The 57,671-nt window shown below is 49.6% G+C and carries 48 protein-coding genes and 2 tRNA genes (1 of these 50 running past the window's edge); 24 read left to right on the top strand and 26 right to left on the bottom strand.

The genetic code is table 11. The annotated features are described in order from the left end of the window. Positions 1–840: the start of an aspartate--tRNA ligase gene (gene aspS / locus JMI88_RS34760; RefSeq protein ID WP_308438879.1), read on the bottom strand. Its footprint begins 951 nt before the window's first position; only the first 840 of its 1,791 coding nucleotides appear in the window; it begins with the start codon at positions 838–840; its stop codon lies beyond the left edge, outside the window. Positions 841–1,061: 221 nt separating this feature from the next. Continuing rightward, positions 1,062–3,494: a Stp1/IreP family PP2C-type Ser/Thr phosphatase gene (locus JMI88_RS34755; protein ID WP_201366627.1), complete on the bottom strand. Its 2,433-nt coding sequence runs from the start codon at positions 3,492–3,494 to the stop codon at positions 1,062–1,064. A 251-nt stretch (positions 3,495–3,745) separates the two neighbouring features. Between JMI88_RS34755 and JMI88_RS34750 the strand changes: the two genes are divergently transcribed. The 5 genes from JMI88_RS34750 to JMI88_RS34730 all read left to right on the top strand — a co-directional run bounded on the left by JMI88_RS34750 (position 3,746) and on the right by JMI88_RS34730 (position 10,538). Beyond that, positions 3,746–5,083 (top strand): zinc-binding metallopeptidase family protein, encoded by a 1,338-nt coding sequence (locus JMI88_RS34750; protein ID WP_201366626.1) that lies wholly within the window; start codon positions 3,746–3,748, stop codon positions 5,081–5,083. 384 nt (positions 5,084–5,467) lie between these two features. Further along, on the top strand, positions 5,468–6,646 hold the full coding sequence (locus JMI88_RS34745) for a glycosyltransferase family 4 protein (RefSeq protein WP_201366625.1): 1,179 nt from the start codon (positions 5,468–5,470) through the stop codon (positions 6,644–6,646). 89 nt (positions 6,647–6,735) lie between these two features. Further along, positions 6,736–8,286: a sugar transferase gene (locus JMI88_RS34740; RefSeq protein WP_201366624.1), complete on the top strand. Its 1,551-nt coding sequence runs from the start codon at positions 6,736–6,738 to the stop codon at positions 8,284–8,286. A gap of 3 nt (positions 8,287–8,289) precedes the next feature. Continuing rightward, entirely contained in the window at positions 8,290–9,417 is a 1,128-nt protein-coding gene (locus JMI88_RS34735) for a glycosyltransferase (protein WP_201366623.1), read from the top strand. Between the two features lie 380 nt (positions 9,418–9,797). Further along, entirely contained in the window at positions 9,798–10,538 is a 741-nt protein-coding gene (locus JMI88_RS34730; RefSeq protein ID WP_201366622.1) for a hypothetical protein, read from the top strand. Positions 10,539–10,659: 121 nt separating this feature from the next. Here the strand turns inward: JMI88_RS34730 and JMI88_RS34725 are convergent, their stop codons facing one another. After that, positions 10,660–11,871 carry an acyl-CoA dehydrogenase family protein gene (locus JMI88_RS34725; protein ID WP_201366621.1) on the bottom strand — a complete coding sequence of 404 codons (1,212 nt, stop codon included), beginning with the start codon at positions 11,869–11,871 and terminating at the stop codon, positions 10,660–10,662. Positions 11,872–12,312: 441 nt separating this feature from the next. Here JMI88_RS34725 and JMI88_RS34720 point away from each other — a divergent pair, with 441 nt between their 5' ends. Next, positions 12,313–12,960 carry a glucosaminidase domain-containing protein gene (locus JMI88_RS34720; RefSeq protein ID WP_201366620.1) on the top strand — a complete coding sequence of 216 codons (648 nt, stop codon included), beginning with the start codon at positions 12,313–12,315 and terminating at the stop codon, positions 12,958–12,960. 68 nt (positions 12,961–13,028) lie between these two features. On the opposite strand, the gene JMI88_RS34715 is transcribed toward JMI88_RS34720, so the two are convergent. Next, the gene (locus tag JMI88_RS34715; protein ID WP_201366619.1) at positions 13,029–13,907 is read right to left on the bottom strand and encodes a CHRD domain-containing protein; all 879 of its coding nucleotides are present in this window, start codon (positions 13,905–13,907) and stop codon (positions 13,029–13,031) included. A gap of 400 nt (positions 13,908–14,307) precedes the next feature. Here JMI88_RS34715 and JMI88_RS34710 point away from each other — a divergent pair, with 400 nt between their 5' ends. Beyond that, entirely contained in the window at positions 14,308–15,516 is a 1,209-nt protein-coding gene (locus JMI88_RS34710) for a tRNA dihydrouridine synthase (protein ID WP_201366618.1), read from the top strand. A 291-nt stretch (positions 15,517–15,807) separates the two neighbouring features. Here JMI88_RS34710 and JMI88_RS34705 read toward each other — a convergent pair whose 3' ends face one another. After that, positions 15,808–16,008, bottom strand: a complete 201-nt coding sequence (locus JMI88_RS34705; RefSeq protein WP_126549160.1) for a hypothetical protein — start codon at positions 16,006–16,008, stop codon at positions 15,808–15,810. A gap of 683 nt (positions 16,009–16,691) precedes the next feature. Here JMI88_RS34705 and JMI88_RS34700 point away from each other — a divergent pair. Then, on the top strand, positions 16,692–17,405 hold the full coding sequence (locus JMI88_RS34700) for an SRPBCC family protein (RefSeq protein WP_201366617.1): 714 nt from the start codon (positions 16,692–16,694) through the stop codon (positions 17,403–17,405). An 866-nt stretch (positions 17,406–18,271) separates the two neighbouring features. Here the strand turns inward: JMI88_RS34700 and lepA are convergent. Together lepA and mnmA are read right to left on the bottom strand one after the other, a co-directional pair. Then, positions 18,272–20,080, bottom strand: a complete 1,809-nt coding sequence (gene lepA, locus JMI88_RS34695) for a translation elongation factor 4 (RefSeq protein WP_201366616.1) — start codon at positions 20,078–20,080, stop codon at positions 18,272–18,274. Further along, positions 20,077–21,258, bottom strand: coding sequence for a tRNA 2-thiouridine(34) synthase MnmA (gene mnmA, locus JMI88_RS34690; protein WP_201366615.1), 1,182 nt, complete (start codon positions 21,256–21,258; stop codon positions 20,077–20,079). The genes lepA and mnmA overlap by 4 nt, the downstream gene beginning before the upstream one ends. Positions 21,259–21,710: 452 nt before the next feature. Between mnmA and JMI88_RS34685 the strand changes: the two genes are divergently transcribed. Then, positions 21,711–22,127, top strand: a complete 417-nt coding sequence (locus JMI88_RS34685; protein ID WP_201366614.1) for a hypothetical protein — start codon at positions 21,711–21,713, stop codon at positions 22,125–22,127. 173 nt (positions 22,128–22,300) lie between these two features. Here JMI88_RS34685 and JMI88_RS34680 read toward each other — a convergent pair whose 3' ends face one another. The 5 genes from JMI88_RS34680 to JMI88_RS34660 form a co-directional block, all read right to left on the bottom strand. Further along, on the bottom strand, positions 22,301–22,582 hold the full coding sequence (locus JMI88_RS34680) for a hypothetical protein (protein WP_201366613.1): 282 nt from the start codon (positions 22,580–22,582) through the stop codon (positions 22,301–22,303). Positions 22,583–23,691: 1,109 nt separating this feature from the next. Beyond that, positions 23,692–24,915 (bottom strand): glycosyltransferase, encoded by a 1,224-nt coding sequence (locus tag JMI88_RS34675; RefSeq protein WP_201366612.1) that lies wholly within the window; start codon positions 24,913–24,915, stop codon positions 23,692–23,694. A 179-nt stretch (positions 24,916–25,094) separates the two neighbouring features. Then, entirely contained in the window at positions 25,095–25,931 is an 837-nt protein-coding gene (locus JMI88_RS34670; protein ID WP_201366611.1) for a hypothetical protein, read from the bottom strand. A gap of 87 nt (positions 25,932–26,018) precedes the next feature. Further along, positions 26,019–26,864: a histidine phosphatase family protein gene (locus JMI88_RS34665; protein WP_201366610.1), complete on the bottom strand. Its 846-nt coding sequence runs from the start codon at positions 26,862–26,864 to the stop codon at positions 26,019–26,021. Between the two features lie 417 nt (positions 26,865–27,281). After that, positions 27,282–28,295, bottom strand: a complete 1,014-nt coding sequence (locus JMI88_RS34660; RefSeq protein WP_201366609.1) for a DUF929 family protein — start codon at positions 28,293–28,295, stop codon at positions 27,282–27,284. A gap of 291 nt (positions 28,296–28,586) precedes the next feature. On the opposite strand from JMI88_RS34660, the gene JMI88_RS34655 reads away from it, so the two are divergent. From JMI88_RS34655 to JMI88_RS34645, 3 genes are all read left to right on the top strand, one after another. After that, positions 28,587–29,003 carry a VOC family protein gene (locus JMI88_RS34655; protein WP_201366608.1) on the top strand — a complete coding sequence of 139 codons (417 nt, stop codon included), beginning with the start codon at positions 28,587–28,589 and terminating at the stop codon, positions 29,001–29,003. Between the two features lie 277 nt (positions 29,004–29,280). Further along, positions 29,281–29,354: transfer RNA gene (locus JMI88_RS34650), tRNA-Glu, on the top strand. Between the two features lie 107 nt (positions 29,355–29,461). Further along, positions 29,462–30,688, top strand: coding sequence for a molybdopterin molybdotransferase MoeA (locus JMI88_RS34645; protein WP_201366607.1), 1,227 nt, complete (start codon positions 29,462–29,464; stop codon positions 30,686–30,688). Here JMI88_RS34645 and JMI88_RS34640 read toward each other — a convergent pair. The 4 genes from JMI88_RS34640 to serS form a co-directional block, all read right to left on the bottom strand. Further along, positions 30,685–31,743 (bottom strand): sigma-54 interaction domain-containing protein, encoded by a 1,059-nt coding sequence (locus JMI88_RS34640; RefSeq protein WP_201366606.1) that lies wholly within the window; start codon positions 31,741–31,743, stop codon positions 30,685–30,687. The genes JMI88_RS34645 and JMI88_RS34640 overlap by 4 nt on opposite strands. Before the next feature lie 53 nt (positions 31,744–31,796). Beyond that, positions 31,797–33,293 carry a DUF4388 domain-containing protein gene (locus JMI88_RS34635; protein ID WP_201366605.1) on the bottom strand — a complete coding sequence of 499 codons (1,497 nt, stop codon included), beginning with the start codon at positions 33,291–33,293 and terminating at the stop codon, positions 31,797–31,799. Positions 33,294–33,589: 296 nt separating this feature from the next. Beyond that, a tRNA-Ser gene (locus JMI88_RS34630) sits at positions 33,590–33,672 on the bottom strand. 207 nt (positions 33,673–33,879) lie between these two features. Continuing rightward, the gene (gene serS / locus JMI88_RS34625) at positions 33,880–35,220 is read right to left on the bottom strand and encodes a serine--tRNA ligase (RefSeq protein ID WP_236023195.1); all 1,341 of its coding nucleotides are present in this window, start codon (positions 35,218–35,220) and stop codon (positions 33,880–33,882) included. Between the two features lie 95 nt (positions 35,221–35,315). Between serS and JMI88_RS34620 the strand changes: the two genes are divergently transcribed. The 9 genes from JMI88_RS34620 to JMI88_RS34580 all read left to right on the top strand — a co-directional run bounded on the left by JMI88_RS34620 (position 35,316) and on the right by JMI88_RS34580 (position 45,239). Further along, positions 35,316–36,140 carry a sugar phosphate isomerase/epimerase family protein gene (locus JMI88_RS34620; protein ID WP_201366604.1) on the top strand — a complete coding sequence of 275 codons (825 nt, stop codon included), beginning with the start codon at positions 35,316–35,318 and terminating at the stop codon, positions 36,138–36,140. A gap of 470 nt (positions 36,141–36,610) precedes the next feature. Further along, a complete protein-coding gene (locus JMI88_RS34615; RefSeq protein WP_201366603.1) occupies positions 36,611–38,248 on the top strand; it encodes an ABC-F family ATP-binding cassette domain-containing protein in 1,638 nt (545 codons plus the stop codon). A 236-nt stretch (positions 38,249–38,484) separates the two neighbouring features. Continuing rightward, positions 38,485–39,180, top strand: coding sequence for a hypothetical protein (locus JMI88_RS34610; protein ID WP_201366602.1), 696 nt, complete (start codon positions 38,485–38,487; stop codon positions 39,178–39,180). A gap of 145 nt (positions 39,181–39,325) precedes the next feature. After that, entirely contained in the window at positions 39,326–39,799 is a 474-nt protein-coding gene (locus tag JMI88_RS34605) for a ribonuclease FAU-1 family protein (RefSeq protein ID WP_201366601.1), read from the top strand. A 60-nt stretch (positions 39,800–39,859) separates the two neighbouring features. Beyond that, the gene (locus JMI88_RS34600; protein WP_201366600.1) at positions 39,860–40,297 is read left to right on the top strand and encodes a HEAT repeat domain-containing protein; all 438 of its coding nucleotides are present in this window, start codon (positions 39,860–39,862) and stop codon (positions 40,295–40,297) included. A gap of 173 nt (positions 40,298–40,470) precedes the next feature. Beyond that, positions 40,471–40,824 (top strand): GlsB/YeaQ/YmgE family stress response membrane protein, encoded by a 354-nt coding sequence (locus tag JMI88_RS34595; protein ID WP_201366599.1) that lies wholly within the window; start codon positions 40,471–40,473, stop codon positions 40,822–40,824. Between the two features lie 299 nt (positions 40,825–41,123). Further along, the gene (locus tag JMI88_RS34590; RefSeq protein WP_201366598.1) at positions 41,124–41,588 is read left to right on the top strand and encodes an HAD family hydrolase; all 465 of its coding nucleotides are present in this window, start codon (positions 41,124–41,126) and stop codon (positions 41,586–41,588) included. Between the two features lie 11 nt (positions 41,589–41,599). Continuing rightward, positions 41,600–42,541, top strand: coding sequence for a DMT family transporter (locus tag JMI88_RS34585; RefSeq protein WP_201366597.1), 942 nt, complete (start codon positions 41,600–41,602; stop codon positions 42,539–42,541). A 220-nt stretch (positions 42,542–42,761) separates the two neighbouring features. Then, positions 42,762–45,239 carry an AMP-binding protein gene (locus tag JMI88_RS34580; RefSeq protein WP_201366596.1) on the top strand — a complete coding sequence of 826 codons (2,478 nt, stop codon included), beginning with the start codon at positions 42,762–42,764 and terminating at the stop codon, positions 45,237–45,239. A gap of 223 nt (positions 45,240–45,462) precedes the next feature. On the opposite strand, the gene JMI88_RS34575 is transcribed toward JMI88_RS34580, so the two are convergent. The 4 genes from JMI88_RS34575 to JMI88_RS34560 form a co-directional block, all read right to left on the bottom strand. Further along, positions 45,463–46,335: a DUF429 domain-containing protein gene (locus JMI88_RS34575; protein WP_201366595.1), complete on the bottom strand. Its 873-nt coding sequence runs from the start codon at positions 46,333–46,335 to the stop codon at positions 45,463–45,465. Between the two features lie 88 nt (positions 46,336–46,423). After that, the gene (locus JMI88_RS34570; RefSeq protein WP_201366594.1) at positions 46,424–46,999 is read right to left on the bottom strand and encodes a GTP-binding protein; all 576 of its coding nucleotides are present in this window, start codon (positions 46,997–46,999) and stop codon (positions 46,424–46,426) included. 15 nt (positions 47,000–47,014) lie between these two features. Continuing rightward, positions 47,015–47,509, bottom strand: a complete 495-nt coding sequence (locus JMI88_RS34565; RefSeq protein WP_201366593.1) for a roadblock/LC7 domain-containing protein — start codon at positions 47,507–47,509, stop codon at positions 47,015–47,017. A gap of 61 nt (positions 47,510–47,570) precedes the next feature. Further along, a complete protein-coding gene (locus tag JMI88_RS34560) occupies positions 47,571–47,936 on the bottom strand; it encodes a roadblock/LC7 domain-containing protein (protein WP_201366592.1) in 366 nt (121 codons plus the stop codon). Between the two features lie 672 nt (positions 47,937–48,608). On the opposite strand from JMI88_RS34560, the gene JMI88_RS34555 reads away from it, so the two are divergent. Beyond that, entirely contained in the window at positions 48,609–49,145 is a 537-nt protein-coding gene (locus JMI88_RS34555; protein WP_201366591.1) for an N-acetylmuramoyl-L-alanine amidase, read from the top strand. Positions 49,146–49,379: 234 nt separating this feature from the next. Here JMI88_RS34555 and guaB read toward each other — a convergent pair whose 3' ends face one another. After that, a complete protein-coding gene (guaB, locus tag JMI88_RS34550; protein ID WP_201366590.1) occupies positions 49,380–50,882 on the bottom strand; it encodes an IMP dehydrogenase in 1,503 nt (500 codons plus the stop codon). Between the two features lie 312 nt (positions 50,883–51,194). Next, the gene (locus tag JMI88_RS34545; RefSeq protein WP_201366589.1) at positions 51,195–51,362 is read right to left on the bottom strand and encodes a lmo0937 family membrane protein; all 168 of its coding nucleotides are present in this window, start codon (positions 51,360–51,362) and stop codon (positions 51,195–51,197) included. Positions 51,363–51,642: 280 nt separating this feature from the next. Between JMI88_RS34545 and JMI88_RS34540 the strand changes: the two genes are divergently transcribed. Both JMI88_RS34540 and JMI88_RS34535 read left to right on the top strand, forming a co-directional pair. Beyond that, positions 51,643–52,611 carry an ABC transporter ATP-binding protein gene (locus JMI88_RS34540; protein WP_201366588.1) on the top strand — a complete coding sequence of 323 codons (969 nt, stop codon included), beginning with the start codon at positions 51,643–51,645 and terminating at the stop codon, positions 52,609–52,611. Position 52,612: 1 nt separating this feature from the next. Continuing rightward, positions 52,613–53,410, top strand: a complete 798-nt coding sequence (locus tag JMI88_RS34535; RefSeq protein ID WP_201366587.1) for an ABC transporter permease — start codon at positions 52,613–52,615, stop codon at positions 53,408–53,410. On the opposite strand, the gene JMI88_RS34530 is transcribed toward JMI88_RS34535, so the two are convergent. From JMI88_RS34530 to JMI88_RS34515, 4 genes are all read right to left on the bottom strand, one after another. Next, positions 53,411–53,926 carry a vitamin K epoxide reductase family protein gene (locus tag JMI88_RS34530; protein WP_201366586.1) on the bottom strand — a complete coding sequence of 172 codons (516 nt, stop codon included), beginning with the start codon at positions 53,924–53,926 and terminating at the stop codon, positions 53,411–53,413. 175 nt (positions 53,927–54,101) lie between these two features. Then, positions 54,102–55,127, bottom strand: a complete 1,026-nt coding sequence (locus JMI88_RS34525) for an ABC transporter ATP-binding protein (RefSeq protein ID WP_201366585.1) — start codon at positions 55,125–55,127, stop codon at positions 54,102–54,104. Positions 55,128–55,157: 30 nt separating this feature from the next. Further along, positions 55,158–56,237: an ABC transporter ATP-binding protein gene (locus tag JMI88_RS34520; RefSeq protein ID WP_201366584.1), complete on the bottom strand. Its 1,080-nt coding sequence runs from the start codon at positions 56,235–56,237 to the stop codon at positions 55,158–55,160. A gap of 127 nt (positions 56,238–56,364) precedes the next feature. Next, the coding region (locus tag JMI88_RS34515; RefSeq protein ID WP_201366583.1) for a RecQ family ATP-dependent DNA helicase at positions 56,365–57,671 on the bottom strand (1,307 nt) is incomplete at its 5' end.

Here is a 57,671-nt window from a genome sequence, read left to right as displayed (position 1 = left end):
TCGCGGGAACGGACGCTGTTTGACACGCTTTTTAGTGGCGGTTTCGATCAAATGTATCAGCAGATCCTCAATTACAGACATCACATCTTCTTCAGAGACAAACGACATCTCCAGGTCAAGCTGCGTAAATTCTGGTTGCCGATCGGCACGCTGATCTTCGTCGCGGAAACAACGCGCAATCTGAAAATAGCGATCTAGTCCACCAACCATCAATAGCTGCTTTAACTGCTGAGGTGATTGAGGCAACGCATAGAATTCGCCAGGATAGAGACGGCTAGGGACCAGGTAGTCGCGAGCACCCTCGGGAGTGCTCTTCATCAAAATTGGCGTCTCTACTTCGACGAAACCTCGCTCATCTAGATAATCACGTATCTCTTTCACTACACGGTGCCGCAAGATGATATTCTCGCGCATGCGGGGACGGCGCAGATCCAGATAGCGATATTTCATGCGGAGCGATTCATCGGCTTGCACAGTATCACTGATGGGGAAAGGGGTTGTGCGAGCAGGATTCAGGATCTCTATGTGCTCTGCGGCAATCTCAATCTCACCTGTGCTTAACTGTGGATTTTCGGTTCCTGGCAGGCGCCGTACGACTTTACCGCTTACCTGTACTACATATTCTGAACGCAGTTCGGTAGCCACTTTATGGGCATTCGCTGACTTCTCAGGATCACAGACGACCTGTGTTATCCCATAGCGGTCACGGATATCTAAGAAAATGAGGCCGCCATGATCACGGCGCCGGTTAATCCAACCAGCTAGCTTGACCTCCTGGCCTACTGAAGACGCATTTAATTCACCACACGTATGCGTGCGGTATTGCACCTCAAAACCCACGTGAGTATCACTCCTTTAACATGTCACAGAAGCAATGCATGGCACGCATGGCGTGGGACTGCCTGCACACTCAATCATAAGGGGATCGATCAACATCCACAACAGCCGCCACTTACTTCTGGAACCATTCCTATCTCGTTACTAAAAATCACTGCTGCACCCGAAAGTTAACAGCAGTGAAACAGATATCTTTCTCTTATTGTGGCACAGTCGTCAATCCTTTATGGAGTCGAGTGGCAGGCTGTGGTTGAAGAGACGTCGATGACAATCTGATTGGTAGCCGCAGAGTTTGTGGCGCCCGCCAATAGATTGATATGATTTGTACGCGCATCAAACGCGGTTCCCTTGACGCCAGAGATGATATTTGCCGACACGTACTGCTGCTCTAAACTGGCGCTTGGCAAGTTATTATCTGGAGCAATCACTCCTCCTCCCACACTGTTTGGAGTGGCAGATGCAGTGGGTGTTGCTGCAGGCGTCACGCTATTGGGCGCTTTGACCACAAAGTTTAACACACGATGATTCGTGTTATCTACCACAAAGAGATGTGCGGTATTATTAATCATGCCGACCGAAAGCAACGATTGCCGCGTCTGCGCTGTTGGAGGCGGTATATTCAAAAATTTGACAATCGGTGTTGTCGGGGTCGCTATCGGCGTAGCGACATTAAAGGTCTGTGCATCCTGAAACCAGGGCGTATCGATCGTCTGCTGGACCAGTACACCAGACTCTAATGCTTTAGCGGTGTTAAACTGCAGGCTTTTGATTTGCCCATCGCTGTGCAATAGAAAGAGTTGCCCGTTTGGCAAGGCAGCAGCACTGACCAGGCCAGTTGAAATAGAGATTTGTGTTGTTGCAGGTTCTTTATCAAGCTTATCTACATTATAATTCAGCAGAGTTGCCTGATTCTGGTTGGCCTGACTTGACGCTGAAATAACGTAAACCTCGCCGGCCCAGGCAGTCAATAGCAGTGGTGTCTGGCCAGCAATAAGTTCTGGCTTGATAATTGTGCCATTATTGACTTTCTCGACCAGTTTACCATTCTGCCACTTATACGCGTGTAGACGATAATTTGCACCAGCCTGAGCGGAAGTCAATGTATAAAGATATTGATTATCGCCAGCTAACAGGACAATCTTGTCGTTGCCAAGCGGTGCTTTTTGCAAAGCATGCTGATCATTGACTTCGTAGACCAGGCCATCCAGGCCCAAAATATAGTTTGTGGTATGACCTTTATCGGTCTGCAATATAGCCAGTGAACTGGTCTGTACTTCTGAGCCCTTCGCGCTTAAGGTAACCGGTGCCTGATTTGTACATGGCAACGTCACAGCCGAAGCTCGTTGGTTAAAGTTATTCAGCGCGATCTTAAACTCAGAAGTCAGGTTGTTTTGCAGGGATGTCAACTGTTCACTTTGCTGTGGATTGAGCGAAGCATCCTTGAGACTGTGTAATTCCTGCTGTGCTTTAGTGAGACCGGCCAGGGCCTGATCTGGTTTGGAAGCTTCGTTAGATTTTGCCTGTGAAATTAAAGCGTCAGCATTATTTAACGTAGTCTGAACAGTCGAGGGCCGTAAGAAATACCATACCCCCGCTCCGGCAACAGCTACTATCAATAACACAGTTACCACAATCGTTGGCAATAACAAACGATTGCGCTTGCGCTTCGGCACGTTTACTGCAGCCTGAGGCGCCGTAAAACCTTTGGAAGAAATAAATGTCTGGTCAGTAGACGGCGGGAGAGGGCGACTATTGACACGACCATCTTCAACTCGTGGTGGGGTAGAAACCCCTAACGAGGAAGAAGGCACACGACCAAGAACAGCAGTACTTTCGTCTGCGACATGGCTACTCCCACCAACATGTACAGGATGCTGTAGCGTGCTGGGAATATCATCACCTGCTTCCTGGACACGAACAACGATAGTGGTGATGTTATCTGCCCCGCCATTCTCATTGGCCCGCTCGACCAGGTGATAAACACTCTCTTGCGGCAAATATTGATTGACAATCGCCCGCAAATCTTCTTCAGCCACCGGACCCGAAAGCCCATCTGAACAAAGAACGAAGGTATCGCCATCCTCCAGAAGCTCGGTGAAGACATCCACCTCAACCTCGGCCTGTGTACCCAGGGCACGTGTAATCACATTGCGTTGCGCATGCGAACGGGCCTGATCTTTCGTCAATAAACCTGCACGTACCTGTTCTTCTACCCAGGAATGGTCTTGCGAGATTTGCTTCGCCTGACCGCGGCGTACTATGTATGCACGACTATCCCCCACGTTCGCGATATAAGCCACTCCCCCACGTAGCACTGCTGCTACACAAGTGGTTCCCATACCACTACGCATCATATTTTCTGCCGCCCGTTGATGAATTAACGCATTTGCTCTTTTAATCGCGTTCATCAATGAGAGAGGGATATCATCAGTCTCATCTTGATAATAAACATTGCTCACCGTGTCTACAGCGATTTCGCTCGCCACTTCCCCTGCTGCATGTCCCCCCATGCCATCAGCTACAATAAAGAGCGCACCTTTTTTGGCCATAACCTGGCTGTCTCTTGGAATGACATAGGCCATATTATCTTCATTATGGGGACGTTTACGGCCAACGTCTGTTAGCTGTGCGACATCGAGCCGGAGTTGTTTGGACAACGCGCTTCTCTCCCGTACTTCAGTAGCTCTCGATTTGTGCGCACTGCCCACTAGGCAGTTGCTAGAACTTTAGGCTATAATACACCGATACAGAGAAAAACGCAACGTAATACACATTTTTTTGCTGCGATCTTCTCACTCACCTACTACTTATACCGCTTACTGCACATGAGTATACTCTTTCAAACCACGGCATGCAAGATATATACACGGCGGTACTAGCAGCGTCATACCAGGAGGGCAAAGGGGCTATGCCATTATCATCAATCCAGCAAATCCTTTTACATACGATTGATGAGCAATTCCCTTTGTACCTGCATGACTGGCAATCTATCTCTACTCAAATTTATACTTCACCAGCGCCAAAGATACAAGACATCTGGCTATCACTTTTGCGTCATCATGGTTTTTTAGTACAATACCTTGACCCGGATCAGCTCATTCTATATGGCGAATATATGGTTCAGGCACCACAAACGCTGCTTTTTTATATAAAATATACACCATCCATGGCGATGCAGCAGGTTACGTTTCCCTTGCTCTCACAACTGGCAGCCATACATGCCTATGCCAATCACTGTAAGCAGTTTCCCGTCAATATCAAATGGCTAATCGATGGTCAGGCTTCGACACCTTCCACCTACCTTGCGCAATTGTTGGCTGAGCAACGCTCGCTATTACAGGCAGATAGCTGTATCTTGTATACCACAAAACGCGAAATAAGCAAAGTAGCCATGCAAACTGAACTTATATTAGGCATAAAGGGCCATCTACAGGTCGAAGTCTCGCTACAGACCGCTACCCGGGCCATCCCTGCCAGCTATGGAGCGATCGCGCCTGATGCCGCCTGGCAATTAATCTGGGCCCTGGCCGCGCTAAAGGATGAGCGCGAAGATATTTTACTGGAAGGTTTCTACGATCACTTACAAACACCAGAAGATGAGGTCATTGAGGCCATTTCACATTTACCAGATATCAGCGCAGAGCTCAGACAGGCCTGGGGTACTGAACAACTGGTTATGGATCTAAAAGGTATTCAGCAGCACTATGCCTATTGGTTAACTCCTACCTGTACCATTACGCTGCTCAATAGCGCTCTGAGCCCACAAACCAGTACATCCATGGATGACACCGTAGACAATACCGAACTCATCCCGACGCAGGCCCAGGCCAGACTGGATTTCCAGCTCGTTCCCGCGCAAAATCCTCATGAGATTTTTACAAAACTCCAACACCATTTTCATACCCATACGTCCTATCCCGTTCAGTGTCGCTTGCTATCTGCCAGTCAGCCTATCGCTATCTCAGCCAGAGAACCAATGGTACAGCAGTGGCAGCAAGCCATCCAAAACGTATCTCAGCAACCTCCGTTACTGCTGCCATTAGCAGCCGATGTTGATGAATATACTCTCATTAGCCGTCAATTCGCCGTACCTACAATGGGTATCGCTCTCCCCATAGCATCGGTAGCAACGGGAGCTCCAGCGCCCCTGGAGCAACTCCGCGCGCATATGAAACAACATGTGCTTTTTCTTACCAGTTATGATAGGCAAACACCCGACCATGCAAACAGGCTATCAAGCCATTAGTTCCATTTACTAGGCCAATTGTGAAGAGCGGAGTATACTGAGATATGTGCATGTTGCTCATAATCAACATGTTACCTGCGTATTTATTCTATAGAAAATGCATATGCTTCAAGAGCATCAGAGTGCTACATATTTTTACTACTAATTCATGAACAAGAATTCATGCTCTGGATGCTTGCAGGAGACGCGATGCGAACTATACTTCTAATGCAGGTAAAGAGGAGAGCTACGGGTCAAAACAATTAGTATTGTGACCACGCAAAAATCAAAGACGTTATAAAGCAATAACATCCAGCGGAAAATGTCACAGCTTAAGCGATGTCTTTGCCAATCTTCTGTAATACACACTGGCGTTAGAAGTCTGATGAGGAGAACACAACGAGAATGCACATTGGCATTAATGCACAGTTGTTATCCTACGGTCAGAGCTATCGCAATGGTGGTGTCAGCCGGTATATCCGCTATTTGCTGACTCAAATTGCCAGGCAGCCGGGGGATCACACCTATACGATATTTGTAAATGGACAGGATGTTATCGAGCAACTGGAGCACCATCCACAGATTACGTTTATTGCTGCTCCCTGGCCCGAATCTAAGCCTGTGGCCCGCATTGCCTGGGAACAGCTAACCCTGCCCAAACTGGTGCGCCAGCACCAGATCGATGTGCTTCATTCTCCCGTCAATGTACGGCCTGAACGCTTACCAGCTCGCTGCGCTAGCGTTGTCACAATTCATGACCTGGCGTTCTTGCGTTTTCCTCACGTGCTTACACCCGCTAAACGCCTGTATCATCAAACGTTTACGCTGCGCAGTTTAAAGCGGGCCACGCTGCTTGTCACGGTATCTGAGAGTACACAACACGACGTTCATGAGTTGGTTGGAATTCCATACGAGCGTATCCAGACTATTTATCCGTGTATCGACGAGCGTTTTTCGAACGTTTCTATAGAAGATAAATTAGACACATTCCGCGAAAAATATGGCGTTGCCAAGGGTTTTATCTTGTACTTGAGTACGTTAGAACCACGTAAAAATATCGCTACCTTGATTGACGCTTACGCACAATTAAGAAAGCAACACCATATTCGCGAAAAACTTGTGCTGGCAGGTGGCAAAGGCTGGCTCTACGATACAATTTTCGCCAGGGTCCGTCAGCTTGGTCTAGAAGAAGAGGTCTTGTTCCCGGGGTTTGTCTCAGACAGTGAACAGCCCCTGTGGTATAAGAGTGCTTCTGTCTTTGCTTATCCTTCACTGTATGAGGGATTTGGCATTCCCGTAGCGGAAGCCCTGGCCTGTGGTACGCCGGTGGTCACTTCTAATGTATCAAGCTTGCCTGAGGCAGGTGCAGGATTGGCGTTGTGCATTGATCCGCAGGATGTGAATGCATTGAGCGCCGCACTATACCAGGCTTTGACCGATCAAACCTTACGCGAACGTTGCCAGCGCCAGGCCGCCATGGTTGCTCAAAAATTTTCAGCCCAGACCATGGCCGAAAAAACTATTGCAGCATATGAACAGGCTGCTAAAATGCATCATTCGCAACGTATAACGTTTGTTCAATAGTATGAGATAGTATAAAATATATGGCTCGAATTATACAGAACAACGAATCAGCGCCTGCGACAAGGACAACAACAGAGGTAACACATGAAATGATAGGTGGAGCAACTGGACCAATCACGAAAGTTATCTCTGAACGTAGGTCGCTGCGCCGCCATTGGCGTATCGCCGAAACCATCTTTATGATCGTTCTGGATACGCTGATGATTCTTGCTGCCTGTTACCTGGCCTATCGCTTGCGGTTTAAAACACTTTTGCATAATCCGATGCTGGAGGGGTTAAAATATCAGATTTTTGGCTATTATACTGCTGCGGCCCCTGATAATAACCAGCAATTTTCCTCCTATATGCCGCTATGGGCTGGCGTGATTGCAGGTTTAATTATCATTTTTGCTGCGCGCCGCCTGTACCACATTCGGCTTACTGGTAACTGGTTCCGACAGGCCTGGTTAATTGCGACCTCAACCACAATAGGGATGGCTTTTTTAATCACGTACTTTTTCTTTTTTCAGAATACGAACCAATATGATCCCGATACCCTGGTACCCAATTCACGTTTATTAATTCCGTTCATCTGGTTTACCACTGTCGTTGTGTTGTGCGCTGGCCGCCTGGTTATATCGGGTGGGATGGGTATGCTGTATCGCATGGGACTGGGTGAGACACGTGTGCTGGTGGTAGGTTCGGGTCGCCTTGGCAAGATGGTGATGCAATGCCTGACCGCCAGCCCGAATCTGGGCTTTTCGGTGGTCGGCTTTCTCCATGATATGACCGAGCCTCCAGGCGATTTTGGTCGCTTTAAAATGCTAGGTACCATTGATGACATTGGGGTGGTCATTCGTTCTATGCAGGTGGATGAGGTGATTATCGCGCTGCCCTCACATTTGAATAATCATGCGATTCGTAGCGTCAGGCTGTGTGAACGCCTGGGTGCTTCATTTAAACTGATTCCAGATCTTTACGAGCTTAATCTCTCACGTATTGATATGGAAAATATCGAGGGCATCCCTTTACTAGGCATCAGGCAGGCTTCGCTCAATACGCCACAACGCATTATCACACGCACGATTGATATCGTCATCTCCTCGCTGGCCTTGATTATTGGCTCACCCATTTATCTGTGTATCGCCCTGGCCATCGTTTTTACCTCGCCCGGACCCATTATCTATAAACAAGATCGAGTAGGATTGAATGGCAAACACTTTAAGATGCTCAAGTTCCGCTCGATGTATAAAGATGCAGATCAACGCCTGGCCCAGTTGCTCAGTCAGAACGAAGCTCAGGGGCCAATCTTTAAAATGCGTGAAGATCCACGCGTCACGCCGGTCGGTCGCTTTATCCGACGCACCAGCCTGGATGAGATTCCTCAGCTGTTCAATGTGCTGAAAGGCGAAATGAGCCTGGTTGGCCCACGACCGCCGTTACCACGCGAAGTGGCACAATATGAAGAGTGGCAGAAAGGGCGACTGGCCATTAAGCCTGGCTGCAGCGGACTCTGGCAGGTGCGCGGTCGCAGCAATATCAGTTTCGATGAAGGGGTGTTAATGGATATCTACTATATCGAGAACTGGTCGCTGCGCCTGTACATACAGATTCTCCTGCGCACCATTCCAGCCATCTTATTCAGTCGAGGAGCATATTAAACAGTGAAAGTAGCATTAGTGCATGATTACCTTAACCAAATGGGAGGGGCTGAGCGTGTAGTACTGGCGTTCCATGAGATTTTTCCAGACGCGCCTCTCTATACTTCAATCTATGATCCTAAACGTGTCGATCCTATATTCCAAAAAATGGATATTCGCACGTCTTTTATGCAAAAATTGCCCCTGGTGACGAAACATCATCAACCCTACCTGCCACTCTATCCATTCGCGATGGAGAACCTGGATCTACGCGGTTACGATCTGGTGCTGAGCAGTTCGAGCGCCTTTGGCAAAGGGGTCATTACACGGCCAGAAACGATGCACATCTGCTATTGTCACACTCCTATGCGCTGGTGCTGGAACTATCAAGAATATGTTGAGCGTGAACATTTGGGAAAAGTGGCCCGTGGCGTGCTGCCATTTATGATCACGGGACTGCGCGTCTGGGATCAGATCAGTGCACAGCGGGTAGATCATTTTATTGCTAATTCACCCACTATCGCTGAGCGCATTCGCAAATATTATCGGCGCGAGGCCGCCTATATCCCACCACCGGTTGATACGAAACGCTTTCCATTTGAGCCTGATATGCTACCAGGAGACTATTTTCTGGCCGTCAGCCGCCTTATCCCTTACAAGAAGCTGGACCTGGCGATCCAGGCCTGCAATCGTCTCCAGCTACCACTGGTCATCATTGGCAGAGGCCGCGATGAGGAACGATTAAAGAAGTTAGCAGGTCCCACCATTCGATTTATGGGCCACCTCTCGGACGAAGAGGTCATCTATTACTTCCAGCATTGCCGCGCCTTCCTCTTTCCCGGCGAGGAAGACTTTGGTATTACGCCTCTGGAGGCCCAGGCCTGCGGCCGTCCTATTATCGCCTACGGAGCCGGGGGCGCCCTGGCTTCGATCATTGATGGCGTGACCGGTGTCTTTTTCCAGGAGCAAACCGTAGAGAGCCTGGTAAACGTCCTGGCAACATTTGACGAGCGCCGCTTTGATCCACTAGTTATTCATAACCATGCGCTCGAATTTGATAACTCGCGCTTTAGTCGGCGTATCCTCCAGTTCATCGAAGCCAAGATGCAAGAAAACAAAGCGACACCGGCACTCTCAACCAATAAGTATTAAACGCTTCCTGCTCGTTTACCATTGTCAGAAAAACTGTACATACTAGCTTATAACGAGCGAGCAAAAAAACAGGCTATGAGTGGCCAGGCCATTTGCAGCCTGTTTTTTTGCCCGATTTCCTAGCACCTAAGTACATCTTGTTGACAGTGGAAATTAGAGCCTTTATAGTAAAACAGGTTTATTGGATTGTGGAGTAAACTAAAGAAAGAAGATTTACTCTGCCTATTTCCATAAGTAAAGCATGCAGTGCGGATTAAGCACTCTAAAAATAGAAAGTAATGTGCGGTCAGCCCAGGCAGTGCTTGCTATTTATGCAGTATTGCAGCCGCTAGCCTATGACACATCAGAGCAGAATATTGCAACTTATGAGGAGGACAAGCATGCAAGGACGAGAGAATCAGGAGAGTGGATCGTTTGAAAAACCATCAACTCAAGGACTTCCCTCTCTCAATGGGACAAGTAAACAGCGCGCGGTCCTGCGCAATCCTAATGAGGGCACCAGCAAGCACCAGGCAATTCAGCAGGTGATCTCACAGAAGACTACCGAACAGAGGGCGATTCCTAAACGCCCGGCGGGGATGGCACGGGTAGATACTCCTCCCGAGATGACTCGTGTGCCACGTCCTACTCACCAGGAGCCACCACCCCAGAAGCTGCGCAAGCGTATTTTAATGTTCGGTGGTGTTTTTCTTGTTTTAGCTATCGTGGCCGGTGTGGTTGGATATTTGCTAGCATCCGGCATGTTTGCCAGTGCCCCGGCAAGCACGACAGCAACAGATTTCTTGAGTGCCTTGAACTCAAAAAATTATGCTCAGGCATATAAAGATCTCGGACCAGCTATTACTATTCGGATATCACAAGACCAATTTATCAAACAGGCTCAAGTCCTCGATACTTGCTATGGGCCTGTACAGGATTACAATGAAGTAGAGAATAGCGCGCAGGTTCAAGATAATAGCCAGATCTATTTTTATACCATTAAGCGCACCAAGGATAACACCACGGTTCCTTATAAACTGCAGATTACCTTGCAACAAGATCAAGATGACGGCAGCTGGAAAGTTACCGACTATAGCAATAATATGGGTCCTGGCCAGCCTGTGCCAGCCTGTAGTAAATAAGAGAGGCAACACTTCCCCTTGCGGACGGGCGCGCATGCGTCCGCCCGTTTTTATTGAGTGGCGCAAGTGCGCGCTGCGCATTTGCGCCACTCAATAAAAACGTTTTGAGCATCAGTGGTGCTCAGGAAAAGGCGCTTTCCCCGGTGATGGCCTGGCCAATGATCAGGGTGTGAATATCATCTGTGCCTTCATAGGTGAAGACTGACTCCAGATTATTCATGTGGCGGATGATGGGATATTCGAGCGTGATACCATTGGCTCCCAGGATCGAGCGGGCTTCACGCGCGGCATGCAAAGCTTCGCGCACATTATTGCGCTTGGCAACAGAGATCTGTACTGGATGCAGCATCCCCTGGTCCTTGAGGCGTCCCAGTTGCAAGGCCAGCAACTGCGCCTTAACCAGTTCAGTGGCCATCGTCACCAATTTCTGCTGGACCAGTTGGAAACGCGCAATGGGCTGCTGAAATTGCTCACGGGTCTTCGCGTAATCCAGGGCCACTTCATAGCAGGCGCGGGCCGCTCCGACTGCTCCCCAGGCGATGCCAAAACGAGCTTCATTTAAACAGGATAGCGGTCCACGCATGCCTCTGATGTTGGGCAGCATATTCTCAGCCGGAACTCGGCAGTCCTCAAAATGTAGCTCAGAGGTCACAGAGGCCCTGAGTGAAAGTTTGCGGTGAATATTACTAGTCGTAAAGCCAGGGGTGCCACGTTCGACCAGGAAGCCGCGTACGCCATCTTCTGTGCGTGCCCACACTACCGCCACGTCAGCAATGCCACCATTAGTGATCCACATCTTGTTTCCATTAAGCACATAAGAGGAGCCATCGCGGCGCGCGGTGGTGCGCATATTGCCCGCATCACTACCAATATCCGGCTCCGTGAGGCCAAAGCAGCCGATCACTTCGCCTTTAGCCATCGCTGGTAACCAGCGCTGCTTCTGTTCTTCTGAGCCAAAGGCAAAAATAGGAAACATGGCCAGTGAGCCCTGCACGGAAACAAACGAGCGAATGCCGCTATCGCCCGCCTCCAGCTCCTGGCATGCCAGACCATAGCAGACTGCGCTCAAGCCTGCGCAGCCATATCCATCTAAATGCATTCCCAGCAAGCCGAGTTCGGCCATTTCGGGGATCAATTCACGTGGAAAAGTACCCGCCTCAAAATGTTCTCCAATCACAGGCATGACGCGCTCGCGCACAAATTTGCGCACAGTATCACGTACCATACGCTCTTCATCAGATAAGAGCGTGTCAAGCGAATATAAATCGGTTGCCGCAGGCAGCGGTGCCTGTGCAGATCCATGGGGGTGAGCTACGGGGGGCCGTTCAGTCATAAAATTGTTCCTCTCTCCAAGCAATGCCTGTCCATGTATATACAGCGAGCTATTCAACAATAAATATCTCGTCAGCTCTTTTATTATAGCCTATATTCGTCCTGGAGCGTTGCCTATTAATAGAGTGTGTCTGATTCCCACGCCCATCGTGGTCTCTCCGCCTCACACTACGCTCCTGCGGAGCTCAAAAGAGATTGGGGACGACTGCGTTCCTCAGGCCCCGAGGCGCTCTGACTCCCATCTTCATGGGAAGTGTATTGTGCTTCCTTGCGAACAGGCGCTAACCGTCAGGGGCCTCAAGCACGAAGCGTATACTTCTCAAGCTCACTCCAGGAAAAAGTGTAGTACAACTTCGCCACATGCTCTATCGTAATAGAGATATATACATTAAAATATTAATACAAAAATTTCTATACATATATCTGTCCAGGAAGGATTGACATGCCCAGGGTAAAAAGAAGGGCCTATCGCGCAACCTATCGCAAGAAACGACCACGTATGACTTTTTCTTCTGCCTTTCGGCTCTCAGTGGTTGTTGTGGCCAGTGTAGCAATCGGTATCGGCATCCTTAGCCTGCTTATCTCTACTTTGACGCCACACCTGGCATCAAGATTAAACGGATCCGCCGGCCCCTATAACGTCACCGGGAAACCTACTATCAGTGCTGGCTTCATCAATTCGGTGCTCGATCACTATCACTCGCCTGCCCATGGCAAAGGTCAGGCACTTTACGATGACGGCGTCAAATATGACATCGATCCGGCCTATGCGCTGGCATTCTTTATGCAAGAGAGTCAGATGGGAACACAGGGCGTGGCCAGTGTTACCCATTCGCTTGGCAATATCCGCTCTACTCCAGGTCATCCTAGCTATCATGGGTATCGCAAATATGATACCTGGGAAGAAGGCTTTGAAGACTGGTATAGACTCATCTCACAAGAGTATATTCAAAACTGGGGCCTGACTACCGTCGATCAAATTATCCCGGTCTATGCTCCCAATAGCGATAACAACAATGAAGAGCAATACATCAGTTCAGTTGAATATATGGTTAACCGCTGGCGTAATGGATATGTAGAAATTTCCTGACCAACAGAAAGGAAGCAAATCACTGGCCGGTGATCTTGCTTCCTTTGAGATAGCAGGGTACGAATTGCTTAGTGGAGCGAGGTAATATCTCCACAAGCAAATGGGTCATTGTCTGTTTGCGACTTTACATCTGAGGCTCCCAGGTGAACGTTGACATACCAACCATTGCGCGGGATCGCACTAATATCTGGAATAATGGTAGTAGATGTTCCATCACCGGCAGCATTGGCAATCACAGGTTTGAGATTATACTTGATCGCTCCCTGACTTGCACAACTCCCCGTATGAATATGAGCCATGTGTTTCGAGTTTGGTGCTAATCCTTTCAAATTTAGTGCGACTGTGAGCTTATTACTGTTCACAGTTAGTTGTGCATCACCACTGGCAGCTTGATTGGGCGCAAGGGAAATTGTCATTGTCGTCTGGACATTCTGTGATAGCTTGGTTGAAACGGTTGGATTAAAAACATTAGTGCAGGTAATCGGCATCGCTTGAGCACTGGTGCTCATACCTGGTCCGTTACTTACATCAATATACCAACCTGTCTCAGGAATGCCGCCCGTCACGTCTTTAACGCGCGTAATAACATCGGCAAAACCAATTTGCGTGGCTTTGACGGGCGACAAATTGTAGACGAGTTTGCCGCTACTTTTACAGCTTCCTGCATTGATATGTGCTGGATGAGTACTTTGGGGTGTCAGGCCCGTTAAAGCCATGTGAACAGTCAGAACATGAGAAGTATGATCCCACATCAGCTCTGCTGTACCTGATGGGCTGTGCCGCATAATGGCACTGGCCGAATTGACAGTAGCGCTGGTTGGTGTCGCCGCGACAGATCCATGGGGGTTGCTATTTCCTGAGTCACATGCCGAAAGCAGCAAAAGTACAGCTCCCAGCAACAGGGCAAAATGGATAAAATTTTGCTTAACAAGTTTTTTTGTAAGCATTTTGACTCCTTTCCCATATTTATGTTCCTGCGCACATATTATAACTTTCTACCATTATACTGGCAAATTTAACGTTTTAAATATAAGATCGCTCACAAACCTTAAAAATACGTACAAGAATATTACCTGCGTTATAACAAGCTCTTTATGTTAAAGGAAAAATTCCAATATCTGAACGCAAGGGTAGAAGCTAAGAATCTCGTCCTGCCACCTTCATGCCGGGCAATGTGGCTGGCAGGCTTTTCGGACTATCAGTTAACAGGCACTTTTGCAGAGAACAGATTGACCACTGGCCAGGAAAACATGTATCATAGAAAGACATACGATCTCAAGAACTTATAGCGAAGAGGGTGGCGCACATTTCTATATTCAGCGTTGCACCAACAAAGTAGATGAAACGATGAAGCAAAAATCTTTCTGGAATACACTAACACAACCTATTATTGGACTGGCTCCCATGGATGGCGTGACGGATGCTCCATGCAGAACAATGCATGGCCTGCATGGACGCCCGGATATTGTTATGACCGAGTTCACCAATGTGGAAGGGCTCTGGCGGGGTAGCGAGCGCATTTTTCATGATTTCCTTTATACGCCCGCCGAACGGCCTGTGGTGGCACAGATCTTTGGCTGCCGCCCGGAATACTTTTATAAAGCGGCTCATGTGGTCTGTGAGCTGGGCTTCGATGGGGTTGATATCAATATGGGCTGTCCAGCCAGCTCCGTTGCTAATAAAGGGGGGGGCGCAGCCCTGATCCGCTTACCCGATACGGCGAAAGCGATTATCCGTGCTACTCAACAGGGTGTACGAGACTGGGCCAATGGACAGACCCTGGAAGACCTGGAGATGGATCCGTTGCGCATTCGTCGCATTCGCCAGATGAATGAGGATCGAGCGCGTATCTGGGGAGAGCCAATTGTATACGAGCGCCGCCTGCTACCGGTCTCGGTAAAAACACGGTTAGGCTATGATTCGATCGTGGTCAGGGATTGGATGCAAGAGTTGCTGGAGTTGGAGCCGGCGGTTATCTCGCTGCATGGACGTACACTGGTACAGCACTATAAGGGTGAGGCGAACTGGGAGGCGATCGCTAGCGCCGCCGAGATTGTACGCAAAACAGATACGCTTATTCTGGGTAATGGTGACATCCATAGCCTCTATCAAGCAGCCGAGCGCATTCGCACCACTGGCGTCAATGGAGTTCTAATCGGGCGCGCCACCTTTGGCAATCCCTGGCTGTTTAGAAATAAAGAGCTACTCAGGAAGTTGCTGCGTGATGGCATCAAGCCCACACCCGAGAATCTGCCCGATGTCATGCCTACGCGCGCAGAGCGTCTGCTGATGGCCTTGGAGCATGCCCGCACACATGCCAGAATTAAAGGGCAGGACCACTACGTTGAAATGCGAAAGCACATGGGCTGGTACCTGGGGCACTTCGCTGGCGCCAAGCGTGTGCGCAATGAGTTGGTACGCATCAATAACCTGACCGAGGTTGAAGAAATCATTCAACGTGCCCTCAATGAAGTTGATGAAACTGATGATCAGCCCATTGAGGTCCCAGACATTGAGGTTCATGATTCCTCACTAGACCTCAGCTGCACAGCATAATATCAGGAGTGATCCGGCAAAAACTGATCCCCTAAAACGAAAAAGCAGAGCGTTCATTACATATGAACGCTCTGCTTTTTCGTTTTACTCAGGCTTTTCTTCATATAACACAGTTTCTGGGTACACAACAAAGGATAGCACGTTCATAACCACCTTGAGTGACACCGTTGTACAGGTATAGAACAGGTATGGGACATATCCCACAGGATGCGCCAACTTTGGAGACGGGATATGTATGTACGTATCAAGATCACAGTGGCCGTGTGTTAGACAAAAAACGCCTGAATATAGTCAGACAAGAACGCCTTCGATCTCGCCAACTAACTTCTGGATTTCACGCAAGCGCTGTTCAGCAATTTCAACGTTCTCCAGGGCCTGCGCTAAAATACGTGCTTCGAGCGATGGATACGTTTCGACTATCTCGGGATCAATAGAGCCACCTAGCAGCTCTAGAGCGCGGCTCAAATTGTTTTCCAAGGTTCCAATTGACATTGCTTGTTACCTCTCCAAAGCATAGAATTCAGATACTACCAATGGGACAATCTATATAAACAGTGTCTCACCAAGAATAAACGCGCTCTCCATACTACCTTTTACTACGTAAGCACATGCTCAATAGTTACACCGATGAGCACGCGGTCGTGTTTAACTCTATGTTTATATTACACTAGACGCCAACAGAGTCTTGAATGAGCCCCCGCTTCTTCCTGGTAATTCACAATACTGTGGTATTACAGAATTACTTTACTTCTCAACAACCCTTATCCATCTGAGTAATTTTAGTATCTACATAATTCCATGGTCTGATTACTCTTTTTTTCCTGCAAATTATCTCTTCCGACAGCATAATACCAGGGTTTTTCAGACAATACAACAAACAGGTACCTCTGTGCTTAGACCCTTGCTGAAAGTAGTGTTTCTTAACTAGCACCCATTCCTATTGCTATGATAATATGCGCCAGCGCAATACCCTTTAGTCCATTTGAGCACACCTTCAATGGCATCGATCTTAAACATGGCAAACATATAACTATACAGCATGGAACATTTTGAAGCCATCCTTAAACCAGGTTCGTATAAAAAGGGATGCCAACAGATTGGTAACACATGATTAACACGAATTGCACGTTTTACATCCTGCATACTGGCAGGATTTTGGTGAAAGAAGGATAAAGATGCAAAAGAACCATGCAACTCACAGTGCAGAAGTTACGGTTAATGCCCCTGTCCACCAGGTCTATTCGTTGTTTACCCACTTCAATGACTTTCCAAAATTCATGAGCTTTGTCAAAGAAGTTACCTATCATGATGACCAATCGAGCCATTGGGTGGCTGACGTGGTCGGACAACACGAATGGGATGCGGTTAATGAAGAGTGGATACCTGATCAACAAATCGGTTGGCGCTCCACCAGTGGCCTGGAAAATTTCGGTAAAGTGACCTTCGCTCCTACCTCAACTGGCCAGACAAGAGTCACTGCCACGATCAATTACAATCCTCCCGCTGGCGTTCTGGGTAATGCTGGCGAGAAATTGGGCGCGGGCAACCGCTTCCAGCAAGCACTAGAACACGATCTGCGCCACTTTGGCGAGCTAGTCAATCAGTCACCGGCCGGTGCTCTGGATCCCACGTCTTCAAATTATCTGTTTCACGCAGATAGCGCTGCCAGCAAGGGCCGTACTACTAGCCGACAGAATGAGACCATGCAGGATGATGCTGGCTATAATCGCACATCTACTGGTATGCCTACAATGGATCGAGATATTACAGGCATGACCAACGATCGCCTGGCTGCTAACGATATCGATACCGGGGCCATTCCTGTCGAGCCAAACAATATCACTCCTGACGAAAGTGTTCGCGCTGAAAGAGGACGCGGCAATTACTAATTCAGTCAGCTTCAATTTCTACACCCGGGGAGCAGGCACGCACTATCTGGCGTGTCTGCTCCTTCGCACTTTTTCAAGTTATGGTGCTCACTACCTTCCAGCAAAACTATGAGGATGTGGTTAATGAGGAGCAGACACCTTTTTGATGCCCTTATCTCATAAGCCAGACTGACACCACCGGTACTGACGATACAGCGCATTAACAGGAAACCGCTCGCAAATTCTATGGAAAACCCCTTGACTTCTGTCAAATGAGATGGTAATGTGTAAGTATTCCAAATGATTAAGGAATACACCAGGGAATTAAAAGACCTTGGCACAAGGCTTGGTCCTTGCATAAGTAACCCGGAAGGAGATCTTATGACGTCCATTGATCTTATAAGAACCACGAAGAAACCAATTCGCGTGTTAGGGGTAGTATTTCAAATTGACTAGGAGCGCCCGTAAATGCGGGCTATCCGGCGCCTCTAAGCGCTTACCCTCCCGTCATGACGGGCCACGGGCCTGATCACACGCCATGACGCGCTCTATACGTCCCGGGAGGGGTAAGGGTACCTAGAGGATAATCGCTGTTGTCTTTCCAGCGATGTTCGTTCGGATTAGTACTCGGTTGATTTAAACACGGGAGTTGTGAAGAACAAAAAAAGAGACACAGATGAGCTAGATAACCGTGATTATCTAGCTCTCTTTTTTTGTCTTTTTTCCGCCCCAGGCAACTTACCCTAAGAAAGTGTCTGAAAGCCATAGGGGCCGCGTCTTCGGCATTCAAAATGTTTTATGTGATTGTGAAAAAAGTGCGCTTGGCGCACTTTTTTCACAATCACATAAAATTAGCTCGGGCACATGCGCCCGTCCCGCACTGGCAGCTATTCTTTGCCAAGAGAGAGGACAGCCATGAAGGCTTCCTGGGGAATCTCGACGCTACCGACCATTTTCATGCGCTTCTTGCCTTCTTTTTGTTTTTCTAGCAGTTTGCGCTTGCGGGAAATATCTCCTCCATAACATTTGGCCAGCACGTCTTTACGCATGGCTTTCACCGTTTCACGGGAAATGACACGAGAACCAATGGCAGCCTGAATTGGTACCTCGAAAAGCTGGCGGGGAATAAGGTTGCGTAGCTTTTCGACCAGGGCTCGTCCCTGATAGTAGGCGCTTTCACGGTGCAAAATCAATGAGAGCGCATCAACCGGTACGGAATTGACCAGAATATCCATTTTAACCAGGTCTGAGGCTCGATAGGAGCCAAAATTATAGTCCAACGAGGCATATCCCTGGGTGCGGGATTTTAGCTGGTCATAGAAGTCGATGATCAGTTCCGCTAATGGAATTTCGTAGGTCATCAGGACGCGTTCGGCCTCAATATATTTCAGGTCTTTATAGATACCACGTTTGGAGGTGACGAGCTCCATGATCGTGCCGATGTAGCGCGATGGCGTGAAGATGGAAATGTCCATATAGGGCTCTTCGATCTGCTCAATCTCTCCGAAATTGGGCATCTCAGATGGATTATGGACTTCAACGACTTCTCCGCCAACCTTGGTGACGTGGTACGCTACACTGGGTGCCGTCGCCAGCATATCCAGATTGTATTCGCGCTCCAGCCGCTCTTGAATGATCTCCATATGCAGCAAACCCAGGAAGCCACAGCGGAAGCCAAAGCCCAGGGCATTAGAGGTTTCAGGCTCATAATAGAGGGCAGCATCATTTAACTTCAGGCGATCCAGGGCCTCACGCAACTCTGGATAGTCGTTGCTGTCAACTGGATAAAGTCCGGCAAAGACCATTGGTTTGGCAGGCTGATAACCTGGCAAGGGCTCGATGCTCGCCAGGGCGGAGGGCACAGTGACGGTGTCGCCAACCTGGCAGTCCTTGACGTTTTTAAAGCCAGTCGCAATATAACCTACCTCTCCGGTGGTTAAAGTCTTCGTCGATACCAGGCGCGGCTGAAAACAGCCAACTTCTAGAATCTCGGCTGAGCTGCCAGCCGCCACCATGGCCAAACGCTCATCTTCATGCAATTCGCCATCCACGACACGCACATAAGCGATCACCCCTTTGTAGGCATCGTAGTGCGAGTCAAAGACCAGCGCACGCAGGGGACCTTCTAAGCGGCCTTTGGGCGGTGGCACATGTTTAATAATGGCTTCCAGAATATCCTGGGTGCCAATACCCTCTTTGGCGGATGCCAGAATGCATTCTTCCCGCGGCAAGCCAATAACATCCTCAACCTCTTGCATTACCCTTTCTGGTTCAGCACTGGGTAAATCGATTTTATTGATGACTGGAATAATCGTCAGGTCAGCTTCCAGGGCCAGGTAGAGGTTAGCCAGCGTCTGGGCCTCTACTCCCTGCGTAGAGTCGATGACCAGCAATGCACCTTCACAGGCGGCCAGACTACGTGAGACCTCATATGTAAAGTCAACGTGTCCAGGAGTATCGATCAGGTTTAATTCATACTCTTCACCATTGAGCGCGGTATAGCGCATACGTACAGCCTGCGACTTAATGGTGATGCCCTTCTCACGCTCCAGCTCCATCTGATCGAGCGTTTGCTCTAACAGTTCACGCTTGGAGACGGTACCGGTAAATTCTAGCAGACGATCAGCCAGGGTCGACTTACCATGGTCGATATGGGCAATGATACAAAAATTTCTAATGTGTGCCAGATCCGTCATTCTGCGATAATCCCTCCACACAACACCTCATCACCATCCTCACCACCATAAAAGACGGCGGCTTGCCCTGGTGTGATAGCCCGCTGTGGATGTAACAAAGTGACACGCACTCGCTCTCCACCATCAAGGGGAGTAACCAGTGCCGGCTGCTCAGGAGCCTTGTAGCGCACACGAACCAGGGCTTCAAACGGCTGGGTCGGTGTTTCGCCACTGAGATAGTGCATCTTACCAACAATAAACTCCGTCTGCTCCAGTGCACTGGCCGGTCCAACCACGAGCGCATTGCTGGTAGAATCAATTTTCAAGACATGCAGTGGATCACGGGAAGTGATGCCCAGTCCTTTGCGTTGTCCAATTGTGTAGTATGCCAGGCCACGATGACGACCCAGGGTGTTGCCCTGCTGATCGATAATAGGCCCAGGCTTAGGTATCGAGATTAAGCCAGCGCCGCGGCTGGTAGCTGCGGGAGCCCCAACGGTCGCTAATTGAGCTTCCTCTTGCCTGGCAGCGGCATAGCGATCAATGAAGCCACGGTAGTCGTTTTGCGCCACAAAACAAATTTCCTGGCTTTCAGCTTTAGCCGCCACGGTCATACCGCGCTCGGCCGCCATAGCTCGCACTTCTGGCTTGGTATACCCACCCAATGGAAAACATGCATGGGCCAGCTGCTGCTGGTTCAGTACATGCAGAACGTATGACTGATCTTTCTCAGGATCAACCGCTCGGCGCAGGCGGCGCTTCCCGGTCACAGGATGATCATCAACACGCACATAGTGGCCCGTTGCCAGGTAATCGGCATTCAAGGCCAGCGCACGATTGAGCAACACAGTAAAGCGAATATGACGGTTGCAATTCAGACACGGATTGGGCGTGCGCCCTGCAACATAGTCTTCGTAGAAGCTGTCAACGATTCTTTCTTTAAATTCTTGTTCAACATTAACCAGATAGAATGGGATATCAAGCATACGCGCCACACGACGAGCATCGTCAACGGATTCCAGTGAGCAGCATTTATTTTGTACAACACGCTCAACACCATCATCCTCAGCTTCAATAACACCCGGTTCTGACCAGAGGCGGAGCATAATGCCGATCACCTCGTGGCCTTGTTCTTTGAGGAGCGCAGCGGCGACCGAGCTATCTACGCCGCCGCTCATTGCGACGACTATTCGTGCCATGGTAAAAGTTCCTGCTTATTTGTTACTAGTGTGTATGGTAATAATGAGTGTATGTAGAAAAAAGGACTAGCCTCTCGGGGGCTAGCCTTCTAAACCTTTGCAGTACAATTTGGGTAACGAATATGTTTTGCCCTTTCTTGCCAAGAATAAGAGTAGCACAGCCAGGGGCCCTTGTCAAATGACTTCAAAATGGCAATGTTCCTGCCCAGGAGGGGCCATTAGCGGGATCAATGACAGCCCATTGGGAGCAAACTCTCGACGGTTCACAAGCTTTCGTGTATAATAAGCTACAATGTGCGAGTAAACGCGAGATGTTGCAGGTGCTAGAGGCCTTGAATGGCACGAGAGCGCGTCTGAACCATGAGCCAAGCGTTACCTATGTCAAGAACCATAAGAGCTCGAAGTGTTCGACTTCTTGAACCAGGCAATCGAGCAAGGGAGTAAAAGCCACTATGCCAAAAAAATCAGCAGCTGCGCGCGGTGGAGCGCAATATCAACGACAAAAAGGGTTTGAACTGGTTCGTCCAGAGGGAGTTGAAGACGAGACATCTGCACCAGCTAAAGTTGAACCCACTGCCAAAAAAGTGAAGAAAACATCTGCACCTGTTGCGGCTACTCCAGCTCCAGTCGTGGAGCCAGAGGCTGATCAGGCAGCAGAAACTCCTACCCCCGTGGTCGCTCCAACCAGTGCGTCAGCTCGCATGGCCGCCCGGCGCCTGGCTGCGCAGAAAGCCCAGCAGCAGCGCGCAGGCAATGCGATGGTGACCGCTGAGCACTTCGCCTATGTGCGCCGTGATTTAATCACGATTGGGGTCCTGGCTACGATTATGGTCGCAGCGATCGTCATTCTCTATTTCGTTCTTGTTTAGACGATGGTTGATAGACGCTGCTGTGTCGCTACTGCTCAGTTGCACACAGGTAGATAAATAACCGGCACCCGCGATAATAAAAAGATGAGGCACTGTCTCAATGAAATACAGTGCCTCATCTTTTATGTGAAAAGACTGGCTCTAAAGAGCCATATCTCTTTACCTGTACAAGATCAGTGTGAGAGAGGGCCCGTCCCTAAACCAGAAAGCACGCCGTGACGATGCGCTTCTGGAATGGTTACGCCAAGTACGCGTTGCATGGCCATGGTATGGCAACAATCACCCCAGTCATGGAAGAAGCGGCAAGTGCACTGCCACTCGCCATCATTATATCTGGTCGTGTGAACATCGTTCTCACCCTGGAATTTGGCTTCAAAACTCGTGAATTGAATGCGCTCAGGCTCTTCTGCATAGCGTTTGGCTTTGGCAATCTTGTTGATCATACTTGAGTTCATAGTTGCACACTGCCTTTCAAAACGTGGTAAAACGTGTTGATTTCTACCTACCTTCCCTCGATAGGCTTCAATAACCTTACAATCGAGATTAAGCAAATAGCACAGCACATCTGGCAACAGATGGCTGGCCCCAGATGGGCAAGAGACCGTGAAACGTATCTCATTTCTCAAGGATTACGCCCTTTTCAGGGTATGAGTGGTTCTTTCAACCGATTCATATATTAACGTAATCTTTTGCACATTATACCACTTTTTTATAGTTTCCAAGAGCCGTTGAAAGCTCCTTTAATTCTAGCAACCACTCCGTAGCCACATGCACTGTATTTATAGCTCCGGGGGAGCATTACATACGTTTATCTCACCGATTGAGCGAAAGAAACCTCATTGTCCTCCTTCCGTTAATTAAAATAAGTATGCATCCCGTACAGTGGCAATCCTCCTGGATAGCAAACATAAACCAAAATGTTGATCGATGAGTACGCAGAACCCGGCGCGCTCCATGCAAAAGGTCCCAGTAATGAAAAAAGCACCAGGAATTCTCATATCCCTAGTGCAGTTTTATGGGGGTGATGTCGTTGTTTCTCTGTAGATCAGCCTCAGTCGCAGTCGCCGCCAACTGTAGTAGATTGGCGCTTTCTTGGATTGAGACTGTACACATAAGCATTCCACCCTCACCTGATTATAGTAATCAGGTATAAAAAACCTGCAGCCCTATTCGTGCTTTTTGCAACTTATAGCATACAGGCTGAACGTCTAAATCGTGATTGTCTCTTACTCTTGCACATGATTATACCATAGAGATAGGTGAAAGTCCACCCTTGAACTGTTTAATCTATCTCTGCCATATATTGTTCTAAAAATGTCATATGTATTAATATAATTCTTCTTATGTCAATATAACTAACAATTAGCTTTATTTATTTTATTGCTGAATATTCGTATAACAATTGATATGTATAATGTAATAGCTATGCAGCTATGTTGTAAAAAGTGGAGGCAGTTAGAAATAGATGTTTAATATGCTATGTCATCATTTCAGCTGCAACATGGAAAAGGCTGCTCGCACTTCTTTGAAGGGGCAGCCTGCGTTTCAAACAATTACTGTTTCTTTAGAGGGCGACTAGACATTGACCAACGCTGATTAGCTCTTCATAGGTAGCATATATTTGACGAGCTACATGTGACCAGGCAAATTGCTGCACCGATGGGCGCGCGGCTTTGCTCATATGCATCCGCAGCTGATTATCGCGCAGTAGCACGTCCAGGCGTTCCGCAAAAAAGCCGGGGCAGCGTGGAGTGAGGAAGCCGGTTTCGCCATGCCGAACCACCGTCATCAAGCCACCAGCACGCGTGGCCACCACAGGGGTAGCGCAGGCCAGGGATTCCACAGCGGCCAGGCCAAACGTTTCGTGATACGAAGGCACTACTGTAACGTCGGCTGCACTGTAAAACAAGGGCATCTCTTCCCGTGCTCGCGCACCTGTAAAAGTGACACGATTTTCCAGCTGTAGAGTCTGCGCCAGGCCTTGTAATGCTCGCAGGTCATTGTCATCGCCAAGTTTACCGCCAACTACAACCAGATGGGCATCTTCCTGCATCAGGGCGGCGGCCCGCAACAGCTGATCAGGTCCCTTAAAAGGATCCAGTCGGCCGGCAAATAAAAGTATCGGTTGCTCCAACGGCAAACCCAGTCTCTGACGCGCCCATTGTTTGTTATACGGTTCGAAAAGCCTGAGGTCCACGCCGCAAGGGATCACATCAACCTGATGCGTGGTGGCACCGCAATAGCGCATCATATGGACACGCTCATCAGCGGTCGCTGCAATAATACGATCAGCCTGGTGGATCAACCGCTGCTCCATCTCCAGGCGCAACGGTGGCTCTGCTTCTGTGGGATTAGCCAGCTGCTTCAATCGGCCCAGTGTGTGGAACATAGTAATATGGGGAACACCCCAATGACAGGCCAGGCGCACCGCCGCTACTCCTGACAACCAGTAATGGCTGTGGATCAGATCATAGCTCAGACGTTCACGGCGACGAAATTCTTCAATATGACGTGCAAAAGTGGGGGTGTACTGGTATAAATCATGCTTATGCAGTGAAGCAATAGGCCCGGCTTTGATATGAATGACGCGTACATTTGCACCCAAATGTACGATGGTCGGGGTATTTTCCTGGGTACGGCGCGTAAATATATCAACCTGAACGTTTTGGGCGGCCAGTGCTAATGTTAATTCGCGCATATAGACATTCATGCCACCAGCATCCTTCGTGCGCCCTGGATTATCCAGCGGCGACGTGTGAATGCTGAGCATGGCAACAGCATACGACATGTCGTAGGACTCCTCTTCTTCTATTGTGAGACGCAACTAAAGGTTGCAGATCCGTGGCCAGCGTCCTTCGCTAGCATAAAGCTGAATTAAGGACATAGGTGCTCCCTCCTTTTGTTTCTTACTTGTATAAAACACGATTCAATGTAAGATATATTCCTGCATAGAATTGGAAAAACTATTTAAGCTTCTTTTTCGTGCAATTCTGTAATAGCATCAAACATACCTTGCATATCGACTCCTGCCTGCTGCGAAATTTCCTGCATACATGCAATCCTACGTTCCAGAGCTGGCTGAAATTCCTCAGGGGTCATGCCGATCCAGCCTGCCAGTTCTGTGAGTAATGCAGCGTCGGCGTGCTCAAACGTGTCGTCAAAAGAGTTCCAGAGTGAAAGCGGAACCGGGACAATAGTATCGGGCCGATCAGGATCAACGTGTGGCTGGATAAAATGTGTGCTAAACCAGCGGCGGCGCGCAGGATAAGAACGACCAACCAGGCCGATATTAATAATCAGACCCAGGCGTCGCATGTCCTCAGGCCGCAAACGGAGATCATGCTGGTACATATACAATACGTCATCAATCGTGTCTGCATGGACACTGGTCGCCACGTGATAGCCCTGGGCCGGTAGCTGTAAATAGCGGCGCGCGATGCGACCCCACATATAAATTGGGAGGTGGTCGCTGACTTCATTACAAAGCGCATAGGTGGTGGCAGGATCAATGTCGGGCAGACGAGTAAATGAGAAATTCTCGTACATGCCAGACATATATGCCAGTGCTGTTCCCTCTGGCAAAAATTGAAGCAAGGCATTGAGCGTCGTGGTCTTACCTACACCAGGCTGCGGATCAGTCGGACCGGCTACAGTCAGCGAAGCACCATGCTCTAGCAAGAGCCAGACTAGGGCAGCGGTTTCCGCATCGACACTTTGTAAAGCAACGATTTGAGCAACTGACAGCGGTCTCCGTGACTCATAATGCCAGTAATAACGCTCATAGGGATCGCGGGGGTCAAACATGCTCAATTTCCTTCCAGACACAAGCGAACGAATGCTTAAAACAAACGCGTTACGCAAGATAGGCAAATATATAGATAGGAAATTTATCTACGTTTTTTGTTCTCCAGCCTCCTGTGCATCGGTCTGCGATGGCTTTTCTGCTTCAGGGATTTTTAACCAGCCTGGCTGGGGATTCCAACCAATCGCAACTACATGAGGGTGGGACTCCTGTGGCTTATCTCTGGGAATCTCGACCAGGCTGACAGAGGCATTGTCAATAGATAGTACGCCAGCCTGCGCTGGATTGAGACCCGCATAGTGCGCCAATAACAGTTTGACCACATCGGCGTGGGCGACAAAGACGGGATATGCCCCGGTGCTCTCGATGGCCAGCCAGCGCTCTACAGCCGCCACCACGCGTCGCTGCACTTGTGGAAAGGTCTCGATGCCTTCAGGCGCCACCGTTGGATCTTTGACATAAGCTTTCCAGGCTGGATCGTTTTTTGCAAGATCATCGATCACCTGACCAGCCCAGGGGCCCACATTTGTGTCCATGAGGTCGGGCTCACATATTATTTCCAGATCCCTGCCCTGGGCCAGATATTCAGCAGTATGATAAGCACGCTCTAAAGGACTGCTAATAATGGAACTCAGTGGCAGCACCTGTAATGCCTCCGCCAGACGCGCGGCCTGCTGGCGTCCCGTCTCGTTGAGTGAGACACCAGGAAGCTGACCGGGTAGGCGATGTTCTACATTCCAGATGGTCTGTCCATGCCGGACAATCAGCAAAGTCTGTTTCATGGGCGTTTGTATACTTTCTCGTTGCTCTGGATGCAGCCAAAGGCGCATCCGCCAGGAGACATAACGCCACTCAACACAGAGGCAAAACCACCATAGGTGTAACCAGCCAGACAGCCCCGTTCGCCATCTCGGTTGTGTGTCTTGTTGTCCCATATCCGTATCTTTTCTATCGACGCTGGATGTACCCGCCATCAGGTGCCTGTACTGGGCAGATTGTAAATACGTAATCTAAAACCATCTGGTGGGCACAACAATCCAGGAAACGTGAAAGTCTCCAGTAGATTGAGCTTATAGAAGGTATACAGTGGCAGAAGTGTTGATTGCAATATTCTCCAATGGCTGCTTTCTCTAATAGCTTACAGGCTTACTAGTTGAGCCAACTAATTGTCTCTTATTGTACCAGCGCAGCTATTCAAGGTGCAACTGGCGATATTGCACATACTTACCTGTCTGGGTTTTGCTCACAACTGAATGGGTACAGACTCAAAATGAGCGGTGTCTGCTCACACACACCGCTCAGATGAATAAGTCTATACCCTCAAAGGGTGATTTCACCACGACAAGACACATTTACATGTGTTGCCGTCGGCTGGCCAGCTGAGACACATTGACATTGGCTAGCGTGGCATTGCCAGTTGGAATGGCGGCCCGGGGCAGCTTGCCCTGAATAGTGGGAATCGGGTCGGCCGTACATATTTTGCCTGGCTGGTTATTGGTGACCTTACAGATCTGCGCGATGGTATAGTTCGCTGAACCGAGCATATTGCGGGATATATCAGTGGTAGGAGTCTGCATCTGACTGACGATGTCATCAAAGGAGTGCCCGACCAACAAAGTAGGAGAATAGTACGAACCAATAGAAACAAATTGATTGCCCACACTCATAAAAGGGAAGGAGCCAGCGTTCTCCGCACTGGTATAGGGGGGCGCATCGTATGTTTTCACCAACTGCTCCTGCTGGGGAGTTAGTTTGTCGAGAGGCTGTGGTGGCTGTTGATTATCACCGACTTCGACAGGCGTAAAATCAATATAATTGCTCTTATATGCCGCCTGGTGGAAGGAATAAGTGGGCACATTCGATTCGCTGGAAATGATGGGTGTCAAAGGCTTTTCAAAAGTTCCAAATTTACTCAGGGCTATAATCATAGGCCAGCGTTGCGCTCCACAATAAGGACAAAAATCACCACCCATATAAAATATTTCTGGCTTACCTGATGGCCCTTTGAGGATGGGAGCACCTTTAACCGGTTTCAATATGGAACCGATGCTCTTTTCTAATCCACCGCTTCCGACAGTAGAAAGCAGCTCGGGTTTTACTGTGGTCAATTGTTGAAAAACGCTGGGCGTGGCGGTATTTGTAGCCGTGGCTTTTTGCTGCTGCGCAAAATAGATAAAACTACCAATAACCAGGGCCAGGCCCAATATGATGCCACCTAGCAATAACCAGGTATTGCGCGCTGAGCGCCGCATTCTGCGCCTACCAGAGCTCTGCGAACGTGTATTTGTGTTCCGCTGCTGCGCACGCCGCAGCCGCTCCTGCTCACGCCGTTGCGCCGCCGATGCTGGATGCTTGGATTTTGTCATGTGTCTCTACCTCTTCAATGAGTGTCTAGATTAATAATAAAACCATCAACCTATTGTATCATAGAGAGAAAAGCCTATAGCTAAACAGATCACGCACATTATTTATCCCTACTACCACTATATAGAGAATATGCGCTACCCATAAGAGCATAACCATAGGCGCTAGTCTTTTTCCCTCTATATTCCATGATAAAAAATCAAGCTAATTCTATGTATGGTATACTGGGCATATCCTATAAATGCCGGTAGTGTGTCAATAAAGAAGAAAGTATCAATCCCAGGAGGAAAAACATGCCATCCAGTCCTGAGCGCAACGGGATTAAGCTCCCTCGCTTGCAACATGTCTCCCTATCGATCAAGAGCGGCTCGCAAGATCAGATTCGGGCTTTCTATAGCAGTCTACTTGGCTTTCAAGAGAAACAGCCGCCTGCCAGCCTGGCCGCGAAGGGGGTCGTCTGGTTTGCCGCCGGAGCAGGTGAGATAGAGCTGCATTTTGTACCAGACACGTATTTACAAAGGCCCGAAGAAGTTCGCCACTTTTGCCTGGAAGTCAGCGACCTGGAGTCTTATCGCAAGGCCCTCAAGGAAGCAGGCTACCAAATTATTGAAGCCGAGCCGATACCTCATCGTCCCCGCTTCTTTACTATCGATCCGTGCGGCAACCATCTGGAGCTCACGGCGATTCTGGGCGACTATGCAAAAGCCTGATTTTTCGGGTATCGAACGAGAAATCGAGCGCAAGTCCCAAACCGATGGGCATCATCATCATTTAAGCGTTCCGATGGCCCATGCGATAGAACCTTCAAGGAACATGATACCAATAGGTTCGGGACTTGCGCCCGATTTTTTTTCTTCCTCGCCTGGAACAAACCAACAAAATATTGAAATATTGAAAGCAACAAAAAAAGACATAAATGCATGCTTGACAAAGTCTCCACAGTAGGTTATAATCCTCTTCGTTGACGCGGAAGCGAAAGCAAAACCTGCCTCGTTCGTCTAGCGGCCTAGGACATCGCCCTTTCAAGGCGGAGATCACGGGTTCGAATCCCGTACGAGGTACTTTTTTAAACAATAGATATTATAAATATTTAGAAAAGCCTGGCATCACGAGATTATTTAAGTGAGCCAGGCTTTTCTACGTTAACTGCATCAAGGAGGTCCATTTCATGATCAGTGTTGAGGAAGCACTCTCGCGTATCCTGGCAGAAATTACTCCGTTGCCGATAATACGTGTACCACTCCCCGAGGCAGCAGGCCTTGTTCTGGCCGAAGATGTATTCGCACAGGAAAATATCCCTCCGTTCGATAATTCTGCCATGGATGGCTTTGCCTTGCTCAGTCAGGATAGTAAGGCGCAGCAAAATCAGCCACCGCGTTTAAAGGTGACTGGTACGGTGGCGGCCGGCTATGTGGCCGATCATGCGGTTGAACCTGGCACGGCCATGCGCATTATGACCGGAGCCCCAGTTCCTCCTGGGGCAGACACGGTGATCCAGGTCGAGCTAACCCGCCACGATGGGCCAGAGAGTGATTGGGTTGAGATTCTACAAGAGGTCAAGCCAGGCAATAATATTCGTCCGGCCGGCGAAGATATGCGCAGTGGCCAGTTAATTTTGCCGCGCGGCACCGAGATTGGGGCCTGGGAGATCGGTGTCCTGGCGACGCTGGGTTGGGCCAGCGTTCCTGTGACTCGCAGGGCGCGGGTCGCTATCCTGGGCACAGGCGATGAGGTCATTGACATTGATCAGCCCCTCCAACCGGGCAAGATCCGCAATAGCAATAGCTACCTGCTAGAAGCTGCAGTCAGGAGCGCCGGGGCTATTCCTCAACGTTTAGGGGTCGCTCTCGATACAGTCGAGAGCTTGCGCGAAAAGTTTTCGCAGGCCCTCAACGCCGATCTTATCTTGACCTCGGGCGGAGTCTCGGTAGGAGACTTCGATCTGGTCAAAAATATTATGTCTGAACAGGGTGAGATACAATTCTGGCGCATCAATATGCGACCCGGCAAACCTGTGGCCTTTGGTCATATCGGGACGGTCCCCTTGCTCGGCCTGCCAGGCAATCCTGTTTCCAGCGCGGTTACCTTCGAGCTCTTTGGACGCCCCGTCCTGCGCAAACTCCAGGGTCATACCCACCTGTTTAAACCTCAAATAGAGGTCACGGTAGAAGATGGAGTCCAGGAGCGCGCCATGCGGCGCCACTATGTGCGCGCCTATGTCAGCTGGCAGAATGGTAAGTTTGTGGCTCGCACGACAGGCAACCAGGGCTCGCATATCACGACCTCGCTGCTGCACACAAATGCCTTGCTCATCGTTCCAGAGGGGGGCGCTGTCGTTCAACCGGGCGCTACTGTACAGGCTATTATGCTTGACTGGCCTGAAAACGCCAGTTAGACAGATGGCCGCTTCGCGCCTCTTTCGGCGAGGCGGTAACGCAATTTGTCACGCGAGATGCCCAGGAGCTGAGCAGCGTGTACTTGATTTCCGCCGCAACGTTTTAAGGCTTCTTGAATAAAAGATTGCTCGATAGTATTTAACAGGGCGGGCAGGTCCAGGCCGCCCTCTGGAAACTGTAGCTTCTGCAATAGTTCGATGACCTGCTGGTCGGCATACTGGGGAGTGACTGGAAGAGCGTTTAATATATCTTTGGGCTGAATGACATTATTGTCGCATAAGATATTTCCTCGCTCGATAACATGTTGCAGTTCGCGGATATTACCTGGCCAGGAATGGCGCTCAAGGAGCCGCATGGCATCGGCACTTATTTCCAGTGGCCCGCCTCGTCGAGCGCTCGCGAGCCGTAAAAAGTGCTCGATGAGCAGCGGCAGGTCTTCACGCCTTTCACGCAGTGGTGGCATGTAGATGGGAAAACCATTGAGGCGGTAAAATAAATCCTGCCGAAACGTTTTACGTGCCACGGCCGCCTGTAAGTCTGCGTTGGTGGCTGAAATGATACGCAGGTTGACGTGTAGTTCTCTGGTACCTCCAACCCGGCGAAAGCTACGCGTCTCCAGTACACGGAGTAATTTAGCCTGCAGGATAAGTGGCATCGAGCCAATCTCGTCTAAAAAGAGCGTGCCTCGATTCGCACGTGAGAGCCAACCATCGCGCGAGACCTTGGCATCTGTATAGGCGCCAGCCTCAACACCAAATAATTCTGTCTCTAATAGCGTCTCAGGAATCGCTGCACAGTTGATAGGAATAAAAAGGCTGGTCGGAGAGGTGGGACGACCCAGTTCATGGATGGCACGAGCCATTACATCTTTGCCGGTGCCACTCTCCCCCTGAATTAATACTGTGGCTGTCGCATGTGAGGCTATCTTGCGGGCCGCTGCAATCACTTGCTGGATCGCCACGCTCTGGCCAATGATCATGCCCTCAATCGGATCGTCCGGCTGCAGCGTTGTCACCGATTGAGCGGGCAAACTTTTTTCGGATGGGAACACCATCACAACCTCCTCCACGTAATCCCCTCAAGTTCTTAGTGCATATTGCTGTATACTTAAAAACTATTTCCCGCCGGGGCATAAATGCCACCTGGCAAAGAGGTTAAGGAACCACTCGGCTGCAGCGGCTGCATGGGTTGTGGCGCTGTAACCCACCCTCGACCGGGCACGAAAGTTGCTCCGTTTCCACCATTACCCCATTGGGACTCAGTCTCCACGCTATTCCCTACCGCAGGCCCACCCGGAGCAGGTGTGATAGCATCGGATGCTGGAACAGCGGGCATGGAGGCCGACCAGGGTGAGGCCGCGGCCGAGGCATAACCAGGTGCGACATAGCCATTACCAAGTCCTGAGGCTACCAGTTCACGAGAAACCGGTGAGGGTTCCTGCGAAGGCTGCTCATTTGGCAGGGAGGCCATAATCAGTCCTTCGGCGATCAGTTCACCTATAACTGGACAAACGATGTCAGGCGTCGATCCTAATTCCTGGCAGATGACCGTTAAAGGTGTGCGGCCATCAACACGGGTGAGAATACACCATTGGTCGGGCGTCAATTGTACTTGCGGATTTTGCTCGCGGTAAGCGGAGAGATCCGTGGGCAGTAATACCATGTCAGGCAGCATGAAGGATGTGTCGATGCGTTTTGGTGGCACCGGATTCATCACTGGCACTGGCTGTAAAGCAGGCGCGACCTTCTGTACGCTGGCATCGTCCTCACCAAATAAAGATAGAAATCCTCCATCGCTTTGCGATGGCGAGACATCAGCAAATGATGGCGTCTTCTCTGGCTCTTCTTTAGCCACAGGCTCAATGGCCCCTGTCGCTGGAAACGAGGTGGCAAACGATGACGCGGCAAAGGAAGAATCGTCCAAAAATTGAGAGGCGCTCATCAGGGTCGGCACACGTGCCACATCTGGTGCTGGCGTGCGCGGCGTGCGCGGCGGCGTGGTCGCTGGTGACGCTGGCCTGCCGGTCTGCTGCGGTACTGGAGCCATAGGTGGCACTGGTTGTACTGGCATGACAGGTGTAGTGCCAATCGAAGTGTATACCGAAGGTTTGGCAACAGTGGCAGATGGGGATAGAGCGGCCGTGGCATTGGCGAGCAGGGTAGAAATAGACATTGAGACAAGCAGGCGTTCGGTGGGCGATGGGGCGTTGTCATCGAAATAAATCTCACCCGAGGTCCAGACCAGTAATACTTTGAGAACTTCGGTCGTATTCTTGATCGTCCAGTTGCGCAAATCATCACGGCTGACATGACGGAGTTCCATCAAGGTACGAGCCGCTTGAGCTTCGTTCTTGCTGGCCTCACCGAGTACGCGCGAAATCTCCTGAAAAGCAGCAGGCGAAATAATACCGTCTTGTAAAAGACGCTCACCCAGTGTTGCACTTGTGCGCAGTGGGCCTACGCATAAGAGTCGACCTTCGCGGATATAAAACTCGATCCACTGAGCTCCCTGCCGAATCGTCAGCAGACCAGTCTTCTTATGTCCCTCTGTTCGTTGCAACACATTTGCTAAGCTAAATTGCTCTAATGTACCTATCAGTGACACAATACTTCACCGTCCGTCCAGAAAACGACTCTCATGTAATCTATGGACCCTGCTCTTCACTTCCTATGTACCTTTTTGCGTCCATATATTTTTGCGCACAAGAGCCAACTACTACTTTTTGCATTCCGTATTCTTTTGTGTGCACAGTGTAGATTCTCGTAAAGCACCTTGAGATTTGCTGGTAGCGTCGATAGCGGCCAGATGCAACAGGGGGCATTACATCCCCGGCACGTGTGGGGCGAACAAAAGTTCGTAAAGACAAATCTAGAGCAGATGTATATATATCTGCTCTAGTACGGAAGGAGAGGGATTCGAACCCCCGGGGCTCTCACCCAGCTGTTTTCAAGACAGCCGCAATAGACCACTCTGCCATCCTTCCGCAGATAATATACCACAACTGTGCCAACTTGTGAAGGGGGTTTTTTCGCAATTTTAAGAAATATTGTGAATATTTCTTAAAATTGCTGCTCCCTTGTTTGGGGGGAAGCTGTATCCCCATCCCCCAGTCAAGGAGCTGTCGCCCCTTGCGTCTCCACTTTTCTGGCCTCCATATTGACTTAAATAAATGCTTAACCCTTTTAAAGGACTACGTAGATTGAGCAAGTATAGATGTGCCCATGTAAGGGCGTAGGACTTTTGGAACTACTATTGAGCCATCTGCTTGTTGATAGGTTTCCAGGATGGCGGCCATAGTACGTCCGACGGCAAGGCCGGAGCCATTCAGGGTGTGTACATAGCCTGGCCGCGCATGGTTGCCTGGACGATATTTTATGTTGGCTCGCCGGGCCTGGAAGGTTTCACAGTTGCTGATAGATGAAACCTCTACATATTCTTTGATGCCTGGCATCCACACTTCAAGGTCAAAGGTTTTGGCGGCAGCAAATGGTAAGTTTGCGCTGTTGAGAACGACTACGCGGTAGGGCAATTCTAGCATTTGCAGGATCACTTCTGCGTGCTGACGCATCTGCTCGAGCTGAACGTATGAGTGCTGTGGCTCTGTGTATTGAAACAATTCAACCTTGTTGAATTGATGGAGCCTTAGCAGGCCACGCGTCTGACGCGAAGTTGAACCTGCTTCACGGCGATAGGCGGTCGTCCAGGCGACATAACGTAAAGGCAGTTGTGCGTGAGAGAGTGTGCTGTTGCTGTGCATGCCAATAAGCGGCACCTCAGCGGTTGGATTGAGATAGAGCGCATCCTCATTGCAGACATAGGCCTGGTCTTCAAATTTGGGCAGCTGGCCGGCTCCGATCATGACTGAGCGGCGCGCTAATTGCGGTGGCATGATCTCGGTATACCCATGTTCACGGGTGTGTATATCTAACATAAAAGAGATCAGTGCTCGCTCTAGCCGCGCACCATCACCTTTGAGCACGATAAAGCGGTTGCCGGCAATACGTGAGCCCATGTCGGTGTCGATTAACCTTAACTGGTCTGCCAGTACCCAGTGAGGTTGCAGTTCAAAGTGCAGTTGTTGCGGATTAGCTGGCTCTCCCCACTTTAAAACGATTTCATCAGGAGATGTTGCACTACCGACCGGTACGCTCTGGTGGGGTAAGTTAGGTAAGTTAAGCAGCGACATGTGCAGGCGTGTATCGAGATCCGCTTTCTGTAGCTCAAGCTTGCTGATTTCTTCTGCTAACGCTTTGATACTCTTATTGAGCCCGGTACGTTGATCGATGGGCACGGTACGAACGGCCTCTCTTTGTTGCTTCAACGTCACGTAGAGACCGTCACGCTGCGTGGCCAGTTTTTTATGTTGCTCGGCTAGCAGCAATATCTCATCAATATTGCGCGTCTCAGCGCGCTTTTGTAGCGCATCCCGCACAACATCGGGATGCTGACAAACAAAATCCAGGCTCAGCATATAGTGTAGTATAGCATAACGCAGGCGCTTTAGCTGCTTTTTGGTACTCTCTAACGCCAAAAAAATGATCCCTGTTGCGTATTATCTCTTGCGGTGCATACAATGGCAAGGAATCCTGACTCTCTATATCCATGAGGAGATGAAAAGAAATCCATATGAGCCAATCTATACAATTACTCTGTTCTACAGGTGTCTTTAGTCGCTACCCTGATCTTACTGGCTATAAAGCCATTGTCAAGTATGGTCCTTTATTAGATGCCGACGGCTTTGAAGTTATGTTTTATCCATCCTGGTATACACATATTGAGGAGATTGCCGGTGAGTTGCAGCGCACGGGCTTGCGCTTTCCAGCCATGCATACTGAGAAGAATATCGGTACGGCCCTGGGACAACCTGATCCTGTAGAACGCGAGCGGGGCGTACACCTGCTGGCTGAAAATTGTCGCCTTGCTAGCTTACTCGGTTGCCGGATACTGGTACTCCATCTGTGGAACTGGCCCGAATTAGATGATAATCTGGATAATAATTTAGCTTTGCTTGATAAGTGTTATGATATCGCTTTAAGCTATGGTGTAGAGCTGGCTCTCGAGAGTATTCCGGGCCGCCATTTTGATCCTCTGACGAACCTGCACCGAGCGTTTGAACGTGATGCACGCTGTCATTTTGGCCTGGACACCGAGTTTCTAGCTAATTATAATCAGCTGGAGCAAGTCTTTGATGCATCCTGGCTCTGGCAGGATGATCGCACTCATCATGTTCATATTAAAGATTCTAATGGACAACCTTTTGTCGATGGCAAACGTCGTTATTTACATCCTGGAGAAGGTAATATAGATTTTGCCAGCTTCTTCAGCCGGCTCAAACAGAGTGGCTTCAGCGGCAATCTGAGCCTCGAATCTCCAGCCGTCACGATCGATGGCGAGGTGCATGTAGATCAGTTGCACGACAGCTTGAATTTTATTCGCCGCTTTCTCTGGTAATTGTCGTATGCTATTTCCCATATCTGATCTATAGGCAATAGAAACATTTTTTGCTTGACAGCCGCTTATGGATCAGGTATGCTTATTATGTTATGCAGAATGAACTTATTTGCCGCGCCGAGCAAGATAAGATTGCTCAGTTTTTGGCTTATCACTACCCCTATAAAGCCATTACGCATGTGCGCGCCGCATAAGCCTGGTACATCGCTTATGCGGCGGAAAGCAGTGCTGATGTCGTGGATGACGTACGGTCCCACCTCATGTAGACCGTAGGTTCGTTTCTTCCTGTCCGTGCTCCTCTCCTGCCTGATCTGTGCTCTTACGCTACCCATCATCTCATCGTCTTCCTCTGCAGTTGATGGCCAGGTTCTACCTCCAATGGTAACGCTGTCTTACGTACTCTCTATCCGTATGCAGCCCATCCTCACCGGGTTGTGTGCTGCCTCACCTTTTTTCAGAAGGAAGCTACGATGTTATTAGTGCAATTTTCTAAGGTCAGCAAGGATTATGCTGGCAACGCTGTCTTTGATCAATTGGATTTAGAGGTTCTCACCGGCGAACGTATCGGCCTGGTGGGTGAGAACGGCTGTGGCAAATCAACCCTGCTCCGCTTGATGGCTGATCTGGATACTCCTACTGAAGGGACCATTTCGCGCAAGCGCCGTTTGACGATAGGCCATCTTTCACAGGAGATTGATCCGCGACAGCATTCAAAGACGATCTTTGAGGTTGTTCAGGAAGTATCGGCGGAGTTTGCCGACCACCTGGCCTATCAGCATCGCCTGGAGCGCCAGATGGCCGATCCCGATGTCTGTGGTGATCCCGACGCACTGGAGAAGGTACTTGAGGCCTATGGCAAAGCCCAGGAGCGCTTTGAGGCTCTGGGTGGCTATATGGTGGAGCATAAGGCCAAAGCCGTGTTGACCGGCCTGGGTTTTAAAGATGCCGATTATGATCAGTTGGTTGGTACCCTCAGCGGTGGCGAGAAGAAGCTGGTCAACCTGGCTCGTATCCTGGTGCAAACCCCTGACCTGCTCCTATTGGACGAGCCTGATAACCATCTGGATATGCAGGCCAAAGAATGGCTAGAGGCGTATATCCAGGACTATCCGGGTGCGGTTGTGATTATCTCACACGATCGCCATTTGCTGGATCATACTGTCAACAAGATTTTCCAACTGGAAGATGGTGCTATCGATGTGTATATAGGAAATTACACGACATATGTGCAGGAGCGCAAGTTGCGTCTGCAACAGCGCTATGAGTACTATCTGACACAGCAGGATGAAATTAAACGCCTGGAAGCCAGCCTGGTGCAGTTGCGCGAGTGGGCGAAGATAAATGTTAAATTTGCGGGCCGTATGCACAATATGGAGAAACGTATTGCGCGTATTAAAGAGGATCTGGCCGAGAAGCCCGTGCTCGTTCGCCACAAAATGAAGGTTCAGCTAGACCCTGAGCGCAGCAGTAAGAAGGTGCTGGAAATTAAAAACCTGGAACTCACCATTGCTGGCCAGGTGCTGTGCAAGCCCTTTGATCTGACGATCATGCACGGCGAACGGATCGGCATCGTGGGTGAAAATGGCAGCGGCAAGTCGACGTTAATGAAAACGTTGCTTGGGCTGTTGCCGATGCAGCAGGGTGAGGTGCGCATTGGCCCCAGTATTATTCCAGGCTATTATTCACAGGAACAGGAGACGTTGCCATTCGCCAGTACACCCATCGAGTTTGTAACCAGGCTGAAAAATATGAGTGAAGGACAGGCCATTGCACTGCTGCACCGTCTGCTCTTCTCTTATCGAGATATGCACAATACGATTGCAAATCTCAGCGGCGGCGAGAAAAGCCGTTTGCAGATCGCTCGCCTGATGCTGACCGAGGCCAATTTTCTCTTGCTCGATGAGCCAACCAATAACCTGGATATACCATCCGTCGAGGTGCTGGAAACCGCCCTGCAGCAGTTTGATGGCACCCTGCTGATGATCTCGCATGATCGCTACTTTCTAGACAAGCTGGCGACCAAAATCATCGCCATCGAATCTGACCGTACCTTGCGCGTCTATCCTGGCAACTTCTCGTACTATAGCGAGAAACAACAGTGCGCATAAATACAGCATCAGAAGGACAGAGGAGTGCTTTTTTTATTCCTCTGTCTTCTGTTTCCCTCACTATACTACTAAATACCTATTAATTCTCCTTCCTCTATGACTAAATTGTTATAGCTAGCTAACTCCAAACGTCTTCTATCATTGATGAGTTTTCATATGCATAAATTTCTTTGGTCGTGTATTGCTTTTGTATCTTTATTGTCCTTTATATAAGCTTACAAGGAAGTAGTGTATTTATGTTCTTCAGACCTAGAAATAGAAGTGGCGATGCAGCATTTCGCATTGTAGTCTATCTCTTCTTCACCCATGTAGGCAGGATTATCATGGGTTCCGCTTTTTTAATTGGTGGACTGATATATGGGTTCAACTCGCATATGGTCTCGTACCAGAGTGCAGATGTCATCCGTTATCAGCTCTATTCTAACACGGATGCAGTAGAGTACTATATTCGGGATGTCAACACTGGCCTGATCTTTACGGCCAAACTAACTGACTTCTCTTCCTATTTTTCTGAGCAGGATATTGCACACGCCAGGCTCTCTTTAGTTTATGATGATAGTTCCCAGAACGTTAATATGCAATTATCTGACGGAGGTTCCCTCACTGGCACAGGTCATCAGATCCTTAAATTGGTAATCCTGGATCAGCAAGGCCATGCAGTCGATTCATTTGATACGTATCAATATCAGAGCCACCCACAATCGTATTTTGAGAATCACTGGAGCATTGCGAGTATTCTGGCAGGTATCGGCGCCTGTATTTTATTGGCAACACTCATCATCTATCTGATAGCCCGTCAGCACAATCCCGATGAACACCCTGAGCTCTCGACAGAGGAAATTGCAGAGGCTTATCGCAAACAGACAAGGGATGCCTGGCGCTTTGGATTGGATTCGCGTGGACCAATAGATTTTAAAAAGCTGACGCGTTAGGCCCGAAGAATAAACAGTCGGAACGTTTTGGCCTTAGAAACGTTCTTTAGACATTGAATATTAGATAGATTTGGGCTACACTATAAACTGTTTGCAGCAAACAGTTGTTCATCGGATGTGTGTCGTTTGTATGTCGAGAGGAACTATGATTACCGTTATTAAACTCGATCCCCTGGGGGCTGAAAAGATTCGCTATAGCGGCGATGTGCTTAAACAGTCATCTCGGGAGATCGTCGTTCAGGCTAGCTGGACGATGGCGGAACGCGATCTGGGATATACGCGTTTTGAGCCTGGAGATCGTTTTGTCGAGTATTATTATGCGGATCGCTGGTTCAATATCTTTGATATCACACATAAAGATGGGCGGCGCAAAGGCTGGTACTGCAATATTGCTGAACCGGCACGCATCCGGGAGACCTGTATTAAACAGGTGGATCTTTTTCTGGATGTGTGGGTAGATGTCAGTGGCATTCCATTGCTACTCGATGAAGATGAGTTTACCATGGCTGCAATGCTCACTACCAGCCAGCGTCAGGGTGCCCGCCAGGGCTTGCAGGCACTTCTACAGATGGTGGAAAATCGCCAGGAGGTATTCTCTAGCCTGGCTGAATATTCATAGCAAGTTGTTTGTTTTATCAGCAGCAAGGGCCAGACCAATGCCCTGAAAGGACATATCTTGATGGAAAGATGGGACGCCAGGCCGCTCCAATCTGTCAAACTCGCACAGGAAGATGCCAATTGGAACGTTGTAGAGCTTGAGTCTCGTAAAAATCTTCACAGTAAGATCCACGAGTTAATTGACCTGACCAATAATAGTACCCTTTCAACCAGTGATCTCCATTATCGCCTGCACCTATGCCGGGCTCAATATGGCAAACACTTTACCACACAGCTTGTCCGTTCACTCCAGCGCACTGATGCCGTTGAACGCGAGGCAGTCGTTTGGCTTTTAACACAACTACAGGACTCGTTCGCGATTCCACTATTACAGAAACTCTCTCAGCAACCACACTGTTCACGGGCGATTCGCCTCTCAGCTGCTTTGACACTGGCAGGTATGGGCGTCACCAAAGAGATGTTGAGAACACAATCTCCGCGCCTGTACGCTATTAGTTGAGAGCCAGTACATTAAACTACTTCCTCTATGTGTTGGATTGCGTGGATCTACGCAATCCCAACCAGCTTGTTCTTTTCCAGCTTAATCTTTTAGTCGATTGAAGCGAAAAAGCTAGACAATACGTACTAAAAACAACTGGAATTATATAAACAAGCCGACAAGGAGGTTAGTATATGCACTTCAATTTTACGATTGGAGATTTCATCGTCTGGCTGATTATCGCTTTAATCGGTGGCTTTATTGGTGAAATGATAGCTCGCCGTCGCGCCCCTGATGGTATCCTTGGCGCAACCATTATCGGTTTTATTGGTATGATCATTGTGGTGGGGCTGCTAGGCCTGCACTTCTCAAATGATCTCTATATCGGAGGGGCTCCTTTGCTAACATCGTTGTTGGTAGCCGCTATCTTTGTAGCTCTCTGGAGTGGGCTGGCTTATCGCCGCGTTTATCGTCCGAGCTACGAACGCTACTATCATCGCCGTAGCAGCTATGTGCGTCGCCCACGCCGTCGCCGCCGCTTTTTCTAGCTCTATGACATATCTCACTTTACATCTGATCGAAGCGTAAGCTTCATAGTTCCACTCAAAGAACGTATAATCTATACCCTAATCCTTGAAAAATGATGAAACGTTAGAATATTGTTTCTGGCGTTTCATCATTTTTGTAACGTATACTTATATAGGTATTGAAAACCACTTGCCTTCGTGCCAACATTATCGAGCGTAGTAACGGCAACGTAGCTTACATCAGATTATTTAGAACTTGCACGCAGTCCTTCGGTACGTTATGCTTAGACAAAATCAATAATTGAGGGAGAAGTAAGCACTTGGCTATTAGAATTGATATTCCCCAAAGAGGTGTGATTGAGCTGCAACACGCAGTCTTTGATGTGAATGGTACCCTCGCCGTAGATGGTACGCCGATTCAGGGAACAGGCGAAAAACTACAGAAGCTTTCAGAACACATTACCATCCACCTGGTCACTGCTAACACCTATGGCAATCTGGCAGCCATTCAAAGCATGCTAGGCTTTCCCATCCATGAGATACATCGTGGCGATGAAAAGATGCGCTACGTCCAGAATCTAGGGCCAGCTTCTGTGATTGCTTTTGGCAATGGAGTGAATGATGCCAGTATGCTACGCCTGGCGGCAATTGGAGTTGTCATCGTGACTCCTGAGGGAATAGCCACTAAAACACTGCAGGGGGCCGATATCGTTGCGGCCGGACCTCTGCAGGCGATGGATCTCCTCTTGAAACCTGATCGTCTGATCGCTACCCTACGTGGCTAAATAGAATCGCGATGATGAAAGCGAAATCAACTGGCTCTATGGACAAACACACTCAACATGACACTTCACCGCAGGGACCTTCAGTCTCAACGCAGCGCGGGGGATTGCTGTATGTTGTGGTGGCCGTTTTATTTTTCGCGACCAGTCCGGTCTTTATTCGTTGGTCGCAACCTTTTCACGCGGTTGAGATCGCTTTCTGGCGCCTGGCCATTGCGGCGCTGCTGGTGGCGGTACTGGGCTTTCTGGCGCGACAAAAAATGCGCATCCGTTTGCAGGAGTTTCCACGTTTTCTCCTCTACGGACTGGTAACAGCGCTGCATTTCTTTTCCTATATCGCCTCGCTAAACTATACAACAACCGCCCATAGCCTGGCCTTGACCTATACCTCGCCGATCTTTGTGACGCTCTTTTCGGCCCTTTTTCTGCGTGAGTCGCTGCCCTTGCGTAAGTTGCTAGGTATGTTAATCGCGGTGGTGGGTGTCGCCATTATGGCTGGCTTTGAGCCACATTATACCAGTTGCTCACTCAATGGACAGTGTATGGTCCTGGGCGATGGCCTGGCCCTACTGTCAGGACTCTGCTATGGCATCTATTCCATCGTGGGACGTAGTGAGCGTGAGCGCCATCCTCTGTTTCGCTATACGACACACGTCTATGGCCTGGCTGCCCTCTGGCTATTGCCAGTAACACTATTCTTCGCCTTTAAACACACCTACCCCCTGCCAGCCATTGCTGCGGTCTGTGCGCTTGGCATCTTCCCCCTGGGACTGGGACATACCCTCTACAACGCCGCCTTGCGTAGAGTTCACGCCACTTATGCCAACCTGATCGCGACTCAGGAAGTGACTATGGGCATTATATTGAGCGTCATCTTTCTCCATGATATACCGTCCCTGATGACTGTAATCGGGGTATTGGTGACGCTCGGGGGCATCATCAGCGTACTACTCTAGTCTCCAATATCAACTATCATGTCGATTTTTTATAGTGTATGGCCACCGAGATGGTATTCGAGATGGTATTGTAATAGTTGATAGGTAGTCTTCTTACAGTTCAGGAGAGTGGATGACCATGCGGCCGTTACAAAAAAACAATCGCTAGCTTTGCCAACAGGTTATCTGCCGCTACATTTTTATTTATTTATTTGGAATGCGTTCCAGAGGAGATATACTCATGAACAATCTGGGGCAATTTCTCAGAACATATTCACTCCAGCATAATGCACGCATCGCATATGAAATCAAACGAGGCTTCCGGACAGAAAAATTTAGCTTCGCTGATGTCCACTCCCTTGCTTTAAAAACCGCCACTCTCTTGAAATCATACGGGCTAAAAAAGGGTGATACAGTTGTCATCTGGGCGCCAAATATGCCCGAATATCCCATTCTGTATTTCGCCTGCTGGATACTTGGCATAATAGTCGTGCCAATTGACATCCGCACAACTGAAGAAACGCGCCAGTTGTTTATAGCTACCGCTGGCTGTAAATTTGGTTTTAAAAGCAAGATTATAGCGGGCAGTTTTCCACCTCCAGTAGCACATACCTGCTATCTTGAAGATTTGATTGAGCTGGTGCAGCCATTACCCGAACTTGAGGAGGCTCCCGAAGTAGCTCCTGATGATCTCGCAGAAATCGCCTTTACGTCCGGTACGACAGGCACCCCAAAGGGGGTGCAGTTGACCCACCGCAATTTTTTAGCCAATGTGTCCGCTCTGTGCCAGACGTTCCCATTTAAACAAAAGTATAGAACGCTGTCGCTCTTACCACTTTCTCATGCATTTGAACAGGTGGTTGATCTTTTGGCGGTCTTCCAATTTGGCAGTGCCGTGACCTACCTTGAACGCATAAACCCGGCCACCATTATTAGCACACTGCGAAAGCATAGGATTACTACCGCCTTCGTTGTTCCGCAATTTCTGCAACTACTTATGACCGGCATCGAACGTGAAATAGAGAAAAGCGGTGCGCAAAGAATATGGTCAATGCTTCAAAGCATCGCTTCATTGCTTCCCATACGCTTGCGAAGGTGTATTTTTTATCCATTCCGGCAACGGCTGGGGAAACATTTCCAATTTTTCGGCTGCGGATCTGCGCCATTAAACAGCAAGCTCGCCCAAAAGTGGGAAAATACTGGCATTGTGATCTATGAAGGATATGGAGCTACGGAGACCACCGCCGTTTTGACCATCAATACCCCGTTTGCGAAACGTCAAGGGTCAGTGGGAAAAGCGTTGCCAGGAACACATATACAGATCAATCCTACAACACATGAAATTATTGCCCGAGGTCCGAACGTATCTGCTGGCTATTTTCAAGATATGCCGAAGACGCAGCAGGCCTTTACTGAAGGATGGTATAGAACGGGCGATATCGGAAGTTTTGATGCAGAGGGATACCTGTATATAACTGGCCGCGAAGCATTGAGAATTGTTTTACCCGGAGGCGAGAAGGTTTATCCAGAAGATATTGAGAACCAGCTGAACGCCCATCCGCTTGTGCTCGAATCCTGTGTAGTTGGTGTACAAAGAGAGCAAGGGGAAAGAGTACACGCTGCCATAATCACCAGGTATCCGCAAGAACTGGATGAGATTGTGCGGCAAGTGAACCAAAAACTTTCTTCCCACGAGCAAATTTTGGAATGGAGTTTGTGGAGACACGATGATTTTCCACGGACTCCTATTCTAAAGATAGATCGCCGGAAAGTTGCCAACGCGATTGAGGGACGCAAAGAAACGTTGGCAGCGGTGCAGATATCAGAAGACGACAAGCTCCGCTCGCTGATCGCTCAAAGCAAAAAAATCCCAGTGTCGCGGATCAAAGAAACAGATGTTTTAACAACTGATCTGGCACTGGACTCGTTACAAAGGGTTGAACTGCTCTCTTTAATTGAACAGGATTTAGGGGTGACGGTTGCAGAAACAGAGATTACTGAGCACACTACGGTTTCGCAGCTAAGAGAACTCATTGAAAACGCGGAAGTTGTACCTGAGGGACCCCCGTTTCATGCTTTAAATTACACACCTTTGCTTGTACGTACGCGAGTTTTGCTACAAACCATGCTGATATTCCCGCTCCACTCCCTGTTTGTTCCACTGGAAATCAGCGGAAAAGAAAACCTGGTTAATTTAGAGCTGCCAGCGATCTTTTACTTCAACCACATGGGGATTATGGATGCAGTGTGTGTGTTGCGTGCTTTACCATTATCTATACGTCGCAAGCTGGTCATAGCTGCCACGCAGGATTTATGGCAAGAGTGGAGGCAATTTTTTGTGGAGTTTTGGGGTGGTGGCTTTCCTTTTGATACCAGGCATAATATCAAAGCTTCGTTTGAACTGATGGGAGAATTTCTGGATAACGGCTTTTCGATATTAATCGCTCCCGAAGGCGGCATTTCTAAGGATGGCACATTGCAGCCATTTAAGTCTGGCATCGGCTTTATTGCTACGCATATGCATGCTCCTGTTGTACCCATTAAAATTGATCCTTCTTACCGGGAAATATTTCCTCCAATGGACGCGGCGCTACTTGAAAATATTCCCAAGAAAAGAAAGCGCATATGGGTAAAAATAGGAGAGCCTATGATCTTCTCAAAACAGTCGTCGCTAGAACTAGCGATGCAGAAAATACGACAAGCGATGATAGAACTATAGATGAAAAGTGCTGTGAGCGTGTTTCATTAACACCACTATCCGATCCCGATGACACGCCAGCCAGGGGGCGCTGACGTCCCCATTCTCTTTTTATGGTTTGTTGCAGAACGTGCGCGGATGCGCACGTTCTGCAACAAACCATAAAACGTTTTGAGCGCCGTAGGCGCGAACCGTCAGGGGTCGAAGACACGAATAGCATGCTGTTCGTGTCTTCGACCCCTGGCTAACGAGCCATTCCATTTTTGCCGTATTCGGTTCCGAAAAGTTGGAGGAGTAATGGATCCACGATCCAGCCATCTAATTCAAATCCCGACGGGATACCATAGTGTTGATGACGCTGACCATAGGCCCAGGCTGCCTGGATCGCACAAAGGGCCGCATCAAGCTGATCGGCCATTGGGTCATCAATCAGTCGCTCGCGCATGTTCGCTGCCAGTTGCACCTGCACACCATATATCGTGCGCAAAGCGGGAGAGCAGATTGCCTCAACCAGCTCCAGCCGAGCCTGTCGGTGCTCTAACGTCTGGCGAGCCCGCTCATCGCTTTTGTAGCTACGTTTCCCTAACCAGCGCCGTGCGACCAGGGCGGGATAGCCTTCTACAACCAGCCGCTCATCTGCTCGTGGATAGCAGGGAAGCACACTTACGCCGGACTGTAGCAGACGCGGCGCGCCCTCAAAGAACATCTTCCCGACCGGGACCCGGTACATCATCATTGGACTGATAGCACCAGCTAGCTTGTCGGCTAGCCTCAAATGCAATTTTTCGCCAGCCGGCCTCTTCCTGCTATAAGAAATCATGGTCTGATTGAAGAGGGCCTTGCCCATCGAATGTACGGTAGCTACATAATCGGGCCAGGACCGGGGCCAGCCGAGATTATCGATTAACTGCCGGGGTTGCCCAAAGGGAAAATCACAGGCCAGCAACCAGGGTCCAGGCTGCTGCAAAAATTGTTCGAAAGTGTCGAATTGAGCAAATGAGAGGCATGTTTGTATGCTGAGGGTGGTCTCCTCCAGGCGGCATACAGCACAGGTAATGGGTTTGCGGGAAGAGGGGGCACTGGTAAAATCCAGACCAAAAATAGAAATAGCCGGCACAATATGTTGCAGGCCAGGATCAAGCAGCGCGATATCCTCTCCCCCTTTCTACTAAGTAATTGTCACCAGAACATAATAGACATAAATATTATAATTGCGCCATCACGTTTTTGCTAATAGCCCGCAGCGTTGCAAAGACGCCCCGACCATCGGACGCGATGGCTTCAAAACTGGGAACACGGCGGCGATTGAGATAGCGCTCCAATACGGGAACCGGTAGAGCATTGGGCATGTCACGCTTATTCCATTGCATGACTAGAGGAAATGTCGTCATGTCTTTGCCAATCCGACGCATATTCATCTCAAGCTCAGAAATGCTTTGGACATTTTCCTCAAATTTTTCGGCCTGCGAATCCGTGACAAACACGATACCGTCAGCACCATTTAAGACGGCCAGGCGTGTGCGTTCGTAAAGGATTTGCCCCGGCACTGTGTACAGGTGGAAACGCGTGCGAAAACCATGCACCGTTCCAAGGTCTAAAGGCAGAAAATCGAAGAACAGAGTACGCTCTGTCTCCGTAGCGATAGAGAGCATATCACCGCGGGCATTGGGGTTGATGCTCCTATGCACGTGCTGCAAATTCGTCGTCTTCCCACAGTATCCAATCCCGTAATACACAATCTTACAGTGGATCTCATGGGTAGCAATGTTGATGAGAGCCATAAAAGACAGGTTCCTCTAATCGCGGAAAAGCAGATCGATGGTATCTTCAACAGATGAGCGAAACTGAAGGTTGAGCACAGAAGATTTGGTGCGCGTGGTATCGGTACGCACACGTTCCAAAATGCGCCCAAGTTCATCAGAAGCTTTCTTCGAAAGAACTTTGACCAGGCCAATATGAGTTAGTTTATCGAAAATTATCACCAGGAGCCATTGCTCTTCGACCATGGTGGTGTAGATATTTTCCTGCACCCCCTGCTGAAAAATATTACGAAAGTCCTTTTCATCCAGGAGTTTCGCAACTTCGCGCGACGATGAAAAAACACCAGCTAGCAAAGCTCCAAGTGTTGTTGCATTGCGACGTGTACCTGTGCCTTGCACCGCAACAACCTGACCACTTTTATCCAGCAGCATGGCCGATGTAGCATTGGTATCATTCATCAATTTCAGCAACACAGTTGAAATTGTAGCAAGTTCGCGATCAGAAATGATAAGATTTGTTAATTGTTCCATGGACGCGCCGCCCTCCGTGTACACGTCTGGCATAAGGTATAATACACCATTTTATGCTGTGCTAAGCTATATCTAGGGCCTCAAGAATTTCATTGCGACTCGCTTTAACCAGATGGCGTACGCGACCAATATTCGAGGCATTATCTGATAGTGTGACCAACAAGGCAAAATCACCCAGGGGATCAACACTCACTAATCCATTTTCATATTCTAAGAGCAACCCGACGGTACTTCCCCGCCCTATCTCTTGTCCCAATGCCTCAGCGGCGCTAAAACCTGTCGTTGCAATCGCGCCTACCGCTTCTATGTCTTCTTTTCCTTCACGGGACATACCTTCGATCATCAGGCCATCGCGGCCAACCAGGATAGCCTGTCGGACACCTGGAACTGATAAAAAGCGGCTTAGCATTTGTTTTAAATCAACCATTCATCCCTCCGCACTGGTTGGTTGCCATCTTGTTCTTGATAGTGAGTCTGAGACCCTAGTTATTCTAGCTTATGTGCTATTGACGCGCAATCATATGGGACATCTTGGCTAATGTCGATCAATCACGATGACGATGAGAACGTTTCTTTCTCATTTATTGCTCGCGCATTCCTTTTCTACCAGGGTAACAGCTCATTTTACTTTAATCAATCACATAGATATGCTAAAATTATGCCATCTGAGAATGTTTGAAACCATGCGTTTCGCGCCTTCGGCACCTGACTGTTCGCGCCTGCGGCGCTCAAAAAAATTATTTATTGTGAAGTACGAAAAATACGCGTATACGCGTATTTTTCGTACTTCACAATAAATAAAAAGATATGGGGGCGTCCGAGCTTTACAGGTATAGGTTTTTGAGATTTGCGCCAGGAAAGCGAGGATGCAAGGGGCGGCCAGCCCCTTGACTGGGGGTTTGGCGAGCATGCCGGGGGCATGATCAAGCTGTGCCCCCAACTCCTCCTCTCTCCGTGCCACCCGCAGGGCGGCATCAGGGGACCTCAGGGGCGCAACCCCTGAAAAACCTATACCTGTAAGGGCGTCAGCGCCCCCAGGCTGGCGCCAGCGGCCGCGCCTGCCAGTGGCAGCAGATACTTTTTTGACAGGAGACTGTAAATGGATGAAGCACAGGCTTTATGGCTACCTTCGCCAAATTACTTTCCTCAACGAGCGGGCCATGTGCCTCGCTGGATAATCGTGCATGGGACCGCCGGTTTCTCCAGCGCCGAGGAGGTCGGCTATTATTTCCAGCGAGCGGACGTGAGCACACACTATACAATTGGGCGCGATGGCGTGATTGTCCAATCGGTACGTGAGCATGACGGCGCCTGGGGCAACGGCGGCATCACAGATGGCCACGATCCCTGGTGGTCGCGCGATATTAATCCCAATAATGTCACCATCTCGATCGAACACGTAAAGCCTCACCGCGACAACTCTGATGAGCTCACAGAGGTTCAGAAGGAGACCAGTTTTCGTCTCATCCAGCATATCTGTGAACGCCATCAGATCCCGAAGCGTAAAGCCGATGCTTCCGGAGGCATCACTGGCCACCGATCCATGGACCCCGTACTGCGCAGCTTTTGCCCAGGTCCATATCCCTGGGATGAACTCTTCGAGTTCCTGAGTTCTTCCAGGCAGGAGCGAGCTTGATGCAGCATACTTCTTGTGCCTGCGGCTCCTGACTCTACGCGCCTTCGGCGCTTACATTATTGTTATGTGTGGGTACAAACTGCGCGCAGTTTGTACCCACACATAACAATAATGTAAGCGCCTCCAATCTTGCGGCAAACCCAATCTCCCCAATAGGGATAAGAGTCTGGCGCATGATAAAAAAGAAGAGGCATCTCTGAGATGCCTCTTCTTTTTTATTATGCTTGATCGCTACTAGCGATTTTTGGTGCCGTAGTTGGGAGCTTCTTTGGTGATCATGACATCATGGGGATGGCTCTCACGCAGACCCGCATTGGTGATGCGTGTAAACTGCGCGTAATTCTGCATGTCACTGATGGTTGCAGCTCCCGCATAACCCATGGCCTGGCGCAAGCCACCAACCAGCTGATAAACCAGGGGTCCTAACATACCTTTATAAGGTACGCGTGCTTCAATGCCTTCGGCGATCAGTGCTGATTCGTCGACCTCACCCTGGAAGTAGCGGTGCTTACTATAGCTCCTCTGTTTCATAGCCCCGATCGAACCCATGCCACGGTAATCTTTGAAGCGCTCGCCATGGGAAATGATCAGTTCGCCTGGGCTCTCATCAACACCTGCCAGCAAACTACCCAACATGACGCTGTCAGAACCAGCGGCGATGGCTTTAGCGATATCACCAGAATACTGGACACCACCATCACCAATGATCGGGACGTTATAGCGGCGGGCAACGGCGGCACAGTCATAGATCGCGGTGATCTGGGCCATACCCACACCGGAGATAATACGTGTGGTACAGATGGAGCCCGCGCCAATACCCACCTTCACAGCATCAACACCTGCTTGAATAAGGGCCTCGGTAGCCTCGGCCGTAACTACATTGCCAGCAACCAGCTGGACCCTCTTGCCGAAACGATCGCTGATCTGAGCTACACGCTCAATAACCATACGCGAATGTCCATGCGAGGTATCCACTACCAACGCGTCCACGCCCTCTTCAACCAGCGCGGCACAGCGATCCAGTGAATCGGGACCCACGCCAACAGCGGCGGCCACACGCAAGCGGCCAAATTCGTCTTTGGCGGCGTTTGGATACAAGATTTTCTTTTGAATATCCTTCATGGTAATCAGGCCTTTGAGCATGCCATGCTCATCAACCACGGGCAATTTTTCTACTTTGCTATGGTGGAGGATTTCACGGGCCTGTTCCAGGGTGGTACCAACAGGAACGGTTACGAGGTTTTCGCTCGTCATCAGATCGGAGATAGGACGTTCTACGTTTGTTTCGAAACGCAGGTCGCGGTTCGTCAGGATGCCTACCAGTTTACCCTGTTCGGTAATGGGAATACCAGAGATATGGAAGCGCTCCATTACCTGGAGCGCCTCATTGAGAGCAGCGTCAGGTTCCAGAGTGATTGGATCAGTAATCATGCCAGACTCAGAGCGCTTGACCTTATCTACTTCTTGAGCCTGGAAATCAATGGACGCATTACTATGTATAACACCAATACCACCTTCACGCGCTAGAGCAATGGCCATACGGGCTTCTGTGACTGTATCCATAGCGGCACTAACAATCGGAATATTGAGGGATATCGTACGGGTGAATCGTGTCTGGGTGGAAACTTCGCGGGGAAGAACTGAAGATGCAGCGGGAATAATCAGCACATCATCAAATGTGAGGCCTTCTTTAGCAAACTTCTGGGCAAAGGAGTCCGGGTTTTGTGCCAGAGACATGGTTTAAGACATCCTCCTTATAAAAAACACCAGCACACATTCTTAACGTGTACTGGTCCCTTCACGGGCAAAACAGGCGGTTACCTGCACTGCTTATAAGACAAATCTACTTTATAATTTTTGATAGTGTAACATCTAGAATTGGGCGTCGTCAAATAGATAATCTATAACCATGCCTGGCTGGACATATGCACTATTCACCAGAAGATAATTACGACATGATATTACATATAGGGCATATAAAGAAAAAAGCTCTCCTTGCATAAAGTATCCAGGAGAGCTTTTTCTGTTTGTATTCCCGCATAGAAAAGTTTATAAGGTGCGGCGGCTGCGTGAACCCATAACCAGGTTGTAGATAAGAACTACAACGGCGATGACCAATAGAATGTGGATCAGCGCACTGGAAACGTGCAGAACGACAAATCCGAGCAGCCAGAGGATAAACAGAACAACGGCAACTGCCCAAAGTAAACCAACCATAATGTATCTCCTTTGATAGAAAAGTTAAAACAAACAATAATGTCTTTTCCATTTATGACTTATGGAAACATTCTTTATGTAACCACTTTATACACGATTCACAAGCAAAAATAGATGTACTATTGAAAGGCCAGGCTTGTCATGAAAGGCCAAGCTTGTCATCTGGCGAAAACTGCTGTACTTTATACAAAGGATTTCTTGATTTCTTGCTGACGCGATCCCAACCGCTGTGTTTCAGGTTGCGTACAAGAAATGGTTACATATTAAGGAGTAAGCTCTTATGTCTGCTAATACGCAGACAACGACACAAATGGTACACCCACAGTCATCAGATGGTGCGGCCATTGTCGTTGAGAATTTCAGCAAAAGTTACGGCGCGCATCGCGTCGTCGATCATTTACAATTTCAGGTCCAGCCTGGCGAGGTGTTTGCGCTGCTGGGACCTAATGGCGCGGGTAAAACAACGACGGTCGAAACCCTGGAGGGCTATCGTGCTCCCGATGAGGGTACGATTCGTGTGCTTGGGCTCGATCCTATTCGGCAGGCTCAGGCGTTGAAACCGCGCATCGGGGTAATGCTGCAGCAGGATGGCCTCTATCCAGCGCTGACGGCCCGCGAAGTGCTCAGTCTGTTCGCTGGCTACTATGAGCAACCTCAGGCCGTGGATGCCTTGCTGGAGCGCGTGGGGCTGACCTCCGCGGCCAAAACACGCTGCCGCCGACTTTCGGGTGGACAGAAACGCCGCCTGGCGCTCGCGGTGGCCCTGGTGGGCAATCCTGAGTTGGTCTTTTTGGATGAGCCTACCGCTGGCATGGATCCTCAGGCGCGCCAGACGACCTGGGAGATTGTGCGCGAGCTGAAACGCAGTGGCGTGACCATTCTGCTGACTACCCATCTGATGGATGAGGCAGAGCGGCTGGCCGATCGCGTCGCAATTATCGATCATGGTCAGTTGATCGCCCTGGATACACCAGGCAATCTTACCGGCGGCCAGCATGCCAACATTGTGCGCTTTGTCGCTCCAGAAGGGCTTGATTGTAATCAACTGGTGGCGTTACCCGCTGCGAAAAGTGTTGAAGAGGTGCGCGCTGGTAGTTATATCATTGAGTCGGATGATATTCCAGCGCTGCTGGTGGAATTGACCACCTGGCTACGGGAACAGAAAATCACTCTCTCTGAGCTACGTGTAGGCCACGGCTCACTGGAGGATCTCTTCTTACGCTTAACAGGATCAGAGGTGCGAGATTAACATGGCCACACATTCACCATTAGCTACAGATACCACACAAGTTCCACGCAACAATACGCCGGCCTCGACGGGCCGTCAGATTCTAAAGCAGACGCAGTTTGAATTATTGCTTACCAGCAGACGCGGCGAAAATGTGCTGGTCACATTGATTATTCCTGTGATGCTGCTCATTTTCTTTGCCTCTTTACGCATTATTCCTGTCAGACAGGGAGAGAATGCAGCTACATTTCTCCTACCAGGCATCCTGGCGATCGCCATTATGGCGGCCGGCATGGTCAACCTGGGCATAGCCACCGCCTATGAACGTTACTACGGTGTGCTCAAACGCCTGGGCAGTTCGCCGCTATCTCGCAGTGGACTGATCATTGCCAAGATCATCTCGATTCTGGTCCTTGAAGTGGTGCAGGTCTTACTTTTGATTGGCGTAGCGGCGGCTCTTTATGGCTGGCGCCCGGTCGGATCTTTGCCTTTCGCACTGCTCTCTATCGCCCTGGGCACAGTCACCTTTGCGGCTCTGGGACTGGCGATGGCGGGAGCTTTGCGCGCAGAAATGACCCTGGCCGGTGCGAACGCGCTGTTCTTGATCTTTATCTTGCTGGGCGGAGGTATTCTGCCGCTGGACCATCTACCAGCACCGATCGCGGCGATTTCCCAGTTGCTGCCAGCCTCGGCGCTAACGCAGGCATTACAGCAAACGATGTCCAGCCATGGTACCTTCCCGTTGTATCCAATCTTGCTGCTGGCATTCTGGGCTATCGTGATCCTCCTGGCAGCAATTCGTACCTTTAAGTGGGAGTAATTAATTTGCGCGCCCGCTCACCTGGGGAATTTCGGCTTCCTCTTCGTCCTCATAGTAGTCTTCGTCGTGCAGCTGGTGCTGCATCAACTGAAATACTGCGACCAGGAACATCACCAGTATGATAATATGCAGGACCGTACACCAGGCGCAAATATTATGCAGATAGACTAGCTCGACATACACCAGGTAAAGAGCGGTCAGCACACCGGTGCTAAACCAGATCGTTTCAATGATTTTGAGCAGGCGCTCCGCTGGCCATATCTTCCAGGCGGCAAAGGCTAATGCGCCGCTAACCAGGAACCAGATCAGGCCAGGAACAGAAATGGGGATGGATGTACCGGGCACGACTGAGTATGAGCTAGAAAGTACCCGTTCGCAATTGATGATACCACTGGTAGAACAAACGACTGGCACTTGTTCATAGTGGGCCATCGTTAAATAAATGGAAATGGCAACGCCGACAACCGATAAAATGATATAGGTGAACCGGGCACCATGGCTACGAAAATACGTCATGCAAACCTCACTGGCTTCCACGTTGAACTATCATGAAATGTCATTATACAATATGCTCTTTCAGCATAGCATAAAACTGAGCACAGCTGTTTGTCAATGAATTCTCTACCGCTGCGATACATTTGTATGTATGAGTAACTCACAGCGGTAGAGAGCATTGGCGCGACTGGCTGCCTCACGCATTCACGACAGGTGAGGTCACCTGATCGGAAAAGTGGCAGGCAGCATAGTGTTCATGGCCTTCCTTGGCTTCGAACGCTGGTTCAACTTCGCGACATATCTTCTGTGCCATTGGACACCGCGTATGAAAACGGCAGCCCGACGGTATATGCATTGGACTGGGCAGGTCGCCGGTCAGGATGATGCGCTGCCGCTTCTTCTCAATGTGTGGATCAGGAATCGGTACCGCTGATAGCAGGGCACGCGTATAGGGATGTTTGGGAGCAACATAGAGTTCATCACGGTCAGCCAGTTCGACGATCCTGCCCAGATACATGACAGCCACACGGTCCGCTACGTGCCGGACAACGCTCAGGTCATGCGAGACAAAGAGATAGGTCAGATTAAAGCGGCGCTGCAAGCTCTGTAGCAGATTCAATACCTGTGCCCGCACCGAGACATCGAGCGCGGAGACCGGCTCATCAGCAATAATTAATTCGGGATTGAGCGCCAGAGCGCGCGCTACCGCTATTCGCTGACGTTGGCCGCCACTGAATTCATGGGGATAGCGATCAATATATTCAGGACGTAAACCAACCAGGCGCAACAGTTCTTCTGTCCTGGTCCGAATATCCTGCCTGGTCCCCATCTGGTAAATATGCATGGGCTCTGCAATCAACGAGCCAATAGTAAAACGAGGATTGAGGGAAGCAAAAGGGTCCTGAAAGATCATCTGGACCTGTTTGCGCATCTTCCATAGGGCATCGTTCTCCATCTGCACCAGGTCCTGACCATCGAAAAGTACCTGTCCGGCAGTCGGCTTATATAAACGGATAATCGAACGGCCAATCGTTGTTTTGCCGGAACCACTTTCTCCCACCAGGCCCAGCGTTCGACCACGCTCAATGCTAAAGCTTACATCATCGACCGCCCGTACGTTCCCGACGGTGCGTTGAAAAATAATGCCTCGGGTCACTGGAAAATACATTTTTAAGTTTCGCACATCTAGCAAGAGCTGATTGCCCACTACTGTTTCAGCCATCGTCACGCCCTCCTTTCGGCCTATGGATGACTATGAACCCTGCGAGACTTTCTCGCCAGCAGATTGAAATGCCGTCTGTAAAGCCTGGCGTCGCGCCTGTTGTCGCTGCCGGGCCATACTCTGCTGTTTGGGGTCGGTCACATCAGCCCAGCAAGCTTTGCGATGAGCCGGCTGGTCGGTTAACGCCTCTAGCGGGGGCATTTCCTGACAGGCTGCGCGTGCAAAGGAGCAGCGAGGCATAAAAGGACAACCAGTGGGTGGCCGCAGAAGATCGGGCGGTGATCCTTCAATCGTATTCAATTCCTGCTGACGTGCTTCGTCCAGGCGCGGCACTGAGGAGAGGAGGCCCAGTGTATAGGGATGGCGAGGATTGGCAAAGAGCTCGTCGGTCGGTCCCTCTTCTACAACTTTTCCTGCATACATTACAACTACGCGGTCGGCAATACCTGCCACTACCCCTAGATCATGGGTAATCAGAATTAATGAGGTACCCAGGTCTTTGCAGACCCCGTTGATCAGCTCAAGGATCTGCGCCTGCACGGTTACGTCTAGCGCGGTCGTTGGCTCATCGGCGATCAGCAGGCGGGGATTGCAGGCCAGGGCGATGGCAATCATGACGCGCTGGCGCATGCCGCCACTGAATTGATGCGGAAAGGCATCTACGCGTTGTCGAGGATCGGGAATACCAACCTGTTCCAGCAGCGAAATCGCCCGCTGACGTGCCTCGCTGCTCCCCAACCTCAGATGAATCCGCAGCCCTTCCGCAATCTGCTTGCCAATCGTCATGGTGGGATTTAAACAGGCCATGGGATCCTGAAAAATCATGCCAATCTGTCCGCCGCGTATGGCACGCATGGCTTTCTCGGGTATATCCAACAGATTCTGGCCTGCAAAATAGATCTCCCCGCCCATGTATTCACCCGGCGGCTGAGACACCAGGCGCATAATCGAGAGAGCTGTCACACTTTTTCCACAACCGCTCTCACCTACCAGCGCCACCTTCTCACCAGGCTGGACCGCAAAACTGACGCCATCCACAGCATGCACGTAGCCAGCCCTGGTCTTGAAGTAGGTCTTTAGATCCTGTACATCTAAGAGATACTCCTTCAAATCATACGTCTCCTTTGGTTATCAACGGATTGTCTTTTCGACTTAGGTCGAGCTATCGAGAGAAAAAAACATCCCCTATCATATGAGACGCCAGACTAGCAGAAAAAGAGAAAAGAATAACACAGGTTCAGGATAAACAGGCCAGAATGCCGCGCTTCACCACCAGATCGACAAAGAGGGTTTTATAGCCAACTTCATTGAACAGGACCACCATCTTGTCACCTTCGTAGCGCAAGACCAGGCCATCGCCCCAGCTTTTATGCATTACTTTGGTGTTGATCGGGAAGGGTTGTTGTAGGATGTCGACGACGGTAATGCCAGCATCGCAATTATCACAATTATGGCAGGGAGGATTATCCATGTTCTCACCAAAGTAGTTTAAGAGATATTCGCGCCGGCAGTCACCCACTTCGGCATAACAACGCATCATCTCGATACGTGAACGATCAAATTCGCGGCGCGAGAGGTGGGCCTCCATCGCGTCCTGCGTCACCTCGTCGATATTCTCGATGATGCCATTGGACATCACTTCGCCAGTGGGCAATGTAGTGATCGCTCCGCCCTCTTCCAGTCGCGTCAATGCTTCAGCTAGCTTTGAACGTGAGAGGTGGGTTTCTTCTGATAGATCTTGCAGGGTTACCGGCTCGGTCTGTTCCTGGATCACGCGGGCCACCAGCTCAACCTGGTCGATATCAATCCGACCAGCGCCGGCAAAAAAGCGGTGAATGCGCAGATCTTCGGTCCGATAGAACAAAATCGCCCTGGCTGGAAGCCCATCGCGCCCTGCCCGGCCGACTTCCTGATAGTACGAATCCAGCGAGTCACTGATGTCATAGTGATAGACAAAACGTACGTTAGGCTTATCAATACCCATCCCAAAGGCCACCGTGGCGACGATTACCTCAATCCCATCGTCCATAAACTGCTTCTGTGCCAGATCACGCTCGGCTACACGCATGCCTGCATGGTAAGAAGCGGCTTTGACGCCCAACGCACATAACGCTCTGGCAATCTCTTCTGCATGCTTGCGCGTCGCGGTATAGACAATGCCAGGTCGCTCGGTTTCCAGTACGCGCTCCAGCAGGGCTTTCTTCTTATCCGCCTCTTCGCGAAATTTTTCAACTCCCAACCAGATATTGGGTCGGTCAAATCCCTGGACCACGATCTGCGGATTATTCATCTGCAGGCGTTCAATAATCTCTTCACGTACCAGGGGAGCAGCGGTAGCGGTCAAGGCAACTACAGTAGGATGGCCGAGGACCTGAATCACAGCACTCAAGCGCAAATACTCGGGCCGGAAGTCGTGCCCCCATTCACTGATGCAGTGAGCTTCGTCAATAACGAAGAGCGCTGGCTGGGCCGCCTTGATTTGCTCAAGCATATGCTCGTTATTGAATTGCTCCGGGGCCAGAAAAAGAAAGTTGAGCTCTCGCT

This window comes from Dictyobacter formicarum, assembly GCF_016587435.1.
This window is presented reverse-complemented; position numbering and strand designations above follow the sequence as displayed.

Coding starts and splice junctions, on each gene's coding strand:
- JMI88_RS34750 (WP_201366626.1), top strand. CDS start 3,746: ATGCCATTATCATCAATCCAGCAAATCCTTTTACATACGATTGATGAG.
- JMI88_RS34745 (WP_201366625.1), top strand. CDS start 5,468: ATGCACATTGGCATTAATGCACAGTTGTTATCCTACGGTCAGAGCTAT.
- JMI88_RS34740 (WP_201366624.1), top strand. CDS start 6,736: ATGATAGGTGGAGCAACTGGACCAATCACGAAAGTTATCTCTGAACGT.
- JMI88_RS34730 (WP_201366622.1), top strand. CDS start 9,798: ATGCAAGGACGAGAGAATCAGGAGAGTGGATCGTTTGAAAAACCATCA.
- JMI88_RS34725 (WP_201366621.1), bottom strand. CDS start 11,871: ATGACTGAACGGCCCCCCGTAGCTCACCCCCATGGATCTGCACAGGCA.
- JMI88_RS34720 (WP_201366620.1), top strand. CDS start 12,313: ATGCCCAGGGTAAAAAGAAGGGCCTATCGCGCAACCTATCGCAAGAAA.
- JMI88_RS34715 (WP_201366619.1), bottom strand. CDS start 13,907: ATGCTTACAAAAAAACTTGTTAAGCAAAATTTTATCCATTTTGCCCTG.
- JMI88_RS34710 (WP_201366618.1), top strand. CDS start 14,308: ATGAAGCAAAAATCTTTCTGGAATACACTAACACAACCTATTATTGGA.
- JMI88_RS34705 (WP_126549160.1), bottom strand. CDS start 16,008: ATGTCAATTGGAACCTTGGAAAACAATTTGAGCCGCGCTCTAGAGCTG.
- JMI88_RS34700 (WP_201366617.1), top strand. CDS start 16,692: ATGCAAAAGAACCATGCAACTCACAGTGCAGAAGTTACGGTTAATGCC.
- lepA (WP_201366616.1), bottom strand. CDS start 20,080: ATGACGGATCTGGCACACATTAGAAATTTTTGTATCATTGCCCATATC.
- mnmA (WP_201366615.1), bottom strand. CDS start 21,258: ATGGCACGAATAGTCGTCGCAATGAGCGGCGGCGTAGATAGCTCGGTC.
- JMI88_RS34685 (WP_201366614.1), top strand. CDS start 21,711: ATGCCAAAAAAATCAGCAGCTGCGCGCGGTGGAGCGCAATATCAACGA.
- JMI88_RS34680 (WP_201366613.1), bottom strand. CDS start 22,582: ATGAACTCAAGTATGATCAACAAGATTGCCAAAGCCAAACGCTATGCA.
- JMI88_RS34675 (WP_201366612.1), bottom strand. CDS start 24,915: ATGTCGTATGCTGTTGCCATGCTCAGCATTCACACGTCGCCGCTGGAT.
- JMI88_RS34670 (WP_201366611.1), bottom strand. CDS start 25,931: ATGTTTGACCCCCGCGATCCCTATGAGCGTTATTACTGGCATTATGAG.
- JMI88_RS34665 (WP_201366610.1), bottom strand. CDS start 26,864: ATGGGACAACAAGACACACAACCGAGATGGCGAACGGGGCTGTCTGGC.
- JMI88_RS34660 (WP_201366609.1), bottom strand. CDS start 28,295: ATGACAAAATCCAAGCATCCAGCATCGGCGGCGCAACGGCGTGAGCAG.
- JMI88_RS34655 (WP_201366608.1), top strand. CDS start 28,587: ATGCCATCCAGTCCTGAGCGCAACGGGATTAAGCTCCCTCGCTTGCAA.
- JMI88_RS34645 (WP_201366607.1), top strand. CDS start 29,462: ATGATCAGTGTTGAGGAAGCACTCTCGCGTATCCTGGCAGAAATTACT.
- JMI88_RS34640 (WP_201366606.1), bottom strand. CDS start 31,743: ATGGTGTTCCCATCCGAAAAAAGTTTGCCCGCTCAATCGGTGACAACG.
- JMI88_RS34620 (WP_201366604.1), top strand. CDS start 35,316: ATGAGCCAATCTATACAATTACTCTGTTCTACAGGTGTCTTTAGTCGC.
- JMI88_RS34615 (WP_201366603.1), top strand. CDS start 36,611: ATGTTATTAGTGCAATTTTCTAAGGTCAGCAAGGATTATGCTGGCAAC.
- JMI88_RS34610 (WP_201366602.1), top strand. CDS start 38,485: ATGTTCTTCAGACCTAGAAATAGAAGTGGCGATGCAGCATTTCGCATT.
- JMI88_RS34605 (WP_201366601.1), top strand. CDS start 39,326: ATGATTACCGTTATTAAACTCGATCCCCTGGGGGCTGAAAAGATTCGC.
- JMI88_RS34600 (WP_201366600.1), top strand. CDS start 39,860: ATGGAAAGATGGGACGCCAGGCCGCTCCAATCTGTCAAACTCGCACAG.
- JMI88_RS34595 (WP_201366599.1), top strand. CDS start 40,471: ATGCACTTCAATTTTACGATTGGAGATTTCATCGTCTGGCTGATTATC.
- JMI88_RS34585 (WP_201366597.1), top strand. CDS start 41,600: ATGATGAAAGCGAAATCAACTGGCTCTATGGACAAACACACTCAACAT.
- JMI88_RS34580 (WP_201366596.1), top strand. CDS start 42,762: ATGAACAATCTGGGGCAATTTCTCAGAACATATTCACTCCAGCATAAT.
- JMI88_RS34570 (WP_201366594.1), bottom strand. CDS start 46,999: ATGGCTCTCATCAACATTGCTACCCATGAGATCCACTGTAAGATTGTG.
- JMI88_RS34565 (WP_201366593.1), bottom strand. CDS start 47,509: ATGGAACAATTAACAAATCTTATCATTTCTGATCGCGAACTTGCTACA.
- JMI88_RS34560 (WP_201366592.1), bottom strand. CDS start 47,936: ATGGTTGATTTAAAACAAATGCTAAGCCGCTTTTTATCAGTTCCAGGT.
- JMI88_RS34555 (WP_201366591.1), top strand. CDS start 48,609: ATGGATGAAGCACAGGCTTTATGGCTACCTTCGCCAAATTACTTTCCT.
- guaB (WP_201366590.1), bottom strand. CDS start 50,882: ATGTCTCTGGCACAAAACCCGGACTCCTTTGCCCAGAAGTTTGCTAAA.
- JMI88_RS34545 (WP_201366589.1), bottom strand. CDS start 51,362: ATGGTTGGTTTACTTTGGGCAGTTGCCGTTGTTCTGTTTATCCTCTGG.
- JMI88_RS34540 (WP_201366588.1), top strand. CDS start 51,643: ATGTCTGCTAATACGCAGACAACGACACAAATGGTACACCCACAGTCA.
- JMI88_RS34535 (WP_201366587.1), top strand. CDS start 52,613: ATGGCCACACATTCACCATTAGCTACAGATACCACACAAGTTCCACGC.
- JMI88_RS34530 (WP_201366586.1), bottom strand. CDS start 53,926: ATGACGTATTTTCGTAGCCATGGTGCCCGGTTCACCTATATCATTTTA.
- JMI88_RS34525 (WP_201366585.1), bottom strand. CDS start 55,127: ATGGCTGAAACAGTAGTGGGCAATCAGCTCTTGCTAGATGTGCGAAAC.